Below are 57,095 nucleotides of genomic sequence, written 5' to 3'. Positions count from 1 at the left end.
GCCGCGGCGGGAGCGTCGCGCGGCCCTGCGGCTGCCCCGGAGGATGCGCTCGTGATCCGGGTGCTCGTGATCGACGACGACGAGATCGCCCGCGAGGCGATGTGCAACGTCCTCGTCAGGGCTGGCTATGTCGTCTCCGAGCTGGCCACCCCCATCGGCGCGACGTCGGTCATCAAGCGGGACGGCATCACCGTGGTCGCGCTCGACATCAACATGCCGACCATCAACGGAGACAAGCTGGCCAAGCTGCTCCGGGAGAACGCGCACCTCTCGAACCTCGGGATCATCCTCGTCTCCGGCTGCGACGTCGAGCAGCTGAGCGCGATCGGCGAGAAGGTCGGCGCCGACGGCATCGTCTCGAAATCCAAGCTGCACGTCGCCCTCGCGCCCGCGGTCGAGCGCGCGGTGGCCGCGCGCGCCGCGAAGAGCGGCGCGCCCTCGTCGGTGACGACCCTCTCCGCGCCCCCGCCGGCCTCGTCACGGCGTCCACGCTGAGTCATGCCCACCTCGAACGCCCACGGCTCGCTCCGTAACAAGCTGCTGCGCCTGATCCTGGGCGCGCTCCTGCTCCTCGGCGGCGCCACGCTCCTGTCGAGCGGCGCCCTCATCTACTCCACGGATCGCGAGGTCCAGGCCACGCGCGAGCAGGAGCTCCTCGGCGGCCTCGAGGAGAAGGCGCGCCTGCTCGGCTTCAATCAGTCGCTGGCGCTGCGCAGCCTGGTGGCGGACAACCTGTTCGGGGACGTCAAGGCGCTCATCTACCAGACGGTCTCGGAGAACAGCGACATCGCGTATGGCCTGTTCGTCGACTCGGAGAGCCGGGTCTGGGCGGCGAGCGGGCTCGGCCCCGCGAGCGCCGCGAAGGACGCGCCGGCCCTCACGGCGAAGGATCTGCAGGCGCTCGGCATCAGCACGGAACACCAGCCCCGGCCGGCGCTGAAGCGGCGGGCGAACCCCATGGGCGGGGTGGACGTCCTCGAGGTCTCGGCCCCGGTCGTCTCCGAGGGGACCCAGGCCGGGACCGTGATCTACGGCATCAGCACGAAGAGCGTCGCCGAGCGGATGGCCCACGCCCGCGGGCTCGCGAGGAGCCGGCTCGCGACCACGCTCGGCCTGATCGTGGCGCTGATCCTCGGCTGCGTCGCGGCGAGCTATTTCCTCGTCAAGCGCGTCGCGGTCCACATCACGGAGCCGCTGCTCGCGCTGCGCTCGGCCGCGGGGGCCATCGCCACCGGGCTCCGCGCGAACGCGCCGCTCGCCGAGTCGACCGGCACGGCGCGGAAGAGCTGGGAGCGCGTGCAGATCTCGAGCGGCGACGAGCTCGAGCTGCTCGGCGCCGCGTTCAACAGCATGGTCGAGGCCAACGAGCACGCCTTCGAGGAGCTGCGCGTCAAGACCGAGCAGGCCCTCGAGGCGTCGCGGCTGAAGAGCGAGTTCCTCGCCAACATGAGCCACGAGATCCGGACGCCGATGAACGGGATCCTCGGGGTCATCCGGCTCATGCAGAGCCAGGCGCTCGACGGCAAGATGCGGCGTTACGTGGAGACCGTCGACGCCTCCGCGAACACGCTGATGGCGATCATCAACGACGTCCTCGACTTCTCGAAGCTCGAGGCCGGCAAGTACGTGGCGCAGCACGTGTCCTACGATCTGCGCCTCGTCGTGCAGGAGGTCGCGGAGCTGATGGCGAGCCAGGCGCACGAGAAGGGCCTCGAGCTCGTGTACCGCGTGGAGCGCCGCGTCCCCACCGGCGTCGTGGGCGACCCCGACCGGTTCCGCCAGGTGCTCACGAACCTGGTCGGCAACGCGATCAAGTTCACCGAGCGCGGCGAGGTGCTGATCGACGCGACCACGGCGCAGCAGGACAAGGCCTCCGCGGTGCTCAAGCTCGCCGTCGTGGACACGGGCCCCGGCATCGCGGCCGACGACCAGAAGAAGCTCTTCTCCGCCTTCACGCAGGTGGACGGCTCGCTGGTCCGCAAGCACGGCGGCACCGGCCTCGGCCTCGCGATCAGCAAGCACCTGGCGGAGGCGATGGGCGGAGAGATCGGCGTCGACAGCACGCCGGGGCAGGGCAGCCGGTTCTGGTTCACGATCAAGGTCGGGGTCACGGCCGGGGCCGAGCAGATCCGGTCGGCCGAGTGGGCGAGCGGGCGCCGCGCGCTCGTGGTGGAGATCAGCAAGAGCTGGCGCGACGTCGTCGTGGAGCACCTCGTGGCCTGGGGCTTCGACGCAGAGGCCACGGCCTCCGGGAGAGACGCGATCAACCGGCTGGAGCTCGGGCTGCTCGAGCAGCGGCCGTTCAGCGCCGCCGTCGTCGGCGCCCAGATGGACGATCTCGGCCTCGAGCAGTTCGTCCGGACCGTCCAGTCGGTGCCGGGGCTCCACCGTTTGCCGATCGTGGCGCTCTACCACATGGGCTCGAGCGTGGCGCTGAGCGGGCTGGAGTCCAGCGTCGTCACGCAGCTCCCCAAGCCGCTCCGCGTATCCGAGCTCTACAACACGCTGCAGAGCGCGCTGACGGGGGCCGCGGCCGCGCCCGTCAGCAAGCCCGGCGTGGAGCCGGGCCGGATCGCGAGCAAGCTCCCCGTCTTGGTCGTCGACGACAACGAGATCAACCGTTACGTGGCGATGGAGCAGGTGGAGCAGCTGGGCCTGCGCGTGGAGACCGCCAGCAACGGCCTGGAGGCGCTCCAGTGCGTCAAGCAAAAGCAGTACGTCGCCGTCCTCATGGATTGCCAGATGCCGGTCATGGACGGATACACCGCCACCCAGCAGATCCGCGAGTGGGAGCGCGGGATCGGCCGCCACACGGTGATCATCGCGCTGACCGCGCACGCCCTCGTCGGCGAGCGGGACCGGGTGCTCGCCGCCGGGATGGACGACTACCTGGCCAAGCCGGTGCGACCGCAGTCGCTGCAGAAGACCTTGTGGCGGCACGTGGTGCTGAACCGGGACGAGCCGGAGCCGGGCCCGCCGCTCCCCGACGCCGACAGGCCGTCGGGGGCCCTGCCCGTGCTCGACCCCGAGGTCCCGCGCTCGCGGAAGCTGATCGAGCTCGTCCTCAAGAACGTGCCGGGGCAGCTCGACAGCCTGGAGTCGGCCTTCAAGGAGGCCATGACCAAAGAGGTGATGGCGAGCGCGCACAAGCTGAAAGGCAGCATGCTGTCGATCGGCGCGGCGCGCGTCGCCGAGCTGGCGGAGAAGATCCAGCTCGCCGCCCGCGACGGCGACCTGCCGCGGAAGGGCGACCTCTCGCGGCTACGGCAGGAGTTCGATTCTGTCAGCGTCGCCCTGCGGCAGGAGCTCGCCGCCACCGCCAAGGCGAGCTGACGATTGGCCCTATTCCACCATGGCCGCAGGCTCAGAACGAAGCGTACCCGCATGACCTTTGCCTCGCTCGATACCAAGTGGATTGTTGCCCTGGTGCTCGCCGCGACGCCGGGCGCCGCGTGGGCTCAGCCGACGGCCGCGACGGCACCGGGAGAGCCGAGGTCCGCGGGGGAAGCGCAGCGCAATGACGCGCTCGAGGGCGTCGACCTCTTGCGGCTGCTCGACGTCGAGGTGTCCACCGCCAGCAAGACGCTGGAGACCCTCGACGACGCGCCCGCCCTCGTGACGGCGATCACCGCCGAGGAGATCCGGCGCTGGGGGTACAAGAGCGTCGGCGAGGCGCTCCAGCACGTCATCGGCTTTTACCTGGTGGACGACCACATCCTGCCGAACGCCGGCGTGCAGGGGATGACGGGCGGGCTCGGGGCCGAGAGCGGCGGGATCAAGGTGATGATCGACGGTCGCTCGGTCGCGTTCCGGACCACCAGCGGCAACTGGCTGGGCACGGAGCTGATCCCGCTGTCGGCCATCAAGCAGATCGAGGTCGTGCGCGGCCCGGCGTCGGCGCTCTACGGCGCGGACGCGTTCCTCGGCGTCGTCAACATCATCACCCTGTCGCCGGAGGACATCCCCTTCGTCGACGGCACGGTGCACGCCGGCGTGACGAAGGATCACCCGAGCGGCCGCCTCGACGTGGTGGGAGGCTGGAGCAGCGGCCGCTTCGACATGATGATCTCGGCCGCGGGTGAGCTCGACGATCGGAGCGGCCTGGAGATGCCTCGCCAGTCCCCGGCCCCCCGCGTCCCGATGTACAACGAGGGGCGCGTCGACGCCCAGAACCTCGAGCGCCTCTCCGGGGTGGTCGGCTCGCGCATCGCGTTCCGCGATCCGAGCCACGGCCACCACCTCGCGCTCAGCGCGTACTGGTCCGGCTTCCGGCGCGGCGGCGATTTCGCGCAGTGGGCGCAGCTCACCGGCGGAACGGACGCCTCCGGGCGCGAGGCCGGCACCGTGATCAGCCTGCAACAGCGCCGCGTGGCGCTCGACGGGCTCTTCCAGCTGAACCGAGAGCTCGCGTTCGCGGTGCAGGGCACGTACTTCCAGGGCGGCGTCCTGCCGGGCGACCGCGTGGACGTCGCCGGCGGCTGGTACTACATCGAGCGGCGCATGGCCTACCGCGGCGTCGACGCCAACGTCGAGCTCCGGTGGGTCCCGTGGGACCGGTTCAACGTGATCTTGAACCTCGAGTCCATCTACGACAAAGAGGACCTGCCGTCCTTCCGCCGGATCAGCAAGCTCACGGGCGAGGCGTTCGGCTCGCCGGAGCGGGAGCGGCTCTCGGCCGAGCTGGTCGACGTCGGGGCGCTGCTCAGCGCCAACCTCAAGCTGCTGGATCCCTGGCTGAAGCTGACCGGCGGCTTCCGCTACGATCGCCACAGCAAATACGGCAATCAGATGACCGGCCGCTTCGGGGCGACGTCGCACCTCGGGAAGACGGTCATGGCGAAGCTCTTGTACGGCAGCGCCTTCAAGGCGCCTTCCCCGTATCTGCTCTATGCCGAGCCCCTCGTCCCGGGCGACGTGATCGGCAACGTGGATCTCAGGCCTCAGCGCATCCACACCGTGGACGCCGAGGTGACGTGGCGGCCGACCGCCTGGGCCTCGGCGAGCACGAGCGTGTCCTACAGCCGCCTGAACGACAAGGCAGAGTTCGTCCCGCGGGGCATCAACCAGACGGCCGAGAACCTCGCCAGCCAGACGTCCGTGTTCTGGGCGACGCGCGCCGAGCTGCGGCGCGGCGACGCCCTCGGCGGCTACGCGTCGTTCGAGACGGTCCACTCGACCCGGGACTCCGGCCAGGTGGGCTATCAGGCCGATCTGGTCGGTCCGGCGATGGTCGCTTACCCGACCTGGGTCGCCCGGGCCGGCGCCTACGTCAAGCTGCCGTCGCCGAGCTCCCTCCCGCTGGAGCTCTCGACGCAGGGGATCGTCGTCGGCCCGCGCCGCGCCGCGGACGCGAGCATCCTGGAGAACGGCCGCAGCTTCGACCTGCCGCCGTATCTCCTGTGGAACGCCAGCCTGGTGGCGCGCAACCTGTGGGTGATTCCGGGTCACGAGACGACCGTCGCGCTCCGCGCCAAGAACCTCCTCGGCGCCACCGGTCCGGACCCCGGGTTCTCGGGCTTCGAGTACCCGCTGTCGCCGCGCGAGGTCTTCCTCGAGCTACGGCACCGCTACTGAGTCGCGCCGAGCGAGTCGAGGAAGAGGTTGTACTCGTCGACCTTGGTCGACAGCACCACGTCCAGGCCGACGTCGAGCCGGCTCTCGTCGAACATCTGCGGGGCAAGGGCCTTCTTGGTCGCCTCGAGGCCGATGGTCTTTATGCCGTAGAGGATGTAGGGCACGAGGTACCCCGCGTAGTACTGCCGCTGGGTGTGCGTCGCCCTGATGAGCCCCTGACGCATGTACTCGACGGTCTTCAGATCGTAGTCGAAGGCGACGACCGGGAGGTCCGTCCGGCCCGCGGCCTCCGCGGCCATCGCGCACCGGTACGAGATGTCGTGCAGGCCGAGCAGCCCCACGACCGGCGGGTCAGCGGTCTCGATGAAGGTCCTCATCTCCGCGACGTCATCGACCTCCCCGTTCGGGCCCCAGGTGACTTGACGCACCACGACCTTGTAACCGGCCTTCTCGAGGACGCCCCGGGCCCCCTGCATTCGGTTCAGCCCGTCGAGCCAGGACGGGTCGACGTTGCCGTGGATCACCACCGTCCCCGGCGTCCCGGGCAGCAGCTTGAGCAGGGTCTCTCCTGCCGTCTTACCGGCCGCTTCGCTCATGGTCCCGACATAGATGAAGCGCTTCGAGCTCTTGGCGTCGGTGTCGAGCGTCACCACAGGAACCCCGTCGGCGACGGCCGCGTCGATGCCGGCCGCGATGGCGTCGCCGAAGGGGGAGATGCCGATCCCTTCGGCGCCGTCCGTCACCGCCTGTCCAATCTGCTCATTCTGGGCCTCCGCCCTCTGCTGATGATTGCCCCCCGTTCCGCTGGGCCCGACCACGTTCCCCGTGACCCCGAGCTCGCTCATGGCCCGGTTCGCCCCCGTGGCGATCGGCGTGAAGAACCCACCGAGGGCCTTCAGCAGGATCGCCATCTGCATCGGCTCGATGGAGCCCTCGTTGATCTCGGCGACGAGCGCGTCGAGCGTCGCCTCGATCTCCGTCGCGGTGAACTCGCTCGCGGGCGTCGGCGCGCGTTTGATGGGCGCGGCTTCCTCGCCCTCGCCGGTGGTGTCGCCCGATCCACATGCCGCCGTCATCAGCGCGAGCCCGAAGGCCGCCACCCAGCGTCGTCCAATCCTGTTCATGAGACCCCCTTTACGGTCCGTGGTTCATCCGGTCACGCGCGGTATCCTTACGTGAAGCTCCGATCTGGCAGCGGGCTCATCGCCCGGGAAAGCAGCCGACGGGGACGGGGTCGAGATCGACGAAGGCGTCGCCGTCGACGGTCCACAGCTGCATGAAGTAATGCCTGTTCGCCCCGTATCTATCGAACTCGTACTCGGCGGCTGCGCCGACGTAGCGGAGCGGGATGCCCGCGCGGAGCTTGGTCATCGCCGCCGGCAGGTCGCGCCACGAGGCCGCCTCGTGGGCCGGGTCGTTGAGCTCGCGGATGATCTCGTGCAGCTCGTGCCCCGAGGTCGGGATCTCCCCGGTCTTCGCCTGGCCGTACACGAGGCCCATCGCGATGAGGACGACCCCGTCGTAATAGAAGTGCGCCGCGGGCAGCGGCGCATCGCCGTCCCACCCGCTGGAGAAGTGCCCGATGAAGGCATCGGCGTTGCCCGTCGCGCAGTCCACCGCCCCCTGGCCCTCGGCCGTCGCGCGGCACTCGCTCCGCAGGCTGAGCGACGGCGACACCCCGACGTACCCGTCGAGAGCGCCCGTCGGGATGTTGGCGAGGAGCACCTCGGTGCGCAGCGCGGGACCGAGGAACCAGGTGCCCGGGCGCCCGAAGACGGTCCATTCGGTCACGATGGTCGAGCCGGTGCGGGGATACGCGGCCAGCAGCGTCCGGCCGGCCTTCGCGTCGAAGGCGGACTCGATCTTGCTCGCATACGTCTGCTGGCCCGGCCTGAACGTCACCGAGGCGAGGCTCCTCCCCCCGAGCGCCGCGAAGTGGGTCGTGAACTCGCTGCTGACGCTGGTGTTGTAGTCGTCCCACGCGGCCAGGGTGTTCACGGTGGGGATGCCGTCGTCGAAGGCGAGGCGCGCCAGCGTGCAGCCGACGTCGAACGCGGAAGGGGCGAGCCGCATCCAGCCCCCGTCCGCCTCGCTGCGCGCGACGGGGGGCGCGGCATAGCCCGGCAGCATCTGAAATGCGTCGGCCAGCTTCACCTCCTGCACGCTCTTGTTGGCGAGCGAGTTCTCTTCTGGCCCGATCAGGTAATGGACCTCATCCGTGTAGAGCAGGTGGAGCAGCTGATCGAACCCGCGCTCCGAGCTGGAGTGGCTGTCTCGGCTCCGGAGGTGGAACGGCCGCCCGTCGATCCCCCCCGCGGCGTTCAGGTCCTGGACCGCGAGCAACATCGCTTGCTCGAGGTTGCGGCCGATGGACGACTCGCTGCCGGAGAAGGGCAGGAGTGCCCCGAGGACGATCGCGTTCTCGGGTCGACCGGGCTCCTCGGGCGTGCACGAGGCCGAGAGCAGGGACGCGACTCCCACCGAGAGCCCGATCTCCACCCAGCGCGTGCTTCGTCGGCGAGGGGCGACGCACACGCCGGCTCGGCGGAGGCGATGCGGCGTGGCAGGCATCCGAAGGTACATTCTTCCCCCGCGGGATACGCCATCACATCGAGCTCCGTTCTGTCAAGGGCACATGAGCACAAGCGACGAGTCCTGGAACGACGACTCACGCGCTGATGCGATACAGAACACACACCGACCAATACCGTTGCTCACCTGCCGCGAGCTCTGTCCGTCGAGCGCGGTGTTCAGGCCGAGAGGTGAGCGCATGCGCGCGGACGGACGAACCCATGAGGGCCGAGCCGAGGGGCGCGCGGCGCCGAGCGAGCGGGGTGAGCGTCAACGGCGGACGCGATCCGCCGACACGGCGGCCGGGCCGGCCCGGCTCACCGCGCCGGCGCGCCGCAGATGCGGTGGACCAGCTCGAGCAACGGCTCGATCTGGAGCGGCTTCTTCAGGAGCCCCGCGGCGCAGAGGCGCGACGCCTCCTGCTCGGCCCGCACGTCGGCGGACACGATGACCACCGGGACCGACGAGAGCGCAGGGTCGCGCTGGAGCTCGGCGCGGAGCTGCCATCCATCCATGATCGGCATCATGAGATCGAGCAGGATCAGCGCGGGTGGCCCGTCCTTGCGCAGCAGCGCGAGCGCCTCGGCGCCGTCCGCCGCCTCCTCGACCTCATAGCCCTCGAACGCGAGGAGCTGCGAGAGGATGCTCCTGATGTCCAGATCGTCCTCGACGACCAGGATGCGGCCCGTTTTCTCGATCATCCTCGAACCTCACCACCGGGCCGCGCCGCGCGGCGCGCTCCCTTCCCGCTGCTCCGCCGGGCAGCCCAGCTGCGGCCCTGACCGATCGAGCGTTCATGGGGCCCGTGAAGCACCTTGAGCGCGCGCAACCGCCGCCGCAAGCGGCCAGTGCCACGAAGCGGCGCGCAGCCCGCCCGAGCGCGGCGCGCGGTCCTCCAGGGAGAGGCCTCCACCCTCTCCCTCGAGGCATCTCCGTCGAGGACGGCGCGCCACGCCTACTGCGCGGCCTCCTCGGGGACCTCGTCGGCGTCGCCCGGCGCGCCGTCGCGATCCTCGCCGGCGTCCGCGCGCCACGCGGGCAGGAGCACGCGGAAGCACGCGCCCTTGCCGACCTCGCTCTCCACCGCGATCTCGCCCCGGAAGCTCGTCACGATGCCGTGGCAGATCGCGAGGCCGAGCCCCGTCCCCTCCCCGATCGGCTTCGTCGTGAAGAACGGGTCGAAGATGCGGCTCCGGAGCTCGGGCGCGATCCCCGGCCCGGTGTCGCGCACCTCGATGCGCACGCGGCCGGGCGGCGCGGGCGCGGCGGTGATCCGGATCTCGTTCTCCGCCTCCTTCCCGTCCGGCAGCGCCTGGGCGGCGTTCACGAGCAGGTTCAGGATGACCTGGCCGAGCTGCGCCTCGTTCGCGTGGACGGGCGGCACCGCGCCGAGCTCCACGACGAGCCGCGCCTTGCTCTGGATCTGCTGCTGCGCCATCCGCAGCACGAGCTGGATCACGCGGTCGACCTCGACCGGGCCGAGCTCGCCGTCGTCGGCGCGCGAGAACGTCTTCAGGCCGCTCATGATGTGCCGGACGCGCGCGCCGCCCTCCGCGGCCTCGTCGAGCGCCGACAGGAGCGCGTCGATGCGCGCGGCGGCGCCCTTCTGGCGGAGCTCCTTGCGCGCGAAATCCACGTTCGCGACCATGTACGCGAGGGGGTTGTTGATCTCGTGCGCCACCCCGGCCGCGAGCGTGCCGAGCGAGGCCATGCGATCGGCGAGCAGGAGCCGCGCCTCCAGCTGCCGGCGCTCGGTGACGTCGGACACGGCCCCGAGCATCCGGTACGCCCTGCCGCACGCGTCGCGCATGACGATGCCCCGGTCGTGGACGTCGGCGTAGCTGCCGTCCGCGAGCACGCACCGGTACCAGAGCTCGAACGTGCCGTCGCTCCCCTCCATCGCGCGCCTGAGCCCGTTCATCACGCGGTCGCGATCGTCGGGGTGGACGCGCTCGAACCACCACACCGCGTCCTCCTCGATGTCGGCGCCGCCCGTGCCGTAGAAGCTCCGCATCCGCTCGCTCCCGGTGACGCGCCCCGAGGAGAGGTCCCAGTCCCAGAACGCGTCGCTCGTGGCGCGCACGACGAGCCGCATGCGCTCCTCGCTCGCGCGGAGCGCGTCCTCGGCGGCCTTGCGCGCCGTCATGTCGACGATGAAGCAGACGCCGCGATCGCGGGACCCCTCGACCAGCGCGGGGGCGAGGAGCACCGGCAGGCGCCGCCCGTCGCGGGCGAGGAACTCCTTCTCGAACGGCGGGCAAATCCCGTGCTTCAGGACCTCCGAGAGCGCGCGCTGGTCCGCGTCGCGGAGCTCGGGCGGCGTGATCGCCACCCAGTTCAGGCGGCCCGCCTCGACGTCCTCGCGCGCGTAGCCGATCATGCCGAGGAACGCGTCGTTCGCGTCGAGGATGCCCCCCGCCGCGTCCCACACGAACAGGCCGATCACCTCCGTGGACGCGTCGCGGAAGGAGCGCGCGGCGCGCTCGAGCAGCGCGCGCTCCGCCGGCGCCCGGCCGGCCGCGTGCGCCGACGGCCGCCGCGTCCACCACACCGCGGCGTCGAGCTGGATCGCGATCGACGGCTCGCTCGCCTCCGCCACGACCGTCGCGCCCGCCTCGAGCAGCGCCGTGGCCGCGCCGGCGCTCCCGGTGACGGCGACCACGGCCACGCGATCGCCGCCCGGCGCCGCGCGCAGCCTCCGGCAGAGCGCGAGCGCCTCGGGGAGCGGCCCCTCGGCCCCGAGCACGGCCACGTCGAACGGCTGGGTCGCCAGGAGATCCAGCCCCGCCTCGATGTCCCGGGCCACGGCCGCGACGTAGCCGCGGGCGGCAGCGAGCGCCTGCGCCGCGCCCGCGGAGCCGCCTGGGAAGATCAAGACCCTGGGATGCTGTGCTCCCGCCACCCGCGCAACATCCCGCGCGCGGCGTGCAGACGCAATACCGGCGCAGCGCGCTCCTGCTCGCTCCTGCTCCCCCCGCCTTCCTTTCCTCCCCCCTCCTTCCTTTCCTCCCCCCTCCTCCTCCCGCTCCCCGCCGCCGCGGCTTCCCCTCCCCTACCCCGCTCTCCTCCGCCGCCTCACGCCTCTCCGCGCGTCACCCGACCCCGGTCCTCTGGTCGTCGAACCACTGCCAGGGGTTCGCGAACCCCGCGCGCTGCGACGACTTCTTGTAGCAGAGGAAATAGAGCCTCCCGTCTTGAACACCGCACTCCGTGCGGTCTTTCCAGCAGGCGAGCCGCTCCGGATCCACGGCCGGATTGCTCGCGATCGTCACCCCCTCCTCGAGCTCGGGCATCTCGCCGGGGCAGCCCACCGGGCCGGAGGTCATCGGGACGCCCACCGTGTCCGACGCGATGCCCGTGTTGAAGATCGCCTCGGCCACCCGGCGCGCGGCGGCGGCGCGGTCCGTGCCGCACAGAGCGAGGATATCGACGCTCGCGCGGTCGACCTGGACGAGCACGAAATTGCGCCCCTCGGTGACGGTGAGCCCGAGCCCGCCCGCCGTGTACTCGTGGCGGAGCAGATCGGGCGTGTCGTCCGTGGCGGCGTGGAGCGCGTGGCGCGCCCCCACCGCCTCGTTGTGCGGGTTGAGCTCGCTCCTGAAGATGGAGTCGCACCAGTAGAGCGAGTCGGCGCGCGCCTGGGCCGGCACGTCGTCGAACCGCGCGACCGGCGCGAAGCCGCCCGGCGGCACGCGCGCCACGGCCGAGAGCCACGCCGCGACCTTCGCGTCCACCTCGTGCGTGAGACATTCCTGCGCGTTCATCGAGACCTCCGGACTATCGGTATGTCGCCACGATCTTCTCGACGCGGAACCCCTCGTTCGGCGCCGAGCTGAACCAGATGAGCCCCCAGAAAACGCCCAGGATCGGCTCCACGCTGTCGAACACCCCGGCGCCGCCCGCGTAGTACCGCGTCACGCCGCCGTGCGAGAACTCGAGGCACGCCTCGTACCGGTTGAGCCCGGGGCTGAGCGTCCCGTCGGGGAGGCGCGTATGGGAGGCGGGGTACGTCCTCCCCTCCTCGACCGGGCCGTCGATGAGCGCCGCGCGCCACACGCGGCCCCCCACGATCTGCGTCGTGTCGAGCCCCGCCCACGGCCGCTCCTCCAGATCGGCCGACAGCGTCTTGCGCCCGCCGCCGACGTTGGGATCTCCCCAGACCACGAGGATCCGGGTCCGCCCGGGAATCCCGAGCTGGCGCAGCATGCCGCGGAGGAGGCGGACGATCGCCTGACACTCGCCCGTCTCCTCCACGTAATCGGTCATCGCCCAGGCCCCGCCCTGGTCGTTCAGGTACGTCGGGTGGTGGTACTCCCGGGGCACCCTGGGGCTCGGCAGGAGCGTGTACGTCGGGAATCGGGCCATGATCGACGCGACGATCTCGTGTGGATCGAGGGTGTTGAGCGGCGCGACCCAGGAGACCGCCCTGTCCATCCGCTTCAGGGTCACCCCGTCTTCCTGCCAGACATCCTGCCTGTCGGTCAGGGGCCTGCCCATCGTGACATAAACGACGTTCGCGGTGCGGCCGGGCGACAGCGAGGCGCCTCCGCCCGCCGACCAGCTCAGGTTGAGGTTGAGCTTCTGGATCCTCCTCTCGATCTTCCGCGAGGACGTGAGCTCGACGGGCGCCCCGAAGGCGGTAGTCCCCCCGCTCTCGAAGGTGATCCCCGCCGGCCCTACGCCGCGGATCGCGACCGGCGCCGCGGGCGCGCCGCCGCTCGACGACAGCCCGAGCCGGATGACGACGCTCCGGCCCATCGAGATCGACACCGGGACGGACCGCTCCGGCGTCCACTCGGGCTGGGGGCACGGCTCCCCTGCGTTCCTCCAGCCGGTCCCTCCCTCGCAGCCCTTCAGGAGACCGTGATCGGACACGAACTCGATGGAGTCCAGCGCGATGGAGCGCGCAGCGTCGGGCTGCGGGCTCTCCGTGGTCGGATCCGCCATATCGACCTTCCTCGCTCGCGGCGCAGATGGACTCGACACCTGCCGGCCACCCGCCGATTCACGGGGATCGTAACGCCGCAGCCGGCCGGGCCAAGTCGGGAGTGGACGCAGGGGGCGAAGGCGCTCTGCCGACGGGCGCGCGACGCCGGGCGGCGCGCGGGCCTCACGGCGTCACCTGGGCGCGCGACGCCGGGCGGCGCGCGCGGGCGCGGGGGCGCCGGGCGGCCCGCGCGCGGCTAGGCCAGGTGACGCCGTGAGGCCCCGCGCGCCCGCGCGTCACGAGCCGGGTTCCTGCGGCAGCGCGACCGAGCTAGATTGCGCGCATGCAGAGCAGCCTGTTCATCGTGCATGTCCATGTGCATGTCAAACCCGAGCACGTGAGCGCCTTCCGCCAGGCGACGCTCGACAACGCGCGCGAGAGCGTCAAGGAGCCGGGGATCGCCCGGTTCGACGTCGTCCAGGACATCGAGGATCCCGCGCGCTTCGTGCTCGTCGAGGTTTACAGGACCAAGGAGGCGCCGGCCGCGCACAAGGAAACGGAGCATTACAAGCGGTGGCGGGACACCGTCGCCGACATGATGGCCGAGCCGCGAACCAGCCGGAAATACGTCAATGTCTTCCCGGACGACGCGGGGTATTGACGTGGCGCCTCCGCCTTCCGCGCCTTCCGAGCTCGCCTTCGAGTTCGCCACCGCCACGCGCATCGTCTTCGGCGCGGGCAAGCTCGCCGAGGTGCCCGCCGCCGTGCGGGGCCTCGGCGGGACGCGGGCGCTCGTCGTCACCGGGCAGCGCCCGGGCCGCGCCGCCCCGCTCCTCGCCGCGCTCGCCGAGGCGAAGATCGCCGCCGTGACCTTCGCCGTCGCGGGCGAGCCCACCGTCGAGATCGCGCGCGAGGGCACGGCGAGGGCCGCGGCCGAGCGGTGCGACGTCGTCGTGGCCCTGGGCGGCGGCAGCGCGGTCGACGCCGGCAAGGCGATCGCCGCGCTGCTCGCGAACGGCGGCGACCCGCTCGACTACCTCGAGGTCATCGGCCGGGGGCAGGCGCTCTCCCGGCCGTCCGCGCCGTTCGTGGCGATCCCCACGACCGCGGGCACCGGCTCGGAGGTGACGCGCAACGCGGTGCTCGCGTCGCGGGAGGCCGGCGTGAAGGCGAGCCTGCGCAGCCCGCACATGCTGCCGCGCCTCGCGGTGATCGACCCCGACCTGCTCGCGGGCGCGCCGCCCGAGGTGCTCGCCTCGAGCGGGCTCGACGCGCTCTCGCAGCTCATCGAGCCGCTTTTGTCGATCCGCAGCAACCCGCTCACCGACGGCCTCGCGCGCGAGGGCATCCGCCGCTCGGCGCGCTCGCTCCGCCGCGCGGTCCTCGAGGGCGCGGACGCGCCGGCGCGGGACGACCTCGCCGTGGCCAGCCTGCTCGGCGGCCTCTGCCTCGCGAACGCCGGCCTCGGGGCGGTCCACGGCTTCGCCGCGCCGGTGGGGGGCACGTTCGACGCGCCGCACGGCGCCGTGTGCGCCGCGCTCCTGCCGGCCGTCCTCGAGGTGAACCTGCGGGCGCTGCGCGGCCGCGCCCCGGCGCACCCGGCGCTGCCGCGCTTCGACGAGCTCGCCGCGCTCGTCACCGGGCGGGCCGGGGCCGTCGCCGAGGAGGGGATCGCCTGGGTCCGCGAGCTCTGCCGCGACCTCGCGATCCCGGGCCTGCGCCGCTACGGCGTGAGCGAGGCGGATCTCCCGGCGCTCGTGCAGAAGGCCCGGGCGGCGAGCAGCATGAAGGCGAACCCGCTCCCCCTCACCGACGAAGAGCTGACCGACATCGCCGCGGCGTCCTTGTGACGTCGGGGACGGTGGTATCATCCCCGGGTGGCAAGCCCCTACCGCACGCGACCGTCGTCTCCGTCCGTCCGGCCGACCGATGAGAGGCGGCTCGGCGTCGCGACCCTCGCCTTCGGCCTGGCGTGCGGCGTGATGGGGATCTCGCTCGCCGACGAGGGCCGGGCGGAGTGCGCGCTGCTCACGGGCCTCGGCGGCTTCGCCCTGCTCCTCCAGCGCGCGGGCGCTCGCTAGCCTCGCCCTCCCCTCAATCCCCGACGACCGGAGCTCGATGAAGAACGATCCCGCCCCGAATCCCACCCTCGACGCCATGCTCGCCGCCCAGCGCATCGCGTTCGCGCCCGTCATGTTCCAGGTGGCGCGGGTCATGAGAAACCGGGGCGTGCTCAGGGCGCTCCAGCGCGCCGGCAAGGGCGGCCGGACGGCGGCGGAGGTGGCCCAGGACACCGGCCTCTCCGCCTATGCGGCCAAGACCTTGCTGGAGGCGAGCCTCAGCTTCGGCCTCGTGGAGCTCGCCGGCGGCAACGGAGAGCTGCGAGGCGGGCGCGAAGGTGAAGAGCGCTACGCGATCACGCGGGTCGGGCTCGTCGTCGAGAACGACCGGATGACCCGTATCAACATGGATTTCATCCATGACGTTTGCTACGAGGGCATGCGCTTTCTCGACGAGGCCATCGAGGGCGGCAAGCCGGCGGGCCTGAAGGTCTTCGGCGATTGGCCGACGGTGTACGAGGCGCTCCCGGAGCTCCCGCCGAAGGTGAGGGAGAGCTGGTTCGCCTTCGATCACCTCTACTCCGACTCGGCGTTCCCGAAGGCGCTGCCCATCGTGTTCGAGCGGCGGCCGAAGACGCTCCTCGACATCGGCGGCAACACCGGCCGGTGGGCGATCCAGTGCTGTACGCACGACCCCGACGTGCGGGTCACGATCCTGGACCTGCCGGGCCAGCTCGAGGACGCGCGCGTCAACGTGGAGCAGCACGGCCTGCTCGGCCGCGTCATGGGCACGCCCATCGACTTCCTGGATCACGGACAGGCGTTCCCGACGGGGTTCGACGCCATCTGGATGAGCCAGTTCCTCGTGTGCTTCTCCGAGGCGGACATCACCCAGATCCTCCGGCGGGCGCGCGCCGCCATGGGCGAGCAGACGGAGCTCTGGATCCTCGACACGTTCTGGGATCGTCAGGAAAACGAGGTGGCGGTCCACTGCCTGCACGGCTCTTCCCTGTATTTCACGTGCCTCGCGAACGGGAACAGCCGCATGTACAGCGCCGCCGACATCAAGCGCTGCATCGAGGAGGCCGGGCTCACCGTCGACGCGGAGATCGACCACCTCGGCCTCGCCCACACGCTGCTCCGGTGCCGCCGGCGCGACGCGCCCGCCGGCAGGCGCGCGTGAGCGCGTGAGCGCGTGAGCCCTGGCGCGCCGCGCGGCGCGCCCGCAGCGGAGCGCGCGCGGCGCCCTGGACCGGGGAGAGCGCGTAGCAGCCTGGACGATCGGGCCGCCGGGCCCTCTGGGGGAGGCGCGCGAGGAGCGGGAGGCGCGCGACGCGCGATACAACGGATGAGCCGGCCCGCGGCGGAGGGCGCCGCGGGCGCGCTCGAACGGCTTTCGCCTGCGGTCCTCGCGGTGCATAGTGGGACGCCGCGGTCGCCTCCGCCGCGCCGCGCCATGCACCCACAAGGAGAAACCGTCGTGTCCCATCCTCCGCTCACCCAGCTCTCCGACGAGGAGCGCCTCTTCCGCGACTCGGTGCTTGATTTCGCCCGGAAGCGCGTCGCGCCGCGCGCGGCGGCGATGGACGAGCAGGGCGCGCTCGACCGCGATCTGCTCCCTCCGCTGTTCGATCTCGGCCTCATGGGCATCGAGATCCCGGAGTCGTACGGGGGCTCCGGCGCGAGCTTCTTCAACGCGATCCTGGCGGTCGAGGCGCTCGCCGTGGTCGACCCGAGCGTCAGTGTGCTCATCGACGTGCAGAACACGCTCGTGGCCAACGCGCTCCTCCGCTGGGGCAGCGACGCGCAGAAGGAGCGGTATCTCCCGCGGCTGAGCCGGGAGTGGGTCGGCTCGTACGCGCTGAGCGAGGCGGGCTCCGGCTCGGACGCCTTCGCGCTCGCGGCCCGGGCCGAGCGCAAGGGCGACCGCTGGGTGCTGAACGGCCGCAAGCTGTGGATCACGAACGCGAACGAGAGCTCGCTGTTCCTTGTGTTCGCCAGCGTCGACCCGTCGAAGGGGTACAAGGGCATCACGGCCTTCGTGGTCGAGCGGACGTCCCCTGGGTTCTCGGTGGGCAAGAAGGAGAACAAGCTCGGTATCCGCGCCTCCAGCACGTGCGAGCTCGTCCTCGAGGACTGCGAGGTGCCGGAGGGCAACGTGCTCGGCGAGGTCGGCAAGGGCTACAAGATCGCGATCGAGACGTTGAACGAGGGCCGGATCGGGATCGGCGCGCAGATGCTCGGCCTGGCCGCCGGGGCGTTCGAGCACGCGATGCGCTACATGGGCGAGCGGAAGCAGTTCGGCCAGTCGATCGCGAGCTTCCAGGGCGTGCAGTTCCAGTATGCGCGCGTGGCCATGGAGATCGAGGCCGCGCGCCTCCTCGTCTACAACGCCGCGCGGCTCAAGGACGCTGGCCAGCCGTTCGTGAAGGAGGCCGCGATGGCCAAGCTGTTCGCGTCCGAGGTGGCCGAGCGGGCGGCGTCGCTCTGCATCGAGTTCATGGGCGGCGTCGGGTTCACCAAGGACTATCCGGTCGAGAAGCTCTACCGCGACGCGAAGATCGGGAAGATCTACGAGGGGACGTCGAACATGCAGCTGTCGACGATCGCGAAGCTGCTCCAGGCGGAGTACGACGTGAAGGGCTGAGCGGGGAGCTCTAGAACTCGGGTCTTCGGCGCGCGTGAAAGCACGCGACGAAGACCACGACGCCCTCACCGTGACCGTGCGCGCGCCTGGGCGACGACCTCATCCCACGTGAGCCCGACCGGTCCCTCGGCCTCGAGCTCGTCAAGGCGCCGATCGAGCTCGACGCGCTGCGCGTCGCTGAGAGGGAACGCATCAGGGTCTCGCCCGAGGCGAGCCCAGAGCTCGTCGAGGAGGTCGAGCTGCTCGTCGCGGCTCAGTCGGGCGATGTCCAGGGCAGCCTTGGCCATACGTCGGGAAGTATCGCATGACGCGCCTGCCAGAACAATCCGCCGCGCCCGGCCGCGTCACGGCAGCTGGCGCTTGAGGTCGGCCAGCGTCCGGAGCGTCGACACCTGCTGCGGCAGGATCACGTCGCGCACCAGGACGTGCGACTCACAGTCGAGCTCCTCGAGGTCGTTCCGGTAGTCCTTCAGGCCGTGATCCTCGCCCTCCGCCAGCGCCGAGAGCGCCGTCTTGTGGCCGAGCGCCACCGCGGTCCGCTCGACCACCTTGGCGAACGCGCCCCATGGCCCGGAGCTCGACGGCGGGTCGCCCCCGAGCTCCTCGATCCGCCGGCGCAGCATCTGCACCCGCGCCTCGTGCGACGCCAGGTTGAGCCGGAGCTGCCGCACCAACCAGTCCTCGCGCGCGGCGGCGATCGCCTGACGGTAGGTCTCCACCGCGGACATCTCGCCCCGGCAGAACGATTTGAGCTGCTCGATCGAATCGTCATCGATCAGGCCGTCCAGGCCCACGCTCTCGTCTGCGAATGCGATCGGTTCCATGGGTACTCTCCTGAGGTTGCTGGTGAACGCCGATTCGTCTCCTCCCTACCTCCCGAGCAGCAGCCGGCGCGACCTACGTCCGCGCGAGAACCGTGAGCGAGACCGCCGATGTTCGACCTCGTCGCAGAGAGCGTACGGCCATCGTTGCGTCAGGGGTAATCCACGTCTCAGACCGGGGCGGCCTCGGTTGAGCTCTCTGGATTCTATTCAAACCCCGTTCCACCCGTACTGATTCCCGCTCGTGTGGCAGCGGGCTCATCGCGGGAGCGAGGCGTTCAGGCGTCGGAGCTGACGAGGAGAGGACGAGGAGAGCTCGAGCCGCCAGGGCGCCAGGGACGCCAGGAGAGAAGCGAGAGGTGCACTCTGGGCTCTCCTGGCGTCCTTGGCGCCCTGACGGCGCTCGGTTGGGGGCATACCGCCGCAGCTGGGGCGGCCGAGCGCGGCGTCAGAGGGTCGCGAAGACGCGCGCGCCCTTGCTGGTGCCGCAGGACTCCCCGGCGCCGACCCCGCGCAGGATCGCCTGCACGGCCGCGGCGTCCGCGTCGTCGCGCGCGAGCACGCCGATGAGCATCGCCCCCTCCTTGAGGCGCCGCTCGACCTCCGGCGCGCGCGGCTCCGGGATGCCGGCGTCGACGAGCACGCTGCCCAGGCTGGCGGTTTCGCCGCCCGAGCTCGCGTCGGCGAGCTTCACCGCGATGGGGCCGGCCACCGCGAGCCGCAGCCCCGGCACCACGAGCCCCGCGCCCGCCGCGGCGAGGATCGCGCTGAGCGCATTGCCGTTCACGGCCGCGCCCTGCACGCGCGAACGCGAGAAGTGCTGGCGTCGGGCGGCCTCGCTCACGATGACGCAGATGTCCCTGCGCGAGTGTCCGTGGTCGAGGATACGCCGGATGGCGTCCTCGGCCTCCACACGTGTCCGCACCATCTCGGTGACCAACCTCTGGCTCGCCATGTATGTCTCCTTGGCTGAGGGTCCTCGTCGTTCGCTTCTCCTTCGCAGAACACGAAACGTACCGGGCGCGTCCATCGCGTGAAGTCTGCGTAGCTGCTCACAGATCGACGGCAGAACGCCCCGCGCCCGGGGCACAATGCCACGGCGAGATGGCCACGCTGTGACGGGGGGACACGGCGCACTCGTCGGCTGCCCGCGGCGGCGCGGCGCCGGGCGCAGCAAGCGCGGGAGCTAGGGTTGCACTGGGGACGGGTCAGGCAGCGGCGCGCCGCTGCCCGCTCGGGCGCTTCGCGCTCTTCGGGCGCTTCACGCTGCGCTTCGGACGCGCGGGGCGATCCGGTCGCGCCGCGCTCTTCAGGCGCGTCGGGCTCTTCGAGCGCGTCGCGCTCCTCGGACGCTTCGCGCTCGTCGTGCGCGCTGCGCTCCTGTCCGCTCGCCGCGCCTCGTCGGCCGGCCGCGCCTTGCCGGCGCGCCGCGCCTTGACCGCGCGCACGCTCTCGCGGAGCTGGGTGGCGAGCGGCACCGCGTCGCGCTCGCTGAACCCGCGGACGATCCGGAGCATCGTGGCCTCCTCGGGCCGGAGCGCCGCGATCGCCTCGTCCGTGATCGCCTCTTTCGCCTCGAGCAAGGTCTGCAAGGCCCCCTCGGTGTAGGCGCGGATCACGGCGGGGTGGACATAACAACGCTGGCAGACCGCGCGCGTGTTGCCGAGGCGGGCGGACACCATGTCGATCACCTGCGCCACGCACTTCTTCATCTGGCGGGCCGAGGTGGCGACCTCCATCTCGCAGAAGAACGACGCGCACAGCACCGTGCCGGTCCAGGTGCGGAAGTCCTTCGCCGTGAACTCCTGCCCCGCGAGGGAGCGCAGGTACTCGTTCACGTCGTCGGAGTGGATGCGCTGCCGCTGGCCGTCGCCGTCGATGTACTGGAACAGCTCGTGGCCGGGCACGTCCTGACAGCGCTTCACGATGCGCGCGAGCCGCCGGTCCCGCACCGTCAGCTCGTGCTCCTTGCCGCTCTTGCCCCGGAAGTGGAATCTGATGAGATCGCCCTTGATCTCGACGTGCTCGTCGTGGAGCGTCGTCAGACCGTACGAGTTGTTGTCGCGCGCATACTCGTCGTTCCCGATGCGGATCGACGTCTCGTCGAGCAGGCGCACCACGGTCGCCAGCACCTTCTCGCGCGGGAGCCCCGGCAGCGCGAGATCGCGCTCCACCGCCGCGCGGATCCCCGGGAGCGCCGAGCCGAACGCGAGCATGCGATCGTACTTCGTCTCGTCGCGGACCTCGCGCCAGCGCGGGTGATACCGGTACTGCTTCCGGCCGCGCGCGTCCCGGCCGGTGGCCTGGATGTGCCCGCGCTCGCTCTGGCAGATCCACACCCCGGTCCACGCGGGCGGGATCGCCAGGCGCCGGATCCGCTGAAGGGTCGCCTCGTCCTTGATGAGGCGCCCCTCGGGGTCGAGGAACTTGAAGCCCTTGCCCACCTTCCGGCGGGAGATGCCCGGCTCGTCGTCGTTCACGTACCGGAGCCCGGCCGACTTCGCGGACTCGACCGGCGACGGGGTGAGCGGCGCGGCCGCCGCGAGCTCGCCCGCGGCGCGCGCGAGCTCGACCGTCTCGACGGTCTCGACCGACAGGCTGACGCGGTGCCGCTGGACGACGACGCCGCTCGGGGCGGCGCGCCGCGCGCGGCGCGGCGCGCTCCGCGGGCGGCGCCTGGATCGGGGGGTCTTGGTGCTGGCGCTCGGCATGGCGCGGCTAGCTCAGACAGCTCCCCCCAGGGTCGCGCCATGAGCGCGCCGCGACCGCTCGCGGTGCGCCTCGTCGATGTACCGCCGCACCTCCGAGTCGATCGCGGCGATCGCCATCCGCTTGAACATGCGCAGCGGCAGCGGCACGTCGATCTCGACATCGACGGTCTTGGGCCGGAGCTCGAGCCGCCCCGCGACCTGGAACCCCTTGAAGCACAGGCCGAGATCCGCGCGCCATTCGTCGCTCCAGAGCATCGACGGCGCGTACTCCGCGTACCGCTCGCGATACCGCTCCATCGCCCTCAGGACGGCGTTCTTGGCTTCTTCATCGTTCAGGTCGTGATGGACCGTGTGCTTCATGATGACCTCGGGGTTGGCTGGAGCTCGGCTCCAGCGGAGGCTGACGTGCGACAGGCTCGGCAGCGCAGCGGTCGCCAGGGGTCGGCGTGGCAATCGGGGTTAGCAATCGGGGTGCCCGCCGGGTCCGGCGGGGGGCGACCGCCTCGAACAGAGCATTTCTCGGGAAATCCGGGCAAGATCGCGCACTTTCGCGCGCCGCGCGTGGCGACCTCCGCCACACGCGAGGCAGATCGCTACGGCGAGCCCAGCGCCCGCCGGCCGCGATGCGGGCCAGCTCGGCGGCACGGCGCGTGCGTTCCGCCCGTTCATGCCGGGAGCTTTCGCCGTGACGTCTTCGCGTGGCCTCAGAGGGTGGCTCGGGCCGCGCATGAGCAAGGCGCTGAAGGTGATGTTGATCCTGCCGATCGCGCTCTGGCTCGGCTACGTCGTCATCGGCAACGTCATGCTGAGCACGAAGCTCGTGGCGAGGCTCGTCAGCTACAACCCGACCGACGCGACGCTGTTCTACGGGTCGGCCTGGAGCCTCTGGCCGGGCGTCGTGCACGTGAAGGAGCTCCGGCTCAGCGGGTCCGACAGCACGCTGGAGTGGGCGGTGCTGCTCGACGAGGTGGAGGCGGACATCCACCTGACCGATCTTTTCCGGAAGAAGTTCCACGCGGAGGACATCCGCGCCGAGGGCTTCACGTTCCGCATGCGGCTGCTCGTGGATCCCACGAGCGAGCGCGATCTGGAGGCGCCGCACATCAAGGCGCTCCCCCCCATCCCGGAGTTCACGAACCCCCCGCTCAAGCCGGAGCTGCCGCCGAAGCGCGATCTCGAGAACTCGGACGAGGGCTACAACCTCTGGACCGTGCACCTGGAGCGCGTGGACACGACGCTCAAGGAGGTCTGGATCCAGCAGGTCCGGTACGCCGGCGGCGGCCGCGTGCGCGGGGGGTTCTACTACAAGCCGCTCCGCTCGGTCCGCGTCGGGCCCGTGGCGCTGGAGCTCCGTTCGGGCGAGGTCCACCTCGCCGACCGCGTCGCCGCGCGCGTCGACGCCGACCTCGACGTCACGATGAACACCTTCGATCCGCGGGACATCGAGGGGCTCGACGTCTTCGACACCACCTGGGCGCGCGTGCGCCTCGACGCCCAGCTGCCCGGGCTCGATTTCATCCACTTCTACACCGGCGAGGGCGCGGAGCCGCGGATCGAGGACGGGAGCGGAGGGCTCCGGGCGAACCTCGTCGTGAACCGGGGCAACGTCGAGCCGGGCAGCACCCTCTCGTACGGCACGAGCCACCTCGCGGCCTCCGCCGGGTCGCTCCGGGCGGCCGTCGCGGCGGACGTGGATCTCCGCGTCGACGAGCGCGGGCAGGCGCGCCTCGCGGTGGCGGTGCCCCGCGCGACGCTCGAGCGCCCTGGCAAGGGGCTGCCGCCCATCGTGGTGGAGCGGGCGAGCGCCGCCTTCGACGCGCCGGAGCTCCACCTCATGCGGCTCCCGCCGGGGTTCTCGTCGAAGGTGGACATCGTCGCCGCGGCGATCCCGGACCTGCGCTGGCTCAACCCGGACGGCGCCGGTCCGGACGCGCCGCGGTTCACGGGCGGCGCCGCCTTCGCGCGGAGCAGCCTCGAGGTCGACCCGCTGGGCCGAGGCACGGGGGCGGTGAGCCTCCTCCTCAAGCAAGGGGCGCTCGCGTGGAAGGAGACGCGGGTGAAGGGCGACATCAAGGCGCGCGTGGCGCTCGAGGCGGCGAACCTCCTCGGCCCGACGGCGAAGCTCGGCAAGAGCCGCATCGAGATCGAGGACCTCGCGATCGAGCACGAGGGCGAGGCGCTCCCCGGCTGGTGGGCGCGCATCGACGTCGACGACGGGAAGGTGGGGCGCGGCCTGATGGAGGCGGCGATCCGGCTCGAGTGCAAGGACGCGAGGCCCGCGGTGGCGCTGCTCGACGCCGAGGACGCCATCCCCGGGTGGGCCGCGGGGCTCCTCACGATGGAGGGGCTCAAGGCCTCGGCGACGGTGAGGCGCAAGGAGGGCGAGGTCGATTTCAGGCTGCTGGAGGCGCAGGGCGGCAACCTCGCCATCCGCGGGCGGCTCACCAAGTCGGACGGGCAGGACCCGCTCGGCGCGTTCCTCGTGAAGAGCGGCCTGCTCTCGGTGGGGATCGATCTCGAGCGGGACGGGGCCGGCGTGCACCCGCTCGTGGGGGACGACTGGGTGAACGAGAAGATGGCCGCGCTGGGCCGGTGAGCCCGAGCGGCGTCGCCCCGCCGTCGTCCCCTCGAGCGCTCGGCTCAGCGGATGTAGCGATTGACGATGTTCTCGTACAGCTCTTGCTGACCGCTCGTGAGCTTGACCTCGCCGCCGGCGTTGCCGATCTCGGCCAGCTGCTCCAGCGTGAGCTTCCCCTGCTCGAAGTCCGCGCCCTTGCCGCTGTCGAACGACGCGTAACGGGCCTTGCGCATCGACTCGAGCGGCGACTTGCGGATCAGGTCGTCGGCGATGATGAGCGCGCGGGCGAACACGTCCATGCCGCCGATGTGGCCGTGGAAGGTGTCGATCAGATCCGTCGAGTTGCGGCGGCGCTTGGCGTCGAAGTTCACGCCGCCGCCCTGGAACCCACCGCTGCGGAGCAGGATGAGCATCATCTCCACGGTCTCGTTGATGTTGTAGGGGAACTGGTCGGTGTCCCACGCGTTCTGGTAGTCGCCGCGGTTCGCGTCGATGCTGCCGAGCATGCCGGCGTCCGCGGCCACCTGCATCTCGTGCTCCATGGTGTGGCCGGCGAGCGTCGCGTGGTTCGTCTCCAGGTTGAGCTTGAAGTCCTTGTCCAGGCCGTGCTGACGCAGGAACCCGATCACGGTCTCGGCGTCGAAGTCGTACTGGTGCTTGGAGGGCTCCATCGGCTTCGGCTCGATGAAGAAGGTGCCCTTGAAGCCGCGCGAGCGCGCGTAGTCGCGCGCCAGGGTCAGGAAGCGAGCGAAGTGGTCCTTCTCGCGCTTCATGTCCGTGTTCAGCAGGCTCATGTAACCCTCGCGGCCGCCCCAGAACACGTAGTTCTCGCCGTTCAGCGCGATGGTGGCGTCGAGGGCGTCCTTGAGCTGGGCGCCGGCGTAGGCCACCACGGCGAAATCCGGGTTCGTGGAGGCGCCGTTCATGTAGCGCGGGTTGGAGAACAGGTTCGCCGTGCCCCACAGGAGCTTGATCCCCGACTGCGCCTGCTTCTGCTTGGCGTACTCGACGATGCTCTGGAGGCGGCGCGACGTCTCGGCGCGGCTGTCGCCCTCTTCCACGAGGTCGATGTCATGAAAGCAGTAGTGCGTCGCGCCGAGCTTGGTGATGAACTCGAAGCTCGCGTCCATCTTCATGCGAGCGCGGGCCAGCGCGTCCTTGCCCTCGTCCCAGGGGAAGTTGATCGTCCCCGGCCCGAACGGGTCGTGTCCGCGGCCACAGAACGTGTGCCAGTAACACACCGCAAACTTGAAGTGATCCTTCATCGCCTTGCCGGCGACGACGCGGTTCGCGTCGTACCACTTGAAGGCGAGGGGGTTGTCGGACTCGGGCCCCTCGTAGGGGATCTTGCCGACACCGGGGAAGTACTCTTTATCTCCAATTACAACGGTCATGACCGGATCTCCAGCTCGTGGTTTGCGTGTGCCTTCGTTCGGAGGGGGCTCTCGGCGGCGGGGCCGGCGAGGTGAGCCCAGGGGCTCTGACCTCGGGGCCAGGGGGGAGTCAGGTTCGCCACGCCCAGGTTGGGCCTTTCAAGCACGTGAGCTTCTCGTGGCTTCGACTCTCCTCACGCCAGGCGAACCACCGACGCGCGTCAATTCGCGTCAATTGCACGCGTAGTGGAATTCCGGCTAGCAATAACATGGTGACGGGTCGGTGGCTAGGGTCGGCGCCGGCGTCTCCGCCGTTGACCGAAGCTAGCTGAGCCGGGGGCCGCCCGCAGCCGTCACGCCAAACGATTCCGGCGATGCTGTAGGGCGGCGCACCTCCACGGCGAGCCGCCGCCCGCTCGCCGCAGGAGCAACGCAGGCGGCCCCCGATGGAGCGCAGTGTAAGACAGGTGCGCCTCGACGCCGGGCCGGCGCGAGGCGGAGACCTGGTGATGGCGGCGGCGGTCAGCGGTCGACGCGGTAAATCGCGTCTTGCGCTATCACGAAGACGTGGCTCTCGTCGACCGAGAGCCCATCGGCGAGGAAGAAGCCCGACGCTGTCCTTCGAGCGCCCGTGCCGTCCGTCTTCACCTGCCACAGCTCGACGCAGCCAAAGCCTTGAAGCCAGTAGACGGTATCACCGCTCACGGCGATGGCGGAGGGCGTGGGATCCCCGTTCGGGACCCTTTCGATGTCGTGGAGGACGTCGATGGCGGCTGCGCCGTCGCGCCACCGGTTGACCGTGTGGAGGCTGTGGTCGGTCCAGAAGACGCTCTCGCCCGCCGCCGCCATCGGCCCGCCGAAGAACACCTCCGCGAGCGGCTCACGGGTGCCGCCTTCGGGCGGCACCCGCTCGAGCTGGTTCGTCTGGAAGTCGAGCCAGTACAGCGCGCCGTCGTGGCTGATCATGCCGAGCGGGTGGCCGCTCGGCACCAGCACCTCGGGGGCGCTGCCGCCGGCCAGAGCGACCTTCCAGATCGCCTGCGGGTCGCCCTGATCGTAGTAGGCGTTCGTGTCGTCGAGCGCGAGCATGCGAGGAGGGAGGATGTCCTCCGCGAGCACGGTCGAGGCGCTCAGGTTCGTCGCCGGCGCGGCGAGCAGGCGCACGTTGCGTTGCGAGCTCAGCTCTTCGGTCCAGACGAGGGTGTCGCCGACCATGGAGTGCCATCCGCTGGGCAAGTCCCCGAGCGTCTCCGCGGGGCCGCCGGCGACCGGCACGCGCAGGAGCTGGTAGTCCGCGTCGAAGTACACGTACTCCCCCGAGAGCGCGCTCCCTCCGACGGACTCGATCCAATTGAGATCGTCGTCGCGAAACAGCGCCACGACGCCGCCAGGGCCGACCTCGCCGGGCTTGAGGTCGAGGGTCACGCATTCCCACGGCCCGCCTCCGCCCTGCGCGCCGGCGCCGCCGCCCCCGTCCGCGCTCCCGCCTTCCCCTTGCGCGCCTCCGGCGCCCGCGTCCCCGCCCGTTCCGCCCGGCGGATCGCCCCCCTCGGACCCGCACCCCAACAGCGCAAGCGCCACCATCACGGCGCCCGCAGCCGCTGCCGCGGTCTGCTGCATCGACACGACCATGTTCACCTCACCTGCCGTGGTGTACGGCAATCGCCTCAGGACACTTCCTCGGACCGGCGAATACACACAGCGTACCAGCGACCCAGCCGCGTCCCGATCTCGACACCGCCTTCCGCGCGCACCGCTGCCGGAGCTGCGAGCGGCAGGAAGGCTCGCGATGGACGGCGCCCTCGGTTCGTGACGGCGCAGGATCCCCCCTCGGCGAGGGCCGGCAGGCCCACGGCGAGGAGCCATCTTCTCAGCTCAGCCGAGCCCGAGCTTCTCCAGCGCCGGCGCGAGCCGCTCCTTGTAGGTTCGCTGGCAGAGCAGCGCGAGCCGGACCTCGCCGAGGAGCCCGAGCGTCGCCCGCTCGGGCTCGGGCCAGCGGTCGAGCGACCGGTCCTCCGCCGGGACGCGCGCGAGGACCTGCTCGGCGCGATCGAGGTGCCCGCGCACGAGCCGGCCCGTGAACCCGCGCCACGCGGCCCGCTTCGCCGGGGGGAGATCGCGGAGCTTGCGCGCGACGAGCTCGGGGCCGAAGGCCTCGTGCTCCGCCTCGTCGCCCGCGATCGCGGCGAGCACGGCGCGCGTGACCGGGTGGTCGGCGCGGGCCTCGAGATCCTGGAGGTAGCCGACCGAGAACGCCTCGGCGATCAGGAAGAGCGAGATGGCGCTCGCGAGCACGCGCTCGTCGAGCGGGACCTCGCGCAGGTCCGCGAGCGGCGCGGCGACGTCGCGCGGCGCGGGCGCGCGGCCCCCGAGCGCCGCGCACATGCGACCGCACAGCTCGGCGTGGCGGATCTCCTCCTCGATGGTCTCCGCGACGGCGCGGGAGACGTCGAGCGGCTCGCCCGCCGCGAGGGCCTCGCCGAGGAAGCGCGTCGCGATCTGGATGGACTGGTACTCGGTGCGAACACGGTCGGCCCAGACGAGCCGCGCCTGCTCGACGAGCGCGGGCGGCAGCGCGCCCGGATCGAGGGCGGCGAAATCGATGGCGGAGTCGGTCGGCGTCGGGCGCATGATCTACCTTCGCGGGGGTCTCGGGTTGCACAGGATGGCACAACTGGGGCCTGGTGAACGTCGGCGGTTTGCGCTGCTTTCGAGCCCATCGAGCCCACATGGCAAAGAAAGGACCAGCGCCACGGCACAGTGCTCGGCCGGCACATCATGTGCTGCTGACGAAGAAATGCACCATCGAACGAGCTTACCTCTCCTCGTCTCCCTCATGACGTTCCTCGTCTCCCTCGCCGCGTGCAACGTCGAGATCATCGACGGCGGCGGCACCGGCGGCACCGGCGGCACCGGCGGCACCGGTGGCACCGGCGGCAGTGGCACAGGTGGCACCGGCACCGGCGGCATTGGCGGCACCGGCGGCACCGGTGGCATTGGCGGCACCGGTGGCATTGGCGGCACTGGTGGCATTGGCGGTACCGGCGGCATTGGTGGCACCGGCGGCACCGGCGGTACCGGCGGCATTGGTGGCACCGGTGGCACCGGCGGCACCGGCGGCACCGGCGGCGGGCCTAGCTGTTATCCGTACACGACGGACGTCTTCGCGTGCGCCGACCTCGACCTCCCAGAGGTGGATCCCTCGAGCTCTCCTCGCACGTTCGCGTTCTCCGGCACGGTGACGGCCGTACGCCCACCCGGCCCGGACGAGCCGTGCACGCGTCGACGGACAAAGATCGCACACGGCGCGCCCGAGGTCATGATCGACCTCGCGGACGAGGCCGGGAATGCGCTCACCGTGGGCTTCGCGGTCCCGGGCTTCTCGTCCGGCGCCGTCGCTGTGGGCGATGCGCTCGACGTCGACTTCTTCGCCTCCCAGTTCGTGGATTGGGGCCTGGAATCGCGCACCCGCATTCGCCTCGAGCGAGACGGAGCGCTCGTCGTCGGCGTGGGAGAGAACGAGCCCCTCGGGCTCACCCTCCGCGACGGCGAGCGTGAGTGCTACCGCGAGGAGGATGACATGTGCGGTTACGGGAGGCTCGGGATGTCCGTGTCGGCCGGCGACGGGCCCGCGGTCTCGATCCCGACCGGAGAGAGCGCCGAGGTCGGCGCGCTGACCGTCACCAACCATCGCTATTTCAGGAACTACGACCTCACCGGAGACTGCAACTTCGGCCTCTCGGTCGAGTACGTCGTCAGCGCCACGTCTACGCCCTGAGCGCCCGCCCCGCACCGCCCCGTCGCCCACGAGGACGCCGCGCGTGACCAGGGGGTCCGGCGTCGGCTGGCGCATGATCCACCTTCGCGGACGGGTGGTGGCCCAACTCGCCCCGGAGTGATTCACATGAAGGCGGGAAGATCATTGATCTTTTCTTCCCGCCTTCCCGCCTTCATGTTCGAATCCGGCCACCACCCGCGGACGCGCCGAGTTGCTCAAGATGGCACAGTGAGGACCCGGCCAGCCTCGGCCTTTCGTGGACCTTCGGGCCGGCCATCTCTGCTGAATCGCACGGGAAAGACCAGCGCCAGCGGCACAGTGTCCGGATTGGCACATGGTGTGCTCCCGGTGAAGGGATGCGCCATCGAACCAGCTTGCCTCTCCTTGCCTCCCTCATGACATTCCTCGTCAGCCTCGCCGCGTGCCGCGTCGAGCTCAACGACGACAGCGGCACGAGCGCCGGCACCACCGGCACCACCGGCACCACTGGCACCACCGGCACCGGCGGCAGCGACCCAGGTGGCACCGGCGCCGGCGGCAGCGACCCAGGTGGCACCGGCGCCGGCGGAAGCGGCACCGGCGGCACGGGCCCCGGCGGCGGACCTGCCTGTGAGGCGCACGAGCCCAGGGTCTTCGCGTGCATCGACCTCGACGACCCGGACCGGGAGGACGAGCTCGTGCCGTGGACGCTCGCGTTCTCCGGCACGGTGACGGCCGTGCGCCCGCCCGCCCCGGACGAGGTCTGCACGACCAACTCGGGGAACATCGGACGCGCCGCGCCCGAAGTCATGATCGACCTCGCCGACGAGACCGGGAAGACGCTCACCCTCGGCTTCACGGTCCCGGGCTTCGCGGCGAGCGCCGTGGCCGTGGGCGACCTCCTCGACGTCGACGTCTCTTCCTCCCAGCTCTTCGAGTGGGGAGAGCTCATCACCCGCATTCGCGTCGAGCGGGACGGAGAGCTCGTGGTGGCCGTGGGCGAGAACGATCCCATCGGGCTCACCATCAGCGACGGCGAGCCCGCGTGCTACAGAGAGGACAGTCACTGCGGTTACGAGGAGCACGCGATGACCGTGGAGGTCGACGGCGAGCCCGCCGTCTCGATCGCGAACGGCGAGAGCGCCGAGGTCGACGGGCTGACCGTCACCAACGAGCGCTATCTCAAGAACTACGACATCAGCGGCGGCTGCAACTTCGGCCTCGCGGTCGAGTACATCGTCAGCGCCGCGCCCGCGCCCTGAGCAAACGCCCCGCGCCCGCGCCCTGAGCAAACGCCCCGCGCTCGGGGCACGGGCGAGCCCTGCGCGTGTCAGCTCCCGGAGATCCCCGGAGCGGCGAGCGCGCGCGCCTTGGCGAACAGATCGGGGCGCGCCCTGTCGTGGGACCAGCCCTCCGGGTACGAGGCGACCGCCGAGGGGCGGCCCCACACGCGGCGCTCGTAGGCGTCGAGCGCGGGATGGCCGGCGAGCGACAGCCCGCGCCGCCGCATGTAGGCGAGCACGGGGTAGAACGCGCAGTCGGCGAGCGTGAAGGCGTCCGACGCGATGAACCGTGTCCTCTGGGCCCGCGCCTCCCACAGCGCGAGCTCGCGCTCCACGCCCGAGAGCGCGCCCGCGATGGCCGCTCGCCGGTCCGGCGACAGGGCGTCCGGGCCGGCCTCGAAGAGGCTCTCCAGCGGGTCGTAGACGCACGCGGTGGCCTCGGACTCCTGCGCCCAGGCGAGCGCGCGAGCGAGCGCGCCGGGCTCGGCGGGCGGCGGGAGGAGCGGCGGGTCGGGATACCGCATCTCCAGGTACGTGAGGATCGCCAGCGACTCGTTCATGACGGTGCCGTCGGGCTCGACGAGCACCGGGGCCTGGCCGCGCGGATTGAGGGCCAGGAACTCCGCGGCGCGCGTCTCGCGGGGCTCGCGCATCACGCGCAGGCGGCGGGGCTCGAAGGCGAGGCCCTTCTCGCGAACGGCGAGGAGCACGCGCCAGCTCGAGATCGAGCCGTTCACGAAATACACCGCCCGCTGCGCGCTCATCGGTCGCCTCCGGGCTCCTGCAACGTGCGGAATCGGTCGCCTCCGGGCTCCTGCAACGTGCGGAAATTGAGCGCCTCGAAGCCCGCGCGGTACGCGGCGGCGTCGAAGTCGGCGTCGATGTTCTCGGCGCGGAAGAGCTGGAGCATCCGCTCTGCCTCGGCGCGCTCCGCGGCCTCCCGCTCCGGCTCGGCGAGCGCGGACCGGGCCCGGGCGCGCGCCTCGGCCTCGGCGCGATCCGCGGCGGGCGCGCCGACGCCCCAGACAGCCCCGGTCGCCGGATCGTGAAACGTGCCGATATGCCGGAAGGTGAGCGAGATCCGCGACGCTTGGTCCTCGCCCTCCGCGTCGCCCTCCTGCCGGATGGCATGATAGAAGCGGCGGTTGGTCTCCAGGTCCATGACGAGCAGCGAGCCGTGCGGCAAAGGGACCTTCTGGACGGCATCCCCTTCGGCGGCGCGCTTGGGCCGGAGCACCATGGTGCGCCGTCGTCCGAGCGAGACGTTCACGATGAACGACGGGCGCACGAGGTCGAGCGTCTTGTCGGAGTGCTCGCTGATCCAGTCGCGCCCGGTGCGGTAGAGCTGGAGCAAGCAGTGGTTGAGCGGGTGCCCGACGCGGCGCTCGACCTCCCTGCGGATGCGGTCGACGGCGGGGGTGAAGGCGCCAAGCTCCGGTTGCTCGTCGACCGGGTGGCGGTAGAGCGGCACGGCGCCGTCGGGCGCGCGCTCGCCCTGGATCGCGACGAGGCGCGGCACCTCCCCGCCGCGGTGGAGCATCGTGGTCCACGCGACCTCGCGCTCGACGGCCTCGAAGGCGCCCGCGCCGCCCGCGAGGCGCTCGTCGAGGGCGCCGCACCACAGCGCCGTCCCGCCCGCGCCGATGCCGGCGACGCACACCGGCCCGGGCCCGTCCGAGAGCACGTCGGCCCAGCGGCGGCGCCGGCCGCCCAGGCCCTCGATCTCGCGCAGCGCCGCGGCGTGCTTGCCCGCGGTGCTCGCCGCGGTCGCGTCCTCGAGGACCTCGACCTCGAAGCCGAGCCGGCGCGCGTCGCGGGCGGCGGCGAGGACGCACACGTTGGTCGCGACGCCGCACAGGATCACCGCGGTCACGCCCGCCTCCTCGAGCCGCGCGCGCAGATCGGTGTCGCGGAAGGCCGAATACCAGCGCTTCTCGACGTGCCAGTCCGCGGCCCCCGCCGGGCGCTCGGCGCGCACCGGGGCGAGCGCCGGGAACAGCTCGGCGCCCCACGTGCCGCGGGCGCAGCACGCGCCGTCGGTGTGCGTCTGCCCGCGGAGCGCGTCCGGGGCCGCGTCGATCTCGCCGTAGGCCGAGGTTACCCACACCACGGCGCGCCCCTGCGCGCGCGCGGCGCGCACCAGCCAGGCCACGCTCTGGGCGAGCTGATGCGGATCGCAGTGCCGCTTCGAGAACGCGCCCCCCTCCGCGAGGAAGTCGTTCTGCATGTCGATGACGAGCAGCGCCGTGCGCGCCGGGTCGTTGGGGTGTGGCCGCTCTCTCACGTCCTTGACCTCCTGGTACCACCTCGTCGGTCGATCGACCAAGCGCCGCGGCGCGCGACGCGCCGCGAGGCGGCCGCGTCGGCGCGCGGAGGCTCGGTGAAGCTACCGGCGCTTTCCTGGAGGGCAGCTCGCGTCGGCGCTTGCGGCCTCATCAGGGCGCGATTCGATGAAAAAGCGCCCCCGCCGGACTCCCGGTTCGGCTACACCCACGGGGGATCCCGATCGAACCCCCCGCGCCTGGCCGCACGGCCCCCGTGCGGCGCGCCTTTGGCTCACCACCCTGAGGAGGTCTGAACATGGCTCACGTACTGGCAAGGCTCACCGGCGCCACGCTCGAGGACGTCAAGCAGCAGCTGGCGGCCGACGCGGCCAGCCACGCTGAACAGGGGATGCACCTGGAGCACGTCTGGACGAACGACGACGATCCCGGCGACATCCTGTTCCTCCTCCGGGTCGACGACCTGAGCCACTGCAAGCAGCTCATCAGCAGGGTCCACGCCGAGATCCACCGGGACGACCCGAGCGCCAAGCTGCCCCACATGACGTTCCTGAAGGAGGCGTGAGCGGTCACTCCCCCCCACGGAGCGGTCCGCGCGTCCATGCCGGCCGTGCCCGGCCGCAGTCCCGCGGGCTGGCGCCGAGCGATTTCTGCGGTCGCCACCGGGTCAGCGGTCACTCAATCACAGACCCAGCGATCGGTGATCGTACTCGAGAACGTCGTGCACGCCGGGAGCCCCTCGAGGGCGCGCCAGTTGTTGATGTTGCTGATCCGGGTCGGGGTCAGCCGCGTGCCCCGCACTTCTTCGCCGACCTGGGCGCATTCGGACGACAGATCCGCGTTGGACTGCACGCCGAACACCCAGTTGCCGTTTCCGCGGAAATACGGGCCGCCCGAGTCGCCCCTGCAAATCCGGACCTCGTCCGCGTCCGTGAGGAAGTAGTCGCTGGCCAGGTAGTTCAACGAATCCTTCATGTAGCGCATGACCCCCGCGCCTGTGCCATTGTAGTGATAATAGCCTCGCCCGTAGAACGTATAGGACTCCGAAGAGCTCAGGGTCCCCGCATAGACGCCGATGGCGGCGTCGTTGATGGTCACGTTGCTGAAGGAGCCGCCCTGCACCTTGGTGAACACGACGGCCAGGTCGGAGCCCGACGCCCAGCCGTGCTGCAAGCGCCTCACGTAGACCTCGCGATCCACAGTGCATTTGCCGTTCGAGGGAGCGCCTGTCATGCATCTCCAGGTCGTCCCGGTGTCCGCGTAGTTGACCCTGGTGCTCACGAGGCCCGTCAGCGCCGTGCCGAGCTGGTCGTCAAAGCAGTGAGCCGCGGTGAGGATCATGTGCTCACCGATCAGCGTGCCCGTGCAGCCTCCGATCTCGACGACGCCGACTCCGCCGCCCTCCGTGCCGGCGCGGATCGCCTCCACGCTGGTCTCGATCGGCTCGTCGGAGACGCCGTCGCTCGGGTCCGCGACGCCGCACGCCGCCGTCGCCAGAGCGAGCAGCGCGCCGCCCGCGCCCGCGCGAGCCCATGCGAACCGAAGTCCGCCCACCTCGCGACAGCCTCTCGAATTCTCGTTGTTCATCGCTCGTCGTCTCACTTTCAGTCGAAGTATCTGGTTTTCGCTCCAGGGCTCGTGGCACGCAGAGCGCCACACGGTGTTCGTCGCCGAAGCCCGTGACCCTGATTCCTGGAGTTCTAGTGCGGCCACATCGATGCCCCTGACGCTCGTTCGGAGGGGATCTCCGGCTGCGGCATCGGGACCCTCATGGGATACGCTCGATCCAGGAGCGCTCGTGTTCTCCTGGATCACGACACCGCCATGGGGTGGATCGGGTGAAGAGCAACGTTCAAGACAGGTTGCAACGAGCGCGCCAGCTCAGGAGCGCTGCGGCTCGAGGAGCGTCGCTGGATCATTCCTCTGGCGTTGCTTGACGGAGCTTCCTCTGCGCGCCGCGCCGCCTCTCGCAGCGCCGCCCTCGCCGTCGCCTGCGCCCCGTGTCGGCGCCGTGTCCCCGGCGCCGTCGCTCCTTTCGCTGCCGTCCCCGCCCGGCGCCGTCGAGCTGCCGTTGCTGCCGCGGTGCCACCCGGTGCCAGCGTGGCACGCGTGCCACGCGTGCCACGCGTGACCGGATGGGATCGATCAACGTCGGTGTTCTAGCGGCACGCGCACGCGCAGGAGGAGGGGCCCTCCGTGAGCGTCCCGTCGGAGCCCCAGATGCAGTATCTCCAGCCCACGGGGCTGAGGCCGCAGACGCCATCGAAGCGATGGAGCTCGACGGTCCCGCCGACCTGGCGAACCAGGAGCGGCAGGCCGTCCTCCTGCCCGCACTCCACGCTTCCGGGACATCCGCCATGGCGCGCTGGAGCGTCCGAGAGGACGGTGCGCTTCGGCTCGTCGTATCTCCCTGCTTCATCCCTTGGTCCCTCCGCAGCTGACGCACGCGCGGGCGCCCTGCCCGCGATGCGTTTGCCAGCGGAGCACGAGGCGAGCCGGGCAACAAGGAACGCCCCCGGCGCTTGGTGGTGCTCAAATTTGCCGGAGAGAGTTCCCATGAAGGGGGAAGATCATTGATCTTTTCTTCCCGCCTTCCCGCCTTCATGTTCAATTTTGAGCACTGCCCGGCGCTTTCCTGCGAACGGATCGGTTATCGCCGAATTTCAACGTGCTCGGCGCCCTGGCCACTCCGCCCCATCCTGCTCCTCGTCAACGGTCGTTGACGAGGAGGCCTGACCGGCGCTGGGACAGGCGACCAATGACGTGGCGCGCCGGGGGCGCGTCAGCCCTCGCCCGAGAGCACCGAGGCGATCGCTGCGCGCTGCCCGCGCGGCCGCCCGGCCGCGTCGGCGTGCGCCATGTCGAGGGCGGCCAGCACCGTCGAGAGCGTCGTCTGGTCCAGCACCGACGACGCCTCGATGGCATCGAGGTCCTCTCCCACGAAGTTCTTCGGGCAGGCGTCGATGACCGGCAGCGCGCGCCCGCCGGACGGCGCGAACCGGATCGGCAGGCCGTGCGTGCGGCAGATGAGCGGCCGGGCCGCGTAGAGCGCGCACCTCCCCTCCCCGTCGAGCGCCGGGCACACGCCGGGATCGCCCGCCCGCGCGCGGCCGGCGAGCGCCGCGCGATCGGCCTCGGGGAGCGCCGCGAGCGCCTCGCGGAGGGCGTCGGCCTCGATCGACGTCACCGAGAACCGCCGCCGGCAGCAGTCGCTGCACCCCGTCGCGCACGCCATCCGCCCGCCGTGGCGCGCGCTCGCGTTCGCGAAGAACGCGTCGACCTTGGCGAAGAGCTCGCGGAGGCGATCGAGCGGCTGGGGAGTCACGCGCCGGGTTCTAGCACCCGAGCCCCCCGGCGCCCTCGCCAGGGACAGGGAATCGTCCCGCTGGGACAAGGGCCGCGCCGGCTGGGACAAGGGCCGCGCCGGCTGGGACAAGGGCCGCGCCGGCTGGGACAAGGGCCGCGCCGGACACGACCGAGGGAGCTGCCGCCAGGGACATGGACGCCGGCGCCAGGGACACGAGCGAGCGGGCCAGGGACACCGCGGCCGCTGGCAGGGACACGGGGGGACGCGCCGGGGACACCCGGGCGGGCGAGCCGCTGTCCCTGGCGCGGCCAGGAGGGCGCACGATCGCCCCGGCCCCGCCGCCCAGGAGCGCCGGGCGGGACCGAGGCAGCGCGCTCGGGCGACCTCGCCCCTGCTTCAGGGATCGATGCGGAACGGATAGCCGTCCATGGCCACCACGATCGGCTCGGCGCCCGGCGCGCCGCGCGGGCGGACGGCGAGCACGTGCGCCCCGGCGTCGTCGAGCGCGGGAGGATCGCGGTAACTGAACTCCTCGCGGCGCACCTCCCCCTGCGCGTTCAGGGTTTCGCATTCCCATCCAACGACGACGCCGTTGTGGCGCTTCTCCCGGAGGTCGCGCAACGGGAGCAGCACGACTTCGGGGGAGCTCGCAGCGCGGCGCAGCGCGCGGAGCTTCGACCAGGTCTCGCCCACCAGCTTGACGCCCAGCACCAGCAGGACGGCGGCGAACCCCGCGCTCCCCGCCGCGATCAGCAGCCGCGGTGTCCTCAGGGCGGGCTCCGCGCTCGTCATGAGCTCGCCTCCGCTCCTCCGCACCTCGATGTCCGGCAACACCCCCGGCGCCCAGGCGACCAGGTAGCTCACCTCCTGCTCCTCGCCGTCGGCGCGAAAGCTCACGACCACATCGGTGAGATAGTCGTCGGTCCAGGCGGTGTGGCCGTGAGGCGCCACCGAGACGAGGCCGTCGACGGCGACCGGCTCCGCGGCGGCCCAGCGGCCCGGCTGCGCGAGCACGTCGCGCGCGATCTGGACCGCGCCCACGCCGGCGATCGCCATCAGCGCGCCGTTGAGCGGCGCCAGGAGGACCACGCTCGCGAGGGCGATCAGGAGATAGCGCGGCCGGAGGCGCAGCGCGCCCCGGTCGAGGCCCCGCCGGAGCTCCGCGAGCGGCAGGGCGGCCGCGGCCCGCCGCGCGGCCTGCGCGTCGGCGCGGCGGATGACGAAGCCCAGGAACCCGACCGCGAAGCACATCGCGGCGAGGCCGAGCAAGGTCCAGGCATCGACGCGCGCCTTGCGTGGACCGTCCCCGAGCGACAGCACGAGCGCGTCCTCGTCGGCCGCCTCGGGCAGCCCCCGGTCCACCAGCAAGGAGCGCTGTCGGCCCGTCGGCGCGTCGAAGGCGCCCGTGAGCGGCTGGCCGGGCGGCGGACACAGCGGCCCGTCCGCGCTCACCAGGGCCACGACCTCGCCGAGCGAGGGCGCGAGCAGACGACCGTACCGCGTGCCCGCGAGCTCCGCGCTCCCTTCGCACGAGAACTGCGCGTCGGTCAGCTCCACCCACACAGCCTCCGTCCGCGCGCGGCGCAGCGCCTCCGCCGCGCTGAGCCGCACCGGCGCGTCCCCGAACGCCGCCACCCGCTGCCACGCCCGGACCGAGAGCACGCCGAGCGTGACGCCGGCGATCAGCCCGAGCGCGACGCCGATCCAGGGCCGCCGCTTCAAGCCTCCTGCGATGCGGTTGTTGACGTCGCTCACGCCGATGCTCCTCCGAGGGTGGCAGGCGCGCCGGCCAGGCCCCCGCGCTGTATCGGGGCGCAGCGGCCCCGGCTGGGCGGCCGTTTCAGCAGTTGAGCCGGGTGCGTTCCCCGAGCAGCTTCACGTCGCCGTTGGCCTCGACCCGCACGTCGCCGCGCCGGGCGCTGAGCCGCTGCTCGCGCGCCTCGCTGACCAGATCGCCCTCGCTGCGCAGCACCGTGTCGCCGCCCCTGTGCAGCTCGATGCCCTCGCGGGCGTGGATGGCCACGCGCTCGGCCGTGAACTGCAGATCGCCGGCCACGGCGATCGAGAGGCCGCTGCCGAGGACCAGCACCGGCCCCTCGGGCCGCAGCTCGATCCGCGGCGGCTCCGCGCCGGCGCGATCGACCAGCCGGATGCACGAGCGGTGATCGCTGCGCTCCACCGTCAGGCGGTAGTCGTCGACGGGGATCACGCGCACCGGGTGGCGCTCGCTCGAATCGCTCATGAGAGACCAGGAGGTCGCAAGGCGAGCCCGAAGTCAAGGGCCGCTTACGGCGAGCTCTGGGTCGATGTGGGAAGGTGCGCGTCGCCAAGGCGCCGGCGTTCGAGGAGGTTCGCGTCCGCGTCTCGGCGCCGCTGGCGCGCCACGCATGCTGCGTGGTTCTCCCTGGCCTCCCGCAGAGCCATGGCGTCACGAAGCGCACCGATGGCCTTTGCGCGCCTCCTGTAAAGCGTAGAGACAGGTATCCCTACGTCTTCGGCTATTTGGACCATCGAGACTCCGTTGAGATCGTGGGCGACGAGCACGAAGCGCAGCTGCGGATCGAGGTCGTTCACGGCCTCGATGGCGCCGGCCGTCATGTCGCTGCGCTCCATCACAGCAGCGGCGTCGGGCGCCGGATCGAGCACTTCGATCGGATCGACCAACTCCTCCCTGCGGTGCTGCGCGCGCTCGTGGTAGTGCGAGGCGACGTGTACGGTGATGGCATTCAACCAGTGTTCCGGCCTGCCCCGCTTCGGATCGAACCTGGGCCAGCTCTCCCAGGCGCTCAGCCAGACTTGGCCTGCGACGTCGCCACGATGGCGTAGAGGGACGCCCAGCTTCTCCAGCCAGCGCAGCACCGCACGAACCAGCGTCGGGCAAAACAGGCGCGCGTGCGCCGCTGCGCGCTCGTCTTCATTGGATTGACGAGACATGGCTCAACCACCCCGGGCATTCTCCGTGCTACCGGCGTCACCGCGTGCTTCGCTGTTGATGGCCAGCCGACGATTCAGCGAAGCTGCCTGAGCATCCCTTCGCGCTCCGCGGCGAGCCTCCCTCGCGGGAACTCCCGCGCGTGGGCATCGAGCAGCTGGCGTGCCTCGAGGTCCGCCTCCGCGGTGTGGGCCTCGAGGGCCCTGCGGGCGCGGGTGATCAGGCTCCTCTCGCGCGCGCTGATGGGTGGCGGCGCGGATGTCGCGGGGGGCGAGGCACGACGAGCTGTCGCGCTCGAGGGCGCGGATGTCGCGCTCGCTCCAGCGCCAGCCTGCCTGCCGCCTCGATCCTCGGAGAGAGGCGCCCTGTCCTTCCCTGAGGACACAGCGGTCGGCGTCCCCGCCTGCTCGCCGCGCGGCTCCGCTGGGAGCGGCACCGGCGCCTGCTCAGTCAGCTCAGTCCAGCGGCTACCGATCGCCGATCTCAACCACGACTCCAGGCCCGACGGCGACGTCACCGCGGCGACGATCGCGCTCGTGAGCGCGAAGGTCGCGCCCTGAACCAAGACCCTCAGGCTCCAGCGGCCCAGAGAGCTGATCCACCCCTGGCGACGGTAGAGCCCGAGCGGAGCGACACAGGCAGCGTCGTCCCATCCGCGCGAGCGTTGCTTCGCTCTCCAGCGTTGCGTCGCCGCCTCCAGCTGCTCGCGTGCGCGACGGTGCTGCGTCTTCACGGCCTCCGGGTGAAGACTCAGCTCCGCGGCGATCTGGGCGAGCGGGATGCCCTCGAGGTCGTGCTTGATGAGGACGTCCCGGTATTTCGGGTCGATCTGGCCAATGAGGCGGCGCATCAGCTCTTCCCGCTGGCGAGTGCGAAGGAGCTCCTCTGGCGTCGGGCACTCGGCCCGGATCTCGTGCTCGTCGAACGACGTCAGAACCTCTCCCCGGCGGCGCGCATCGCGCACATGGTTGCGAGCCTGGTTGCAGGCGATCGTGACACGGTACGGCGCTGCATCCCCGCCCGGCTCGATCCTCTGATCCGCTTCCAACCCGCGCAGGAGCGCGTCTTGCGCTACGTCGTCGGCGTTTCGCGCAGGCACACCGCAACGCCTCGCGATGCGACGGAAGAGCTCGAAGCTGCGCGAGATGCCCGATGGCTTGCCCACGCCGGTAGCACACCTGAGGGGGGCCTTCGGGGTCAGCAAAGTGCACGGATGAGATCAATTTGGTCGGACAGTGTAGCACAACATGCCACACGCTGTCGGGCTACAAGATCACCGACTCACGGAACAGATGGGTCCTTCCGTCATCCGGCCACAGATTCTCGCCCACAGCGCGGCATTCGGCGTTTTGTGCCGATTGACGCAGAGCGCCTGGCGTAAGTACCGTCCCTGGATGGTTTGTCGTGTGCACCTGCTTCTCATTTTGCTGGCGCTTGGCGCCTCGACGGGCTTGACCCGTGAGGCCGGCGCAGAGGAACAGCACCCGTCGCAGGGGCGGAGCGACGGTTCCACGACAAAGGACCATGTTCGCCGTGGCCGGCGAGCGCGCGAAGCGGGACGGTGGACCGACGCGTATGCCGCGTACAAGGCGGCCTTCGAAGCAGCGGCCCCGGCGTCCAGCACGGAGCGAGAGCGCGCGGAGATCGCCGGCGAGCTCGGCCTCTGTGAGCTCGCGCTGCGCAAGTACCGCGACGCGGCCGAGCACCTGGCGTGGAGCCTCGAGCAGCGTGAAACGCTGCCGGTTGCGCTGCAGAAACGATTGGAGGAGGGGCAGCGCAAGGCGGCGCCGCACGTCGCGAAGCTCTATCTCTCGATCAATCCGCCGGACGCCGAGGTGCTCGTCGACGGCAAGCCGATCGGCCGCACCGCACGGACCTACGCGCTGTTCTTCGAGCCCGGCCAGCACATGGTGCGGGCCCGGGCGCCGGGGCGCGAGGAGGCGTTCCAGTCGTTCGGCGCCGTCGCCGGAACGGAGTACAACATCTCGATGCAACTGCCGCGCGCGGCGTTGAGCAGCTCCAAGGAGGACTCGGCGGCATCACGGAAGGAGGCGCCGAGGGCCGCGAGCGCCTCGCCCGTGTCTCACGGAAAGGCACGCCCTGCCAGCCCGTGGGCTTCCTGGCCAGGGGCGCTGCGCGTCGCGGGAATCGCCGTCACCACGGGCACGGTGCTCGGGGGCGGCGTCTTCATGATCAGGGCCAGCAAGCTCGATGGCGATCTGCGCGAGCGACGAGATGGCCTCACGCGTGATTCGACGTCGAGCTCGTCCATGTGCTGGCAAGCGCCGCCATACTCCCCGTGCGCTGACCTGGTCCGCCTGCGAGACGCGCGCAACCTTTCCGCCGGCGTGGGGACTGCGCTGGTCATCACCGGTGGCGTGATCGGGGCCCTGACCGCGGCGTCGTTCTTCATCGACTTCTCCTTCCTGGGGCTCGCGCCGACTCAGGATGGGATCCACGTCGCGCCCATGGCGACCGGGCGAGAGACGGGCGTGTGGATCGGGGGCCTGTGGTGAGGAGCCGAGGCGCTGAGGGGATTCGTTCGCAGGAAGGCCGGAGCGCTGCGACGTCCGCCGTGGCCGTCGCCCTCTGCGCGTGGAGCGCGGTGAGCACACTGACGGCGTGCGCTTACACCGACCTTTGCTGGGAGGTGGCGGCGTGCGCCCCTGATCCGGAGCCTCCGCCCGACCGTTGCGCGGGAGAGCCCGCCACAGCGCCGGCGCTCGACGAGTGCGGGGTGTTCGTCAGCAAGCAGGGCAACGACGAGAACCCCGGCACGAAGGGCGCGCCGGTGAAGACGTTGCAGCACGCGGTCGGGCTCGCCGCGAGCGGGCGAGGCGGCGGCGAGGCGCCGACCCGGCGCGTGTACGCTTGCGGCGGCGCGTTCGAGGAGGCGATCACGCTGCCCGCGGGGGTCGACCTGTGGGGGGGTCGCCTGTGTGACGGCGGCGAGTGGTCGTATGGGTGGTCGTTCGACGGGCCGAATCAGCTGACCACCATCGCGCCGCCGGTGGGGGTGCCGGTGCGGGTGCTCCAGGGGGAGGACACGTCGATGGTCTTCGGCGTGCGCGTCGTAGCGGCCGATGGGTCCGCGAGCGACGGCAAATCGTCGATCGCGATGATCTTGAGCCATGGGGCCAAGGCGATCGTGCGCTCGAGCGAGATCATCGCGCGCGCTGGCACGGACGGGGAAGCGGGAGAGGACGCGCCGAGCGTCCGCGCGCGGGACGGGGTGCTGGGCAACGATGGCGCAAACGCCTGCACGGCGGAGTTCACGCCGGGTGCCCTGCCGGTCGTGACGGTGTGCGACGATGGCACCGAGTCCATCGGCGGGTACGGAGGCTACGGGGGGCTCGATTCGGGGGGCGACGGCTCTTCAGGGCAGCCGGTCCCCGTGGAGAATGATGAGGATTGGGGGCGTGCAGGCAGCGGCGCGGCGAGCGCGCCTTGCGTGGATGGCGAACGCGGCAAGAACGGGCTCGACGGCGGCCGCGCTGGCGGCGCGGTCGGTGTTGGCCACCTCGGCATCGATGGATGGATCGGCGTCCGCGGGGACGATGGGAAGAAGGGCGGCGTCGGACAAGCCGGGGGCGGCGGAGGCGGCAGCAAGTCGCGAGGCGACATGGGCGCGTGTCCCATAGGCCGAGCCCAGGGCGGCGCGGCCGGCGGCTCAGGGGGGAGCGGTGGCTGCGGCGGGCGCGGCGGCAAAGGCGGCGGGTACGGGGGCGCGAGCATCGGGATCGTTGCATTGCAGGGGAGCGCGCTGACGGTCGAGGCCAGCGAGGTTCTCGCGGGCACCGGTGGACGCGGAGGCGTGGGCGGCACGGGCCAGCTGGGGGGTTGGGGCGGTTCCGGTGGCCAAGGCGGGATACATCCGTTCAACGGGCTATGGCCCGCGTGCGACGGCGGCATTGGAGGTCCCGGCGGGAGCGGAGGCGATGCCGGTGGTGGCCTCGGTGGCCCTTCGTTCGGCATCGCCTCCGTGGGCGCGTCCGTGGCGCTTGCGCTCGATGCGACCGTCTTGCCCGGAACGCCTGGGGAGGGCGGCCTCGCAGGCAATGCAGCCCCCGATGACAAGAGAGGTTCAGGCGAGGCGGGGCAAGCGACGTTCTGGTACAGGTTCGATGCCCCCGACTCGGAGTCACCTCGATGAACCGCCGTGCGTTACCTCAGGATACTCCCATGAAGAAGACGACCGCCGCTGCCCTGGTTATCATGTTGTCACCGTGGGCGACCGGCTGCGGAACTGCACCAGACGTGAATGATCCCGCCGGAACGCCTTGCGTTGGTACCTCCTGCCAGGACGAGCCGCCAGCGGAGGCGGTCTGCCTTGAGCACCTTGCCGCCGACATCCTCGATGACGGCTGCGGCGTGTTCGTCGCCGGGCTCGCCGGCGGGGGCGACGACAAGAACCCCGGCACGAAGGCGGAGCCGGTCTTCTCCGTGCAACGTGCGGTCGATCTCGCGCGCCGCGGACGGGGGCGCGTGTTCATCTGCAGCGACGGCTTCGAGGGCAACGTGAGGTTGCCCTCCGGCGTGGATCTGTTCGGGGGATTCAACTGCTGGCTCTGGCATCGCGATCACGACAACAAGGTGTCCTTCCTTCAGGTGAGAACGAACTCCGATCCCGTGGTGACGGTCGAGCCGGCAGGCTCGAGCGACACGGGAGCCGCAGACGGGGTGTCGACGCTCGCCGACCTGCGCATGTGGGCGGCTGACAAGATCGCGGTGCACGTTCAGTCCAACACCGTGGTGGAGATCCTTCGAAGCGAGATCAAGGCAACCTACGGATGGGCAGGCAGCAAGGGCGAGGCGTGGCCCGGGCTGAACCGCGCGGCGGACGGCGCCCATGGCATGTACGGCGGCGACGCGTGCTCGGGGGAGAGCGTCCCTGGCGGCCCGGCCGTGCTGAACCCGTGCGAGGGCGGAATCCCGAGCGTCGGCGGCAAGGGAGGCGACGGGCTCCCCGACGGCGCTGGCGACGGCGACGACGGGCAACCGCGTGCGACGTCCGACCCGGTCAAAGGACGGGGAGGCGACGGCGACGTGACAGGCATCAACTGCGAGCAGGGGTTTGATGGGATGTACGGGGCGGCGGGCGCCATTGGCGCCCCGGGCAAGGGTATCGGGCGCATCACCGAGACCGGGTGGGTGGGCGACAAGGCAGGGGACGGCGGCAGGGGCATGCCGGGCCAGGGCGGCGGCGGCGGCGGCGGGCGTCGCGGCGGGCTCGCCGCGTGTGGCGTGGCCTCCAGGGGAGGCGCAGGCGGCGGCTCGGGAGCGGCCGGGGGCTGCGGCGGCCGAGGCGGTCGAGGAGGCGAGAACGGGGAGCCGACCATGGGCATCGTCGCGCTCCACGCCAAGCTGACCGTGCGCGACACCCTGATCAGGACGCTCGGCGCGGGTCAGGGCGGCGAGGGAGGGCCGCCCGAGGAAGGCGGCAAAGGCGGCCGAGGAGCGCCGGGCGGCGCCGTGGGGGACGGCACGTGGGCCTGCGAAGGGGGCAACGGTGGCCGAGGCGGCGACGGCGGCTACGGCGGGCCTGGGCGCGGCGGGGATTCGATCGGCGTCGCCTATCTCGACGAGGATCAGCTCACGCTGGAGGGCGTCACCTACGAGCTCGGACCTCCGGGCAAGGGCGGCACTAGCTGGGATTGGGCCGGCAATGCGATCAAGGGGGAGGACGGGGCCGCTGTCGAGACGCTTCGTTTTCCTGAGTAGGAGCAGCGCACATCAGGAGAACGCGGTGAGCTAAGGCGAGCACAAGCGTCCAAGAGGGTCCTCCGTAGCGTGACCCGGGATCTTCGCTCGCTGGCAACCGAGGCGGCGAAGCCTGCGTTGACGGCGCTGCTTGTCATCGCGAGCTTGCATTTGGGCGAAGTTGCACGCCCATCGAGTATCCGATCATAATCAGGATGTCTGCGACTTGACACCGAGATGGCTCTTGCAACATCTGGGTAGCCTCGCCGCGCAGGAAACGGCATGAACCCCAACGCGCGACTCGCGGTGGAGCTCATGAGGTCTCCCCGTTCGGGAAATTGATCTCAGGGAACAACGCTCGCCCAGTCTCCTCTAGCGCCTTGATCGCTCGGTCAGCAAGCTCCTTACTGTGGATGAATTTGTACTTATTTTGAACGCTGGCCATAAAATCGCGAAGGCTCATGCGAACTCCTCCTCGAGTTGTGCAAGCGTAGTCTTTCAGAAGATCGACAAGCTGAAAATTTCGGACCGATGATTCGAGGACCTCCAGATCTTCGATGGTCATCACCGTCAGCGGTGCCACCCTCAACGATACCTTCCTCATGTAGCCGCTGGCAAACGTATCATCAGGCTCTAGTGCCCGTGCGAACTCCTCCTGGAAGAACTCTGCGTGTCCCGGCGAACTGAGCGCGGTGTCGTAGACGACAAGCACGGGGTACACGATGCGCACCCATTTCCAGTCGGGAACCGCCAACGTCAGCTCTCTCTCAGCAAGTCGGTGGATAGACTTAGCAAGTTGTCCCGCCCCTTTCGCTCGCCGATCCTTCGGCCCGCCGGCGCCGACACCATATTTTTTGCGAAGCTCAATTAGGTAAGCATCGATGCCGTCGTGTTGGGTCGCGTCCTCCCGGACAAAAACACCCTTGGTCTCGAATAGCACCGCTTCGTCTATGTAGAGCAGCAAGGCATCAGCGACCTCGACATCATCGCCGCTCTTCGTTACTCCGTGGGGATTACACGTAAAACGATCGAGCAACGGCGCCGAAAGGGGTGGATACATCTTCCGGAGAAGCTCATTAACATACGACTCAAACGCTGCACCGAAGGCCCCGAATACCGTGTTAACTCGGTTTCGTCCGCCACTAGCATGAACAGCCTTCACCAGCGCAAACAGAGGTCCAACGGAGGTCTTGTCACCAAAGAATACCTGGTCTAAGATGATAGCGCGGCCGTCTGCAGTACGAAAGATAGGCCGCTCCCGCAGCGGAGTATGGTCGAACGGTTCTGCGCCGCTCAAGCGATCCGCATGGCCTGTACCCCATAATGCAGCCCTGAGGTCGTCAGCCGTCTGCGACTCGAGATTTATGTAACGATCTATTGCAAGAGCCATCTCAGCAGAAAGACCGTTCTTGATGGCCTCTATGCTAAAAATCCCGGGATTCTGCTGAGCACTCTCTGGAGCGACTCTCGCGAAGTGGATCGTAATTGCGCACAGACATGCCATGTATTGCTCCAGGGTGAGGCCGGTTGCCGCATAAAATTCACGGTCAGCGTCCTTATAACCTCGCTGGAACGATTCGCAGTAGATCGAGACACCTCGAGCAAGCACCTGCATTAGCTCGGTTGCCAGCGTGTTCGCGGACACTCCCTGGCGCATGGCAGCCATTGCACGCCGACGATCCTCCGATACGTTCCCAGTAGAGAGCAGCCTTCCCTCGTAGATCCGGGTCGCCCAGATATCACTGGCAATCATGGCCGCCTGCACGAATCGTCGCCGGACGGCCGGATCCTCGAAAGTCTTGCCGTCGTCGGGGTGATCCTCCGCGAGGAGACACGTCCAACGGATCAGTTCCAGGAGCTGGGCTCGAAGGAAGACCGAAACTCCATCAGCGCCCCCGTGCTCGGTGGCGAAGCTGTTGAGACGCCTGATCTCTTCGTCATCAAAGAAGAGCCGGATCGCGTACTCTTGCTTGTCAATGTGATTATTATTCTCTGGATTTGATACAAGGAGGTTCAGCCGCGCGCACCAGAACAGCGTATCGGTGCGGCTCAAACTACGCACGAGCGAGCAGAACATGGCGAAATCGGAGGCCACCTCCGGGAAGATCGCCGACACCGGAACGAAGACTCCCACACGTGACACGGCGCACCTCCAAGTCGGCCGGATCCCAGTGTATCGCCCTGAGCCTCTGACGCCGTGCGAAGCGCGGCCGGCGGCAGCCGCTCGCTAGATGCGTCAGCTTACAGGCCTGGTAAGCGCTCTTCTAATATCCTCGCTGCGGGGGCTGGGGCTCCATCCCTCGTCCAGGTACCATTCAACGGCTTTGGCATTCATCGAGAGCGCGTTTGCGACTAGCTTCGCATCGCTGCCCGATAGATTCTCTAACCAGCCTCGAGTCGCCCTACGCTGATCGAAACGAGACCAGTGAGCCTCCGCAGCAAAGAGCGCATCGGCGGCATCCTCCAAGAGTCGAGGACTCTTTACAGCTTGCGCGATCCTGGCAAGGTTATGTAGCCATCGCAGGTAGACACTAGCCTCATTGAAATTGCGATGGCCCCACTTCCCTCGTAGCAGCTGCTCACGCATCACCCCGAGCGCCCTTCCGGCGAGAGTAGCGTCGGCCTTAACCAGTACTTCGAGCTGCGTATAGTCAAGCTCGCCAAGGTGGTCGAAGCATAGGTCAGAGTCCGATGGATTATCCACAATGAGCGTAATAAGCGACACAACGATGGCGACGTTGTGCGGGTCGTCTTCGAGCCTCTCAAGCAGCGCCGTCGCTCTTTCTGCTGAGCTCGGCTCGCGGTCCGTCGGCAGCTTCGCGAGCAGTTCGCGGAACTCCGACATCGTCTGCGGACGGTCCACGGGGTCGAGGGCGGTGGCTCGTTGAAGGAGAAGACGCCACGGCCCTGTAGCGGGAAGAAGCGGAATGTTCGGGCTTGGCCATGTCTTGGTCAGTGCCCACGCGGCGACTCGGCCAAGACCGTAGATGTCTGCGCGACGATCCGCATTGTGGGCATCGGTCCACATCTCTGGCGCCGCAAAACCCTCCACACCCAGCGGAGCGCCGCCAGGAGTTCGGATCGTAGTAGTCTTGCCGTGCGGCTGACGTACCAACCCCCAATCTGCAACAACCCATCGGTAACCGTGGCCATCTGGAAGAGCTAGAATGTTCATCGGAGTAACATCTCGATGCACATAGCCCAGATCGTGAGCTGCTCCGAGCCCCTGAGCGGCCTGATCGATTACTCGTCGAAGCCCCGGTTCGTCGAGCGAGCCAATGAGTTCCACCAGATTCCCCGACGCAAGGGGCATAACATACCAGCTCTGGTCGGGAGCAACTTCAATGATAGGCATGACGTGCGGGTGCGCGACAGACCGCTGAACCTCGATCTCGCGTCGTAGACGCGGCCCCGACTGCGGATCCCCATTTCGCTCTTTCAGGGCAAAGACCTCACCGCTGTCGCGATGATAAGCCTTCATCACGCGGCCCTGACCGCCAACTCCAAGTGGTACTTTGCTAAGGCGGTACGGCTTCTTAATCTTCACAGCCATAGAGTGTGGTTCCCAAAGACGACGATACCGGCGAACGGATCGTTTGTCCACGCAGAATGGTAACGGTGACCGCGGCGGTTGTCACCTTTGTGGGTCGATCGGCCAGCCTCTGCCGCGCATAGGTCCCTAGACTGGACCCTAGCAGATGCTCAGTTCGGGCAATATAACAGGGCCGTCCACAGGCCGCACGTCGCCGTCGACTGTGCGCAGGGTCTAGCAGTCGAACACCCCGACCCCTCGCTCGATCTCGCCGAACGGATCCATGAGCGCGCGCACCAGCACGCGCGCCGGCGCGCTCTCGATCCCCCCCGCCGCGCGCCACGTCGCATAGCGGAGCTCCCCGAGGAGCGCCCCGGCGAGCGGCGTGTAGACGAGATCGAGCGCCGAGGGGCGGACGCCGTTGGCCTCGTAGCCGTACTCCCAGAGGTGGGTGCCGGCGATGGCGAAGGCGACCGCGGCCGGCACGCCGAACCGGCAGCTCCGCGCCCTGAAGTAGATCTCGCTCCCGAGCAGGCCGTGGCCGATCACGTTGATCGGCCACGGGTCGTGATCCCACCGGAAGGCGGGCTGATCGGCGTCGAAGAGCGGCGGCTTCGTGAACGCCTCGCCGTAGTGGTACCCCCAGCGCTCCAGGCGGAAGTCGGCGAACGGATCGGGCCACAGCACCGCCTCCACGCTGCGGGTCACCGTGAACACGGCCAGCGTGTGCACGATCGGCGGCGTCCAGGCGGGCTCCGCGCCCGCGGCCGCGGCGGCGCCAGGCCGCGCCCCGGGCGCGCCGGCCCGAGGCGCGCGCCACGGAGGGGCAGCCGCGCCGGCCGGCGGAGCGACCGAGGGCGCCTGCGGAGCGGCCGAGCCAGCCGGCGGAGCCGCCGCCGGCGGAGCCGTCGTGGCCGGGCCGGCGCACGCGGACGAGAGGACGGCGAGGACTGCGGCGGCGTAAAGGCGGATCGATGCCATCAAGACAGCGGGCGCGGCGCGCGCGAGGAGCACGGCGGCCGGACGCGAGTCTAGCGCGCCGGCGACCCCGGCGACGCGCGGCTCTCGCCGGCGACCCCGGCGGCGCGCCGTCCTCGCCGCCGACCCGCGCTAACCTCCCGCCATGGCCGGGATCATGATCGTCACGGGCGGCAGCCGCGGGATCGGCGCCGCCACCGCGCTGCTCGCCGCGCGGCGCGGCTACGCGGTCGCCGTGAGCTACCTGCGCGACGCGGGCGCCGCCGCCAGGGTCGTCGACGAGATCCGCAGCCGCGGCGGCGCCGCCCTCGCGATCGCCGCCGACGTGAGCGCCGAGGACGACGTCGTGCGCCTGTTCCAGACCGTCGACGGCGCCCTCGGCCCGGTCAACCGCCCCCCTCACCGCCGCCCGCCCGCCCCGATCGCCTCGCCCACCACCGCCGCGAGCGTCCGCGCCGCCTCCGCCAGCGCGGGCTCCGCGTGCGCGCCGAACCCCAGGATCAGCCCCGGCGCGCGCGACGCGCTGGCGCGCCCCGCCGCGCCGCGCGAGAGCGGCATCGCGTCCACGCCCCGCGCCGCGAGCGCCTTCACGATCGCCGCGTCGTCCGAGCCCTCGGGCAGGTCCAGCGTCAGCACCGAGCCGCCCGCGGGCGCGCGCACCCGCACCGCGGCCGGCAGCACGCGCCCGAGCTCCGCGAGCAAGAAGTCGCGGCGGCGCCGCGTCGCCTGCTTCAGCTTCCGCAGGTGGCGCGCGAAATGCCCCTCGTCGATGAAGTCGGCGAGCGCGGCCTGCAGCAGGTACGGCGGCGACCGCGTCGACGCCGCGCGCACCTGGGCCACCGCGCGCACCAGCGCCGGCGGCACGATCATGAAGCCGAGCCGCAGGCCCGGGAACAGCGAGCGGCTGAACGATCCCACGTGGATCACGCGGTCGTTCACGCCCTCGACGTCGAGGCCGAGCAGCGACGGCAGCGGGGAGCCGTCGAACCGCAGCTCGCCCTCGTAGTCGATCTCGACGATCACCGCCCCCGCCCCGCCGGCCCACGACAGGAGCTCGATGCGCCGCGGCAGCGTGAGCCGCGCGCCGGAGGGGAACGCGGAGGCCGGCGACACGAACGCGACCCGCGCGCGCGGCGCCCGGCGCGCCCCGACGTGCACCCGCAGCCCGTCGTCGTCGACCGGGATCGCGATCGGCCGGGCGCCCGCCATGCGCACCGCCGCGCGCAGGGCGAGCGGCCCCGACGCCTCCACCCACGCGGCGTCGCCCGGGTCGAGCAGCGCGCGGCAGCAGAGGTCCAGCGCGCCCTGGGAGCCCTCCGTGATGAAGACCTGCTCGACCGTCGCGCGCACGCCGCGGGCCACCGCGACATGGTGGAGCACCGCGCGCCGGAGCAGCAGCGCGCCCCGCGGATCGTGGTGGAGCGCGCCCTCGGCCGACATCGAGCGGAGGCGGCGCGCGAGGCACCGCTCGAAGATGCGCCACGGGAGCAGATCGAGGTCCGGCAGGCCGACGCCGAACGGGCGCGAGCGCGGCCGGCCGCCGAGGAGCGCGTCGAGCCGGTCGGGAGGCACCACCGCCGCGAGCCGCCGCGCGCTCCGGGACAGCCGCGGCGGGGCCGCCGCGGGCTGGGCGCGGGCGGCGCTCTGCCCCCCCGCGCGCACCGGCACGTGCGCCACGACCGGCGCCCGGCGCGCGCGGACCAGGACCGTGCCGTCCGCGGCCAGCGCCTCGTACGCCGCGGCGACGGTGTTGCGCGACACGCCGAGCTCCCGCGCGAGCTCGCGCGACGACGGGAGCAGGTGGTCGGGCTGCAGGACGCCCTCGAGCACGGCGCGGCGCAGCTGCTCGACCAGCTGCGCCGCCAGCGTCGCCGGCGCGCCGCGCTCCAGGCGGAGGAAGGCGTGGGGGGCGTGGGAGCTGTGGGGCGCTGGCACCATCGAAACCGGCCGCCGTGGCACTTTCCAGGGTGCCAGATCCGGGTCACGGTGTCGACGAGGAGCCCGCCATGCCGACGCCGAGGCCGATGCCGACCACCGACGACGTCACGACACCGGCCGCCGCGCGAGAGGAGCAGGCCGTCGGTCACCGGCCGCAGGCGCCTCACGGGCCGCAGGCGCCTCACCGGCCGCAGGCGCCTCACCGGCCGCAGGCGCCGGAAGGCGGCAGGACGGGCGAGCTGTCGTCGCGCATCGCGCGCCGCGCGGCCGAGGCGCACGCCGGCCAGCCGCTCGATCGGCTGCTCGCGGAGGGCCTGCCGGGCAACGAGCTGACCACGCTGCTGCTCCATTGCCTGCGCCAGCGCGCGCTGCGGCGGAGCTTCGCCGAGGTGCTGGACCACGCGGAGCGGACGCCCATGACCCACGCGTCGGCCGCGGACGCCCGGCGCATCCACGCCTTCGACGCGGCGGCGTACGCGGCGGCGGCGGGCTTCGAGGCGGTGGATCTCGCGCCGGTCGGCCCGCTCGGCGCCACGGCGTGCGCTGGCGTCGAGCCGAACAACGTGCTCGCGACGGTGCGCTTCGCCGAGGTCGCCGCCGACCCGACGACCGGGCTCGCGCTGCACGCGGCGCGGCGCCGGCGCGAGACCCGGGGCGGCGAGCCGCTGCGCTTCTGCGCGAGCCAGCGCGTGCTGCGCATGCAGCCGACGAAGCACCCCGGCTTCTCGCCGCACTTCCGCCTGTTCGCCCTCGTGACCGCGGCCCGCTCGCCGGGCCGGAGCGAGGACGACGCGTGCGAGCGGCGCGCCCTGCTCGAGCACCTGCTCGTCTGGGCCGACCTCATCCGCGCGCTGCCCGCGGCCGGCTTCCGCGCGGCGGGCCTGCGCGTGGTCCTCTCCGACACGGCCGTGGTCCGGGCGTGCCTCGGCGCGCGCGGCCTCGACGCGGACGCGCTGGCGCAGCGGGCGAAGGCGCACGAGCCGGGGTCGTCGGAGGCGGCCCTGCGCGAGGCCTCCGTCGACTTGCCGCGCGCCGCGGCGGACTACGTGGGGGCGGCGCGGTCGCTCGGCCTCGGCCCGGAGCCCGTCGCGCGCGCCGAGCGCTGGGTCGCCGAGGTGGGCGAGCCGCTCGCGCGCGCGCGGCCGGAGGTCGAGATCGTCTACGATCTCGCGCGGTTGCAGGGGCTCGGCTACTACGCCGGGCCGTTCGTCCAGCTCGTCGTCCGTCGGGACGACGGCCTCGAGCTCCCGGTCGGGGACGGGGGCGCGGTGCCGTGGCTCGGCGCGCTGCTCTCGAACCGCCGCGAGCGGATGGTCGCGACCGGCATCGGGACCGAGATGGTCGTGAAGCTGTTCGATCAGTCCGCCCCCCGAGCCGAGGCTCGATCCACCCCCCGAGCCGGCGAGGCTCGACCGGAGGAACCGACTCCATGATCATCGAGACCCCCTCCCTCACGCTCCGTCCCTGGACCGCGGCCGACGTGGACGCGCTCGTGAAGAACGCGAACGACCGCCGCGTCTGGGCGAACCTCCGGGATCGCTTTCCGCACCCGTACACGCGCGCCGACGCCGAGGGTTGGGTCGCGCTGTGCGCCTCGCGCGCGCAGCCCGCCGAGGCCCTGGCGATCGTGGTGGACGGGGAGGCGGCCGGCGCGATCGGGCTCGAGCGCTTCGACGACGTGCACCGCTGCACCGCCGAGATCGGCTACTGGCTCGGCGCGGCCTACTGGGGCCGCGGGCTGGCCACCGAGGCGGTGATCGCGCTGACGCGGGCCGGCCTCGAGCAGCTCGGCCTCGAGCGCATCCAGGCGGGGATCTTCGACTGGAACCCCGCGTCGGCCCGCGTGCTCGAGAAGGCGGGTTACGCGTTCGAGGCGCGGATGCGCCGGCACGTGGTGAAGGACGGACGCGTGGGCGACGTCCTGCTCTACGCGCGCGTCCGGGAGGAGGCGCCGGCCGGCGAGCGGCGGTGACGCGCAGGGCGCCGCGGGCGGGGCTCGCGTCCCGGCGGGCGCCTCACCCGCCGGCGCGAGGGTCGCTCTCCGCGGACAGCGCGGGCGCCTCCTCCGCGGCGGACGCCCGCTGCGCGGCGGGATCGGCGAGCGGGAGCGTGACGTAGAACCGGGCGCCGCGCCCGACCTCGCTCTCCGCCCAGATGCGGCCTCCGTGCGCGTCGACGATCCCCTTGGCGATGTAGAGCCCGAGCCCGGTCCCCCTCTCCCCGGGCGCCTCGACCTTCCAGAACCGCTCGAAGATGCTCTGGAGGTCCTCGCGGGGGATCCCGGGCCCCGTGTCGATGACGCCGAAGCGGGCCATCTCGCTGTCCCGGTCGACCGAGAGGGTCACGCGGCCGCCCTGAGGCGTGAACTTCAGCGCGTTGCCGACGAGGTTCGACAGCACCTGGAGCACGCGCCCCCGCTCGGCGGAGATCACGAGCCCGGGCGCGCTCACGCTCGGCTCGAGCCGGACCTGCTTGGATTCAGCGAGCGGCCCGAACAGCTCCAGGGTCTCGCGCAGGAGATCGTCGACGGCGCACGGCGCGGGCGTCACCGAGAACTTGCTGGTTTCCAGGGTCGCCGCGTCGAGCATGGTCCGGATGAGCTGCTCCATCCGCTTGGCGACGTTCTCGATCGACTCCGCCTGCTGCCGTACCTGCTCGGAGTCGGCCGCCCTCCGCAGCCGGGCGGCCTTCAACGTGATCGCGCTGAGCGGGTTGCGCAGGTCGTGGGCCACGATGCCCATGAGCTCGTCGCGGGCCGTCACCGCCCTGCGCGCGGCCTCGCGCGCCTCCCGCACCTGCTGGTACAGGCCGCCGAGGCGCCTCGTGAAGTACCATGCGACGCCGAGGCCGGTCGACGCCAGGAGGCCCAGCAGGCTGTACAGCCGCAGCGCGAGCTCGGCTCGCTCCGCCCGCGCGCCGGCATAGGCGGCCTCGATGGTAAACTCCTTGTGGTCGACGAGGCGCTCGAGGGAGCGATAGAGATCGCGGCGACGCGGCCGCAGCTCCTCGTCGAAGCGGCGCGCGATGAGGCCCGCGTCGTCGGTCCGCTCCCGGGCTGCGAGCAGCTCTCTCTGAATCAGGATGAAGCGCCCGGCCGCCTCCTCGACGTCCGCGACCAGCTGGAGCGCCGTCGGGCTGAGCGACTCGGCGCGGAGCGCGCGGATGTTCTCGCGGAAGCGCGCCTTGGCGTCCTCGGCCTCCTCGAGGAGCTCTCGATTTCCGGAAACGAGGTAGCCCCTGCCGTGCGACACGACGAGCTCGGCGGTCCATCGGAGCCGCTCCACGAGCGTGATGTTGCGCTCTGTCGCGCTCAGCCACTCGATCTGAGCGTCCGCCACGGACGAGAACCGGCGAAGGGAGAACGCCATGCCGACCGCCAGGAGCAGGATCAGGATGGCATAGCCCCTCCTCGCCGTGGCCTCGAAGCGCGTCCGCGTCGGCATAACCAAGGTTCCTCCCTGCTCTCGACGGGGCTAGCGGGCCAGCGGATGGAGAGGGCCCTCGCTCCTTCGTGGCTGATCCCCGCTCAAAAGCTAGGCCGGGCAGCGCGGGGAGCAAGCTGCCCCCGGAGCCGCGCCGGGGGCGGCCCGGCGCGCCGGCGTCGCGCCGGAGCACGGCAGTCCGCTGTTGCTCCCACGCGCTCCACGCGCGCCACTCGGCCTTCTTCAGCGTCCTCGAGAAGACCGCCGACCGGCGCTGGGGCGCTGGCGCTCGACCGACGCGCTACGGCGCTCCTGCGCGGGCGGCCGAGCGGGATGGCCCGGCCGCCGGGGCGTTCGCGCGCGAAGGCGGTGACAAGCACGCGTTCCTCGATGTAAAGATCACGCGCCATGGCCGGCCGAGCCGCCAACCGGGTCCGCGAGCGGCGCGAGGCGCGCGGGCTGTCGCAAATCGCGCTCGCGGAGCGCGCCGGGCTCACGCGGCAGAGCGTGGGCGCCATCGAGGCGGGCCGCGCGACGCCGGCGGTCGACGTCGCGCTGCGCGTCGCGCGCGCCCTCGACTGCCAGGTCGAGGACCTCTTCGGCGCGCCGGGCGCGGCGGCCGCCATCGCCGCCGAGCTCGACGCCCCGGCGGCGTCGGGCCGCGCCGCGGTGGCGCGCATCGCGGGCCGCTGGGTCGCCTACCCGCTCGACCACGACGCGGCGCGGACGGCGGCGGACGGCATCGTGACCGGCGAGCGGCGCGGGAAGGCGGACGTCGAGCCCCTCCGGGCGATGGCCGAGGTCGAGGACAACGTCGTCGTGATGGGCTGCGCGGCGGGCCTCGGGCTGCTCGCCGACCGGCTCAACACGCGGCCGGGGCCGGGGCGGTTCCTCTGGTTCCCCCGGTCGAGCACCGCGGCCCTCCAGGCGCTCGGCGGGCAGCGCGCCCACGTCGCGGGCGTCCACCTCGTCGACGCGCGCACCGGGGAGGCGAACGTCGCCGACGTCCGGAAGCTCGGGCACGCCGAGCCGATCGCCCTCATCACGCTCGCGCGCTGGGAGGCGGGCCTCGTGGTCCGCCTCGAGGACGCGGCCCGGATCCGCGGCGCGGCCGATCTCGGCCGCCCCGGCCTGCGCCTCGTCGGGCGCGAGGCGGGCGCGGGCGCCCAGCGGCTCCTCGAGCGCGAGGTGCGCGGTCACGGGCTGCCGCTCGAGCTCGCGCGCAGGCCGCCGCTCCGGGCCGCCGGCCACCTCGACGTCGCGCGCGCCGTGGCCATGGGCGCGGCGGACACCGGCGTCGCCACGCGCGACGCGGCGATGGCGTTCGGGCTCGGCTTCGTCGCCCTGGCCGAGGAGCGCTACGACCTCGCGATCCCGCGCGCGTCGCTCGCCGACGCGCGCGTCCAGCGCCTGCTCGACGTGCTCGTCTCGGGGGCGTTCCGCCGCGAGCTGTCGGTCCTCGGCTACGACGTCCGCCCGGCGGGCGAGCGGGTCGCGGAGGTGCGGGCGGCATGACGGCGCGCGCGGGGAGACGGCACCCAGGGGCCTGGCGGACGCGCCTCGCCCGACGACCGCTGTTGCGCGCCTTCCCGCGCCTGGTCCTCGCGGCGTGCCTCGTCGCCATGTTCGGCTGCGGGCGCTCGGAGCCTCCGCCTGCCCCGCGCGAGGACAGGCTCGCCGTCTTCGCCGCCGCCTCGCTCCGCGAGGTGTTCACCGCGATGGGCGAGGACTTCGAGCGCGCTCACCCCGGCGTCGAGGTCACGTTCAACTTCGCCGGCACGCAGGAGCTCCGCACGCAGCTCGAGCACGGCGCCGCGGCCGACGTGTTCGCCTCGGCCGATCAGCGCCACATGGACGAGCTCGTGAAATCCGGGCGCGCCGTGGGCCCGGTCGTCTTCGCGCGCAACGAGCCCGTCCTCGTCGTCGCGCGCGAGAGCGCCGGCGCGATCCGGGGGCTCGCCGACCTCCCCGGCGCGGACCGGATCGTCACCGGCGCCCCGGAGGTCCCGATCGGCCGCTATACGCTGCAGATCCTCGATCGCGCGTCCGCGTCCCTGGGCGCGGACTTCCGCGCGCGCGTCGAGGCCAGGCTCGCCTCGCGCGAGCTCAACGTGCGCCAGGTGCTCACCAAGGTGCGCCTCGGGGAGGCGCAGGTCGGCGTCGTCTACCGGACCGACGCGCAGGCGGCGCAGGACGGCGTGACCGTCGTGGCGATCCCGCCCGAGGTCAACGTCGTCGCCGAGTACCCGATCGCGGTCGTGGCCGGCGCCGCGCACCCGGGGCTCGCGCGCGCCTGGGTCGACCTCGTGCGCTCGGAGGCCGGGCAGAGCGCGCTGCGGCGCGCCGGGTTCCTCGCGCCGTCCGGGGGCGGATCGGGCCCGTGAGCGCGCGCCTCCGCGCGGAGCAGGGCGCCCTGGCCGCGATCGGCGCGGTCCTCGTGGCGTTCCTGGCCGTCCCGATCCTGGCGCTGTTCGTGACGGCCACCGCGGCGGACGTCGAGCAGGGGCTCAGCCACCCCCTCGTGTGGCCCGCGCTGCGCCTGAGCCTCGTCACCACCGCGGCCAGCCTCGCCCTCGTGGTGGTCCTCGGGACGCCGCTCGCCTGGACGCTCGCGCGCGCGCGCGGGCGCCTCGCGCGCGCGGTCGAGACGGCGGTGCAGCTGCCCATCGTGATCCCGCCGGCGGTCGCCGGGGTCGCGATGC

The 57,095-nt window shown here is 71.3% G+C and carries 48 protein-coding genes and 1 pseudogene (1 of these 49 cut by a window edge); 21 read left to right on the top strand and 28 right to left on the bottom strand.

Annotated elements, in window-relative coordinates:
- Positions 1–51: 51 nt before the first annotated feature.
- Genes WMF26_RS08505 through WMF26_RS08495 form a run of 3 tightly spaced genes read left to right on the top strand, consistent with a single transcriptional unit; the run spans position 52 to position 5,574 of the window.
- The gene (locus WMF26_RS08505) at positions 52–495 is read left to right on the top strand and encodes a response regulator (protein WP_437999902.1); all 444 of its coding nucleotides are present in this window, start codon (positions 52–54) and stop codon (positions 493–495) included.
- A gap of 3 nt (positions 496–498) precedes the next feature.
- Positions 499–3,333 carry an ATP-binding protein gene (locus tag WMF26_RS08500; protein WP_437999901.1) on the top strand — a complete coding sequence of 945 codons (2,835 nt, stop codon included), beginning with the start codon at positions 499–501 and terminating at the stop codon, positions 3,331–3,333.
- Positions 3,334–3,384: 51 nt separating this feature from the next.
- Positions 3,385–5,574 (top strand): TonB-dependent receptor plug domain-containing protein, encoded by a 2,190-nt coding sequence (locus WMF26_RS08495; protein ID WP_437999900.1) that lies wholly within the window; start codon positions 3,385–3,387, stop codon positions 5,572–5,574.
- Here the strand turns inward: WMF26_RS08495 and WMF26_RS08490 are convergent.
- From WMF26_RS08490 to WMF26_RS08465, 6 genes are all read right to left on the bottom strand, one after another.
- Entirely contained in the window at positions 5,568–6,698 is a 1,131-nt protein-coding gene (locus WMF26_RS08490; protein ID WP_437999899.1) for a substrate-binding domain-containing protein, read from the bottom strand. The two genes, WMF26_RS08495 and WMF26_RS08490, sit on opposite strands and share 7 nt — an antisense overlap.
- A gap of 76 nt (positions 6,699–6,774) precedes the next feature.
- On the bottom strand, positions 6,775–8,073 hold the full coding sequence (locus tag WMF26_RS08485) for an ABC transporter substrate-binding protein (protein ID WP_437999898.1): 1,299 nt from the start codon (positions 8,071–8,073) through the stop codon (positions 6,775–6,777).
- A 389-nt stretch (positions 8,074–8,462) separates the two neighbouring features.
- Positions 8,463–8,846: a response regulator gene (locus WMF26_RS08480; RefSeq protein WP_061628355.1), complete on the bottom strand. Its 384-nt coding sequence runs from the start codon at positions 8,844–8,846 to the stop codon at positions 8,463–8,465.
- A 254-nt stretch (positions 8,847–9,100) separates the two neighbouring features.
- Positions 9,101–11,020 carry an ATP-binding protein gene (locus tag WMF26_RS08475; protein ID WP_437999897.1) on the bottom strand — a complete coding sequence of 640 codons (1,920 nt, stop codon included), beginning with the start codon at positions 11,018–11,020 and terminating at the stop codon, positions 9,101–9,103.
- A gap of 217 nt (positions 11,021–11,237) precedes the next feature.
- Entirely contained in the window at positions 11,238–11,909 is a 672-nt protein-coding gene (locus WMF26_RS08470; protein WP_437336674.1) for a hypothetical protein, read from the bottom strand.
- A gap of 13 nt (positions 11,910–11,922) precedes the next feature.
- The gene (locus WMF26_RS08465; RefSeq protein WP_437999896.1) at positions 11,923–13,092 is read right to left on the bottom strand and encodes a hypothetical protein; all 1,170 of its coding nucleotides are present in this window, start codon (positions 13,090–13,092) and stop codon (positions 11,923–11,925) included.
- A 323-nt stretch (positions 13,093–13,415) separates the two neighbouring features.
- Here WMF26_RS08465 and WMF26_RS08460 point away from each other — a divergent pair, with 323 nt between their 5' ends.
- From WMF26_RS08460 to WMF26_RS08440, 5 genes are all read left to right on the top strand, one after another.
- Positions 13,416–13,733, top strand: a complete 318-nt coding sequence (locus WMF26_RS08460; protein ID WP_437336672.1) for a putative quinol monooxygenase — start codon at positions 13,416–13,418, stop codon at positions 13,731–13,733.
- A gap of 1 nt (position 13,734) precedes the next feature.
- A complete protein-coding gene (locus WMF26_RS08455; protein ID WP_437999895.1) occupies positions 13,735–14,922 on the top strand; it encodes an iron-containing alcohol dehydrogenase in 1,188 nt (395 codons plus the stop codon).
- Positions 14,923–14,949: 27 nt separating this feature from the next.
- Complete coding sequence (locus WMF26_RS08450; protein WP_437336671.1) at positions 14,950–15,153, top strand: hypothetical protein; 204 nt, start codon at positions 14,950–14,952, stop codon at positions 15,151–15,153.
- A gap of 37 nt (positions 15,154–15,190) precedes the next feature.
- Positions 15,191–16,315: a class I SAM-dependent methyltransferase gene (locus WMF26_RS08445; RefSeq protein WP_437999894.1), complete on the top strand. Its 1,125-nt coding sequence runs from the start codon at positions 15,191–15,193 to the stop codon at positions 16,313–16,315.
- 297 nt (positions 16,316–16,612) lie between these two features.
- Complete coding sequence (locus WMF26_RS08440) at positions 16,613–17,779, top strand: acyl-CoA dehydrogenase (RefSeq protein WP_437999893.1); 1,167 nt, start codon at positions 16,613–16,615, stop codon at positions 17,777–17,779.
- Between the two features lie 65 nt (positions 17,780–17,844).
- Here WMF26_RS08440 and WMF26_RS08435 read toward each other — a convergent pair whose 3' ends face one another.
- From WMF26_RS08435 to WMF26_RS08415, 5 genes are all read right to left on the bottom strand, one after another.
- Positions 17,845–18,066 carry an addiction module protein gene (locus WMF26_RS08435; protein ID WP_020733669.1) on the bottom strand — a complete coding sequence of 74 codons (222 nt, stop codon included), beginning with the start codon at positions 18,064–18,066 and terminating at the stop codon, positions 17,845–17,847.
- 57 nt (positions 18,067–18,123) lie between these two features.
- The gene (locus tag WMF26_RS08430; RefSeq protein WP_437999892.1) at positions 18,124–18,603 is read right to left on the bottom strand and encodes a DUF2383 domain-containing protein; all 480 of its coding nucleotides are present in this window, start codon (positions 18,601–18,603) and stop codon (positions 18,124–18,126) included.
- Positions 18,604–19,048: 445 nt separating this feature from the next.
- The gene (locus WMF26_RS08425; RefSeq protein ID WP_061625988.1) at positions 19,049–19,555 is read right to left on the bottom strand and encodes a hypothetical protein; all 507 of its coding nucleotides are present in this window, start codon (positions 19,553–19,555) and stop codon (positions 19,049–19,051) included.
- 253 nt (positions 19,556–19,808) lie between these two features.
- Complete coding sequence (locus WMF26_RS08420; RefSeq protein WP_437999891.1) at positions 19,809–21,311, bottom strand: DNA topoisomerase IB; 1,503 nt, start codon at positions 21,309–21,311, stop codon at positions 19,809–19,811.
- Between the two features lie 12 nt (positions 21,312–21,323).
- Positions 21,324–21,671 carry a polyhydroxyalkanoic acid system family protein gene (locus tag WMF26_RS08415; RefSeq protein ID WP_061625990.1) on the bottom strand — a complete coding sequence of 116 codons (348 nt, stop codon included), beginning with the start codon at positions 21,669–21,671 and terminating at the stop codon, positions 21,324–21,326.
- A 367-nt stretch (positions 21,672–22,038) separates the two neighbouring features.
- Here WMF26_RS08415 and WMF26_RS08410 point away from each other — a divergent pair, with 367 nt between their 5' ends.
- A complete protein-coding gene (locus WMF26_RS08410; protein ID WP_437999890.1) occupies positions 22,039–23,907 on the top strand; it encodes a hypothetical protein in 1,869 nt (622 codons plus the stop codon).
- A 44-nt stretch (positions 23,908–23,951) separates the two neighbouring features.
- Here the strand turns inward: WMF26_RS08410 and xylA are convergent, their stop codons facing one another.
- The 3 genes from xylA to WMF26_RS08395 all read right to left on the bottom strand — a co-directional run bounded on the left by xylA (position 23,952) and on the right by WMF26_RS08395 (position 27,893).
- Positions 23,952–25,283 (bottom strand): xylose isomerase, encoded by a 1,332-nt coding sequence (xylA, locus tag WMF26_RS08405; RefSeq protein WP_437999889.1) that lies wholly within the window; start codon positions 25,281–25,283, stop codon positions 23,952–23,954.
- A gap of 501 nt (positions 25,284–25,784) precedes the next feature.
- On the bottom strand, positions 25,785–26,924 hold the full coding sequence (locus WMF26_RS08400) for a hypothetical protein (protein WP_437999888.1): 1,140 nt from the start codon (positions 26,922–26,924) through the stop codon (positions 25,785–25,787).
- A gap of 213 nt (positions 26,925–27,137) precedes the next feature.
- Positions 27,138–27,893 carry a ferritin-like domain-containing protein gene (locus tag WMF26_RS08395; RefSeq protein WP_437945577.1) on the bottom strand — a complete coding sequence of 252 codons (756 nt, stop codon included), beginning with the start codon at positions 27,891–27,893 and terminating at the stop codon, positions 27,138–27,140.
- A gap of 205 nt (positions 27,894–28,098) precedes the next feature.
- On the opposite strand from WMF26_RS08395, the gene WMF26_RS08390 reads away from it, so the two are divergent.
- A complete protein-coding gene (locus tag WMF26_RS08390) occupies positions 28,099–29,040 on the top strand; it encodes a hypothetical protein (RefSeq protein WP_437999887.1) in 942 nt (313 codons plus the stop codon).
- Between the two features lie 395 nt (positions 29,041–29,435).
- Positions 29,436–30,281: a hypothetical protein gene (locus WMF26_RS08385; RefSeq protein WP_437999886.1), complete on the top strand. Its 846-nt coding sequence runs from the start codon at positions 29,436–29,438 to the stop codon at positions 30,279–30,281.
- Positions 30,282–30,349: 68 nt separating this feature from the next.
- On the opposite strand, the gene WMF26_RS08380 is transcribed toward WMF26_RS08385, so the two are convergent.
- Complete coding sequence (locus tag WMF26_RS08380; protein WP_437999885.1) at positions 30,350–31,066, bottom strand: glutathione S-transferase family protein; 717 nt, start codon at positions 31,064–31,066, stop codon at positions 30,350–30,352.
- Positions 31,063–32,586: an isochorismatase family protein gene (locus WMF26_RS08375; RefSeq protein WP_437999884.1), complete on the bottom strand. Its 1,524-nt coding sequence runs from the start codon at positions 32,584–32,586 to the stop codon at positions 31,063–31,065. Before WMF26_RS08375 ends, WMF26_RS08380 begins: the two co-directional genes overlap by 4 nt.
- A gap of 296 nt (positions 32,587–32,882) precedes the next feature.
- Here WMF26_RS08375 and WMF26_RS08370 point away from each other — a divergent pair, with 296 nt between their 5' ends.
- Positions 32,883–33,149 carry a hypothetical protein gene (locus WMF26_RS08370; RefSeq protein ID WP_061625996.1) on the top strand — a complete coding sequence of 89 codons (267 nt, stop codon included), beginning with the start codon at positions 32,883–32,885 and terminating at the stop codon, positions 33,147–33,149.
- Positions 33,150–33,262: 113 nt separating this feature from the next.
- On the opposite strand, the gene WMF26_RS08365 is transcribed toward WMF26_RS08370, so the two are convergent.
- From WMF26_RS08365 to WMF26_RS08335, 7 genes are all read right to left on the bottom strand, one after another.
- Positions 33,263–34,138 carry a trypsin-like serine peptidase gene (locus tag WMF26_RS08365; RefSeq protein ID WP_437999883.1) on the bottom strand — a complete coding sequence of 292 codons (876 nt, stop codon included), beginning with the start codon at positions 34,136–34,138 and terminating at the stop codon, positions 33,263–33,265.
- Positions 34,139–34,743: 605 nt separating this feature from the next.
- Complete coding sequence (locus WMF26_RS08360) at positions 34,744–34,923, bottom strand: hypothetical protein (protein ID WP_437999882.1); 180 nt, start codon at positions 34,921–34,923, stop codon at positions 34,744–34,746.
- A 443-nt stretch (positions 34,924–35,366) separates the two neighbouring features.
- On the bottom strand, positions 35,367–35,909 hold the full coding sequence (locus WMF26_RS08355; RefSeq protein ID WP_061625997.1) for a YkgJ family cysteine cluster protein: 543 nt from the start codon (positions 35,907–35,909) through the stop codon (positions 35,367–35,369).
- A gap of 378 nt (positions 35,910–36,287) precedes the next feature.
- Positions 36,288–37,646 carry a hypothetical protein gene (locus WMF26_RS08350; RefSeq protein ID WP_437999881.1) on the bottom strand — a complete coding sequence of 453 codons (1,359 nt, stop codon included), beginning with the start codon at positions 37,644–37,646 and terminating at the stop codon, positions 36,288–36,290.
- Between the two features lie 85 nt (positions 37,647–37,731).
- Complete coding sequence (locus WMF26_RS08345) at positions 37,732–38,133, bottom strand: hypothetical protein (protein WP_437999880.1); 402 nt, start codon at positions 38,131–38,133, stop codon at positions 37,732–37,734.
- A gap of 44 nt (positions 38,134–38,177) precedes the next feature.
- The gene (locus WMF26_RS08340) at positions 38,178–38,825 is read right to left on the bottom strand and encodes a sigma-70 family RNA polymerase sigma factor (protein WP_437999879.1); all 648 of its coding nucleotides are present in this window, start codon (positions 38,823–38,825) and stop codon (positions 38,178–38,180) included.
- A 74-nt stretch (positions 38,826–38,899) separates the two neighbouring features.
- Entirely contained in the window at positions 38,900–39,988 is a 1,089-nt protein-coding gene (locus WMF26_RS08335) for an RNA polymerase sigma factor (RefSeq protein ID WP_437999878.1), read from the bottom strand.
- A 229-nt stretch (positions 39,989–40,217) separates the two neighbouring features.
- Here WMF26_RS08335 and WMF26_RS08330 point away from each other — a divergent pair, with 229 nt between their 5' ends.
- From WMF26_RS08330 to WMF26_RS08320, 3 genes are all read left to right on the top strand, one after another.
- Positions 40,218–41,339 carry a PEGA domain-containing protein gene (locus tag WMF26_RS08330; RefSeq protein ID WP_438002388.1) on the top strand — a complete coding sequence of 374 codons (1,122 nt, stop codon included), beginning with the start codon at positions 40,218–40,220 and terminating at the stop codon, positions 41,337–41,339.
- 89 nt (positions 41,340–41,428) lie between these two features.
- Positions 41,429–42,976: a hypothetical protein gene (locus WMF26_RS08325; protein WP_437999877.1), complete on the top strand. Its 1,548-nt coding sequence runs from the start codon at positions 41,429–41,431 to the stop codon at positions 42,974–42,976.
- A gap of 29 nt (positions 42,977–43,005) precedes the next feature.
- Positions 43,006–44,544, top strand: coding sequence for a hypothetical protein (locus WMF26_RS08320; protein ID WP_437999876.1), 1,539 nt, complete (start codon positions 43,006–43,008; stop codon positions 44,542–44,544).
- Between the two features lie 292 nt (positions 44,545–44,836).
- On the opposite strand, the gene WMF26_RS08315 is transcribed toward WMF26_RS08320, so the two are convergent.
- From WMF26_RS08315 to WMF26_RS08305, 3 genes are all read right to left on the bottom strand, one after another.
- A complete protein-coding gene (locus WMF26_RS08315; protein ID WP_437999875.1) occupies positions 44,837–46,657 on the bottom strand; it encodes a hypothetical protein in 1,821 nt (606 codons plus the stop codon).
- A gap of 102 nt (positions 46,658–46,759) precedes the next feature.
- Positions 46,760–48,076, bottom strand: coding sequence for a serine/threonine-protein kinase (locus WMF26_RS08310; protein ID WP_437999874.1), 1,317 nt, complete (start codon positions 48,074–48,076; stop codon positions 46,760–46,762).
- A gap of 213 nt (positions 48,077–48,289) precedes the next feature.
- Complete coding sequence (locus WMF26_RS08305; protein WP_437999873.1) at positions 48,290–48,787, bottom strand: DUF3943 domain-containing protein; 498 nt, start codon at positions 48,785–48,787, stop codon at positions 48,290–48,292.
- Between the two features lie 391 nt (positions 48,788–49,178).
- Between WMF26_RS08305 and WMF26_RS08300 the strand changes: the two are divergent.
- Positions 49,179–49,364: pseudogene (locus tag WMF26_RS08300) on the top strand (SDR family NAD(P)-dependent oxidoreductase); the annotation flags it as partial.
- Positions 49,365–49,432: 68 nt separating this feature from the next.
- Here WMF26_RS08300 and WMF26_RS08295 read toward each other — a convergent pair.
- Positions 49,433–50,971 (bottom strand): PLP-dependent aminotransferase family protein, encoded by a 1,539-nt coding sequence (locus WMF26_RS08295; protein ID WP_437999872.1) that lies wholly within the window; start codon positions 50,969–50,971, stop codon positions 49,433–49,435.
- A 68-nt stretch (positions 50,972–51,039) separates the two neighbouring features.
- Between WMF26_RS08295 and WMF26_RS08290 the strand changes: the two genes are divergently transcribed.
- Both WMF26_RS08290 and WMF26_RS08285 read left to right on the top strand, forming a co-directional pair.
- Positions 51,040–52,404, top strand: coding sequence for a hypothetical protein (locus tag WMF26_RS08290; RefSeq protein WP_437999871.1), 1,365 nt, complete (start codon positions 51,040–51,042; stop codon positions 52,402–52,404).
- The gene (locus tag WMF26_RS08285; RefSeq protein WP_437999870.1) at positions 52,401–52,943 is read left to right on the top strand and encodes a GNAT family N-acetyltransferase; all 543 of its coding nucleotides are present in this window, start codon (positions 52,401–52,403) and stop codon (positions 52,941–52,943) included. Before WMF26_RS08290 ends, WMF26_RS08285 begins: the two co-directional genes overlap by 4 nt.
- Positions 52,944–52,986: 43 nt before the next feature.
- On the opposite strand, the gene WMF26_RS08280 is transcribed toward WMF26_RS08285, so the two are convergent.
- The gene (locus tag WMF26_RS08280) at positions 52,987–54,414 is read right to left on the bottom strand and encodes a sensor histidine kinase (protein ID WP_437999869.1); all 1,428 of its coding nucleotides are present in this window, start codon (positions 54,412–54,414) and stop codon (positions 52,987–52,989) included.
- 387 nt (positions 54,415–54,801) lie between these two features.
- Here WMF26_RS08280 and WMF26_RS08275 point away from each other — a divergent pair, with 387 nt between their 5' ends.
- The 3 genes from WMF26_RS08275 to WMF26_RS08265 all read left to right on the top strand — a co-directional run.
- Entirely contained in the window at positions 54,802–55,908 is a 1,107-nt protein-coding gene (locus tag WMF26_RS08275; protein ID WP_437999868.1) for a substrate-binding domain-containing protein, read from the top strand.
- A 62-nt stretch (positions 55,909–55,970) separates the two neighbouring features.
- The gene (gene modA, locus WMF26_RS08270) at positions 55,971–56,777 is read left to right on the top strand and encodes a molybdate ABC transporter substrate-binding protein (RefSeq protein WP_437999867.1); all 807 of its coding nucleotides are present in this window, start codon (positions 55,971–55,973) and stop codon (positions 56,775–56,777) included.
- Positions 56,774–57,095, top strand: partial view of an ABC transporter permease gene (locus tag WMF26_RS08265; RefSeq protein ID WP_437336644.1) — the 5' portion only. It continues 488 nt past the right edge of the window; 322 of the gene's 810 nt are visible here — the first part of the coding sequence; it begins with the start codon at positions 56,774–56,776; its stop codon lies off the right edge, out of view. The genes modA and WMF26_RS08265 overlap by 4 nt, the downstream gene beginning before the upstream one ends.

The sequence above is a fragment of the Sorangium sp. So ce185 genome, assembly GCF_051526825.1.
In the GTDB taxonomy this organism is placed as follows: domain Bacteria; phylum Myxococcota_A; class Polyangia; order Polyangiales; family Polyangiaceae; genus Sorangium; species Sorangium cellulosum_D.
The sequence above is the reverse complement of the archived record's forward strand: the minus strand, read 5'-3'. Positions and strand labels throughout refer to the sequence as shown.

Excerpts from the sequence above, each read along its gene's own strand:
- WMF26_RS08345 (WP_437999880.1), bottom strand. The coding sequence starts at position 38,133 with ATGAGCGATTCGAGCGAGCGCCACCCGGTGCGCGTGATCCCCGTCGAC.
- WMF26_RS08285 (WP_437999870.1), top strand. The coding sequence starts at position 52,401 with ATGATCATCGAGACCCCCTCCCTCACGCTCCGTCCCTGGACCGCGGCC.
- WMF26_RS08425 (WP_061625988.1), bottom strand. The coding sequence starts at position 19,555 with ATGGCGAGCCAGAGGTTGGTCACCGAGATGGTGCGGACACGTGTGGAG.
- WMF26_RS08490 (WP_437999899.1), bottom strand. The coding sequence starts at position 6,698 with ATGAACAGGATTGGACGACGCTGGGTGGCGGCCTTCGGGCTCGCGCTG.
- WMF26_RS08320 (WP_437999876.1), top strand. The coding sequence starts at position 43,006 with ATGAAGAAGACGACCGCCGCTGCCCTGGTTATCATGTTGTCACCGTGG.
- WMF26_RS08385 (WP_437999886.1), top strand. The coding sequence starts at position 29,436 with ATGACATTCCTCGTCAGCCTCGCCGCGTGCCGCGTCGAGCTCAACGAC.
- WMF26_RS08465 (WP_437999896.1), bottom strand. The coding sequence starts at position 13,092 with ATGGCGGATCCGACCACGGAGAGCCCGCAGCCCGACGCTGCGCGCTCC.
- WMF26_RS08295 (WP_437999872.1), bottom strand. The coding sequence starts at position 50,971 with ATGGTGCCAGCGCCCCACAGCTCCCACGCCCCCCACGCCTTCCTCCGC.
- WMF26_RS08330 (WP_438002388.1), top strand. The coding sequence starts at position 40,218 with ATGGTTTGTCGTGTGCACCTGCTTCTCATTTTGCTGGCGCTTGGCGCC.
- WMF26_RS08495 (WP_437999900.1), top strand. The coding sequence starts at position 3,385 with ATGACCTTTGCCTCGCTCGATACCAAGTGGATTGTTGCCCTGGTGCTC.
- WMF26_RS08275 (WP_437999868.1), top strand. The coding sequence starts at position 54,802 with ATGGCCGGCCGAGCCGCCAACCGGGTCCGCGAGCGGCGCGAGGCGCGC.
- WMF26_RS08435 (WP_020733669.1), bottom strand. The coding sequence starts at position 18,066 with ATGGCCAAGGCTGCCCTGGACATCGCCCGACTGAGCCGCGACGAGCAG.
- WMF26_RS08420 (WP_437999891.1), bottom strand. The coding sequence starts at position 21,311 with ATGCCGAGCGCCAGCACCAAGACCCCCCGATCCAGGCGCCGCCCGCGG.
- WMF26_RS08480 (WP_061628355.1), bottom strand. The coding sequence starts at position 8,846 with ATGATCGAGAAAACGGGCCGCATCCTGGTCGTCGAGGACGATCTGGAC.
- WMF26_RS08340 (WP_437999879.1), bottom strand. The coding sequence starts at position 38,825 with ATGTCTCGTCAATCCAATGAAGACGAGCGCGCAGCGGCGCACGCGCGC.
- WMF26_RS08310 (WP_437999874.1), bottom strand. The coding sequence starts at position 48,076 with ATGGCTGTGAAGATTAAGAAGCCGTACCGCCTTAGCAAAGTACCACTT.
- WMF26_RS08370 (WP_061625996.1), top strand. The coding sequence starts at position 32,883 with ATGGCTCACGTACTGGCAAGGCTCACCGGCGCCACGCTCGAGGACGTC.
- WMF26_RS08500 (WP_437999901.1), top strand. The coding sequence starts at position 499 with ATGCCCACCTCGAACGCCCACGGCTCGCTCCGTAACAAGCTGCTGCGC.
- WMF26_RS08395 (WP_437945577.1), bottom strand. The coding sequence starts at position 27,893 with ATGCGCCCGACGCCGACCGACTCCGCCATCGATTTCGCCGCCCTCGAT.
- WMF26_RS08470 (WP_437336674.1), bottom strand. The coding sequence starts at position 11,909 with ATGAACGCGCAGGAATGTCTCACGCACGAGGTGGACGCGAAGGTCGCG.
- WMF26_RS08380 (WP_437999885.1), bottom strand. The coding sequence starts at position 31,066 with ATGAGCGCGCAGCGGGCGGTGTATTTCGTGAACGGCTCGATCTCGAGC.
- WMF26_RS08390 (WP_437999887.1), top strand. The coding sequence starts at position 28,099 with ATGACGTTCCTCGTCTCCCTCGCCGCGTGCAACGTCGAGATCATCGAC.
- WMF26_RS08280 (WP_437999869.1), bottom strand. The coding sequence starts at position 54,414 with ATGCCGACGCGGACGCGCTTCGAGGCCACGGCGAGGAGGGGCTATGCC.
- WMF26_RS08290 (WP_437999871.1), top strand. The coding sequence starts at position 51,040 with ATGCCGACGCCGAGGCCGATGCCGACCACCGACGACGTCACGACACCG.
- xylA (WP_437999889.1), bottom strand. The coding sequence starts at position 25,283 with ATGACCGTTGTAATTGGAGATAAAGAGTACTTCCCCGGTGTCGGCAAG.
- WMF26_RS08460 (WP_437336672.1), top strand. The coding sequence starts at position 13,416 with ATGCAGAGCAGCCTGTTCATCGTGCATGTCCATGTGCATGTCAAACCC.
- WMF26_RS08415 (WP_061625990.1), bottom strand. The coding sequence starts at position 21,671 with ATGAAGCACACGGTCCATCACGACCTGAACGATGAAGAAGCCAAGAAC.
- WMF26_RS08445 (WP_437999894.1), top strand. The coding sequence starts at position 15,191 with ATGAAGAACGATCCCGCCCCGAATCCCACCCTCGACGCCATGCTCGCC.
- WMF26_RS08430 (WP_437999892.1), bottom strand. The coding sequence starts at position 18,603 with ATGGAACCGATCGCATTCGCAGACGAGAGCGTGGGCCTGGACGGCCTG.
- WMF26_RS08410 (WP_437999890.1), top strand. The coding sequence starts at position 22,039 with ATGAGCAAGGCGCTGAAGGTGATGTTGATCCTGCCGATCGCGCTCTGG.